This window comes from Ciceribacter sp. RN22, assembly GCF_024054295.1.
Classification (GTDB): Bacteria; Pseudomonadota; Alphaproteobacteria; order Rhizobiales; family Rhizobiaceae; genus Allorhizobium; species Allorhizobium lividum.
On sequence record NZ_JAMXLD010000001.1, the window covers coordinates 1,966,263 to 2,009,423 of the forward strand.

42 protein-coding genes are annotated in these 43,161 nt (G+C 64.3%); 5 read left to right on the forward strand and 37 right to left on the reverse strand.

Annotated elements, in window-relative coordinates; all coding sequences use genetic code 11:
• From mgrA to NHF53_RS09795, 8 genes are all read right to left on the reverse strand, one after another.
• The coding region (gene mgrA, locus NHF53_RS09760) for an L-glyceraldehyde 3-phosphate reductase (protein ID WP_252834016.1) at positions 1-981 on the reverse strand (981 nt) is incomplete at its 3' end.
• A gap of 203 nt (positions 982-1,184) precedes the next feature.
• A complete protein-coding gene (locus NHF53_RS09765) occupies positions 1,185-2,318 on the reverse strand; it encodes a Gfo/Idh/MocA family protein (protein WP_252834017.1) in 1,134 nt (377 codons plus the stop codon).
• A 28-nt stretch (positions 2,319-2,346) separates the two neighbouring features.
• On the reverse strand, positions 2,347-3,108 hold the full coding sequence (locus NHF53_RS09770; RefSeq protein WP_252834018.1) for a sugar phosphate isomerase/epimerase: 762 nt from the start codon (positions 3,106-3,108) through the stop codon (positions 2,347-2,349).
• Positions 3,109-3,171: 63 nt separating this feature from the next.
• The gene (locus NHF53_RS09775; protein ID WP_252834019.1) at positions 3,172-5,628 is read right to left on the reverse strand and encodes a glycoside hydrolase family 2 protein; all 2,457 of its coding nucleotides are present in this window, start codon (positions 5,626-5,628) and stop codon (positions 3,172-3,174) included.
• A gap of 292 nt (positions 5,629-5,920) precedes the next feature.
• Positions 5,921-7,012, reverse strand: a complete 1,092-nt coding sequence (locus NHF53_RS09780) for an ABC transporter ATP-binding protein (protein ID WP_252834020.1) — start codon at positions 7,010-7,012, stop codon at positions 5,921-5,923.
• 5 nt (positions 7,013-7,017) lie between these two features.
• Complete coding sequence (locus NHF53_RS09785) at positions 7,018-7,962, reverse strand: carbohydrate ABC transporter permease (RefSeq protein ID WP_252834021.1); 945 nt, start codon at positions 7,960-7,962, stop codon at positions 7,018-7,020.
• Positions 7,955-8,857: a carbohydrate ABC transporter permease gene (locus NHF53_RS09790; RefSeq protein ID WP_252834022.1), complete on the reverse strand. Its 903-nt coding sequence runs from the start codon at positions 8,855-8,857 to the stop codon at positions 7,955-7,957. Before NHF53_RS09790 ends, NHF53_RS09785 begins: the two co-directional genes overlap by 8 nt.
• A 162-nt stretch (positions 8,858-9,019) precedes the next feature.
• Complete coding sequence (locus NHF53_RS09795; RefSeq protein WP_252834023.1) at positions 9,020-10,255, reverse strand: ABC transporter substrate-binding protein; 1,236 nt, start codon at positions 10,253-10,255, stop codon at positions 9,020-9,022.
• Between the two features lie 450 nt (positions 10,256-10,705).
• Here NHF53_RS09795 and NHF53_RS09800 point away from each other — a divergent pair, with 450 nt between their 5' ends.
• A complete protein-coding gene (locus NHF53_RS09800; RefSeq protein ID WP_252834024.1) occupies positions 10,706-11,740 on the forward strand; it encodes a LacI family transcriptional regulator in 1,035 nt (344 codons plus the stop codon).
• Between the two features lie 48 nt (positions 11,741-11,788).
• On the opposite strand, the gene gndA is transcribed toward NHF53_RS09800, so the two are convergent.
• The 9 genes from gndA to ccoN form a co-directional block, all read right to left on the reverse strand.
• Positions 11,789-13,210 carry an NADP-dependent phosphogluconate dehydrogenase gene (gene gndA / locus NHF53_RS09805; RefSeq protein WP_252834025.1) on the reverse strand — a complete coding sequence of 474 codons (1,422 nt, stop codon included), beginning with the start codon at positions 13,208-13,210 and terminating at the stop codon, positions 11,789-11,791.
• 124 nt (positions 13,211-13,334) lie between these two features.
• Complete coding sequence (gene ccoS, locus NHF53_RS09810) at positions 13,335-13,490, reverse strand: cbb3-type cytochrome oxidase assembly protein CcoS (protein WP_112684834.1); 156 nt, start codon at positions 13,488-13,490, stop codon at positions 13,335-13,337.
• Entirely contained in the window at positions 13,487-15,787 is a 2,301-nt protein-coding gene (locus tag NHF53_RS09815; RefSeq protein WP_252834026.1) for a cation-translocating P-type ATPase, read from the reverse strand. The genes ccoS and NHF53_RS09815 overlap by 4 nt, the downstream gene beginning before the upstream one ends.
• Positions 15,784-16,329, reverse strand: a complete 546-nt coding sequence (locus NHF53_RS09820) for a FixH family protein (RefSeq protein ID WP_252834027.1) — start codon at positions 16,327-16,329, stop codon at positions 15,784-15,786. The genes NHF53_RS09815 and NHF53_RS09820 overlap by 4 nt, the downstream gene beginning before the upstream one ends.
• Positions 16,326-17,915 (reverse strand): cytochrome c oxidase accessory protein CcoG, encoded by a 1,590-nt coding sequence (ccoG, locus tag NHF53_RS09825; protein ID WP_252834028.1) that lies wholly within the window; start codon positions 17,913-17,915, stop codon positions 16,326-16,328. The genes NHF53_RS09820 and ccoG overlap by 4 nt, the downstream gene beginning before the upstream one ends.
• A gap of 284 nt (positions 17,916-18,199) precedes the next feature.
• The gene (ccoP, locus tag NHF53_RS09830; RefSeq protein ID WP_252834029.1) at positions 18,200-19,063 is read right to left on the reverse strand and encodes a cytochrome-c oxidase, cbb3-type subunit III; all 864 of its coding nucleotides are present in this window, start codon (positions 19,061-19,063) and stop codon (positions 18,200-18,202) included.
• 3 nt (positions 19,064-19,066) lie between these two features.
• The gene (locus NHF53_RS09835; RefSeq protein ID WP_112684844.1) at positions 19,067-19,219 is read right to left on the reverse strand and encodes a cbb3-type cytochrome c oxidase subunit 3; all 153 of its coding nucleotides are present in this window, start codon (positions 19,217-19,219) and stop codon (positions 19,067-19,069) included.
• Between the two features lie 10 nt (positions 19,220-19,229).
• Entirely contained in the window at positions 19,230-19,961 is a 732-nt protein-coding gene (ccoO, locus tag NHF53_RS09840; RefSeq protein WP_252834030.1) for a cytochrome-c oxidase, cbb3-type subunit II, read from the reverse strand.
• 14 nt (positions 19,962-19,975) lie between these two features.
• The gene (ccoN, locus tag NHF53_RS09845; protein ID WP_114361692.1) at positions 19,976-21,604 is read right to left on the reverse strand and encodes a cytochrome-c oxidase, cbb3-type subunit I; all 1,629 of its coding nucleotides are present in this window, start codon (positions 21,602-21,604) and stop codon (positions 19,976-19,978) included.
• 291 nt (positions 21,605-21,895) lie between these two features.
• Here ccoN and NHF53_RS09850 point away from each other — a divergent pair, with 291 nt between their 5' ends.
• The gene (locus NHF53_RS09850; RefSeq protein ID WP_114361691.1) at positions 21,896-22,414 is read left to right on the forward strand and encodes a hemerythrin domain-containing protein; all 519 of its coding nucleotides are present in this window, start codon (positions 21,896-21,898) and stop codon (positions 22,412-22,414) included.
• 36 nt (positions 22,415-22,450) lie between these two features.
• On the opposite strand, the gene NHF53_RS09855 is transcribed toward NHF53_RS09850, so the two are convergent.
• From NHF53_RS09855 to hemN, 8 genes are all read right to left on the reverse strand, one after another.
• The gene (locus tag NHF53_RS09855) at positions 22,451-23,179 is read right to left on the reverse strand and encodes a PAS domain-containing protein (RefSeq protein ID WP_252834031.1); all 729 of its coding nucleotides are present in this window, start codon (positions 23,177-23,179) and stop codon (positions 22,451-22,453) included.
• A gap of 204 nt (positions 23,180-23,383) precedes the next feature.
• On the reverse strand, positions 23,384-24,322 hold the full coding sequence (locus NHF53_RS09860) for a lipid A biosynthesis lauroyl acyltransferase (RefSeq protein WP_252834032.1): 939 nt from the start codon (positions 24,320-24,322) through the stop codon (positions 23,384-23,386).
• A 4-nt stretch (positions 24,323-24,326) separates the two neighbouring features.
• Positions 24,327-25,355: a zinc-binding dehydrogenase gene (locus NHF53_RS09865; RefSeq protein WP_114361688.1), complete on the reverse strand. Its 1,029-nt coding sequence runs from the start codon at positions 25,353-25,355 to the stop codon at positions 24,327-24,329.
• Positions 25,356-25,411: 56 nt separating this feature from the next.
• Complete coding sequence (locus NHF53_RS09870; RefSeq protein WP_252834033.1) at positions 25,412-26,698, reverse strand: beta-ketoacyl-ACP synthase; 1,287 nt, start codon at positions 26,696-26,698, stop codon at positions 25,412-25,414.
• Between the two features lie 14 nt (positions 26,699-26,712).
• The gene (locus tag NHF53_RS09875) at positions 26,713-27,915 is read right to left on the reverse strand and encodes a beta-ketoacyl-ACP synthase (protein ID WP_252834034.1); all 1,203 of its coding nucleotides are present in this window, start codon (positions 27,913-27,915) and stop codon (positions 26,713-26,715) included.
• A gap of 133 nt (positions 27,916-28,048) precedes the next feature.
• On the reverse strand, positions 28,049-28,528 hold the full coding sequence (locus NHF53_RS09880) for a 3-hydroxyacyl-ACP dehydratase FabZ family protein (RefSeq protein WP_252834035.1): 480 nt from the start codon (positions 28,526-28,528) through the stop codon (positions 28,049-28,051).
• 22 nt (positions 28,529-28,550) lie between these two features.
• Entirely contained in the window at positions 28,551-28,829 is a 279-nt protein-coding gene (locus NHF53_RS09885) for an acyl carrier protein (RefSeq protein WP_112831921.1), read from the reverse strand.
• A 105-nt stretch (positions 28,830-28,934) separates the two neighbouring features.
• Positions 28,935-30,284 (reverse strand): oxygen-independent coproporphyrinogen III oxidase, encoded by a 1,350-nt coding sequence (gene hemN, locus NHF53_RS09890; RefSeq protein ID WP_252834036.1) that lies wholly within the window; start codon positions 30,282-30,284, stop codon positions 28,935-28,937.
• A 207-nt stretch (positions 30,285-30,491) separates the two neighbouring features.
• Here hemN and NHF53_RS09895 point away from each other — a divergent pair, with 207 nt between their 5' ends.
• A complete protein-coding gene (locus tag NHF53_RS09895; protein WP_114361845.1) occupies positions 30,492-31,217 on the forward strand; it encodes a Crp/Fnr family transcriptional regulator in 726 nt (241 codons plus the stop codon).
• A gap of 74 nt (positions 31,218-31,291) precedes the next feature.
• Here NHF53_RS09895 and NHF53_RS09900 read toward each other — a convergent pair whose 3' ends face one another.
• The 5 genes from NHF53_RS09900 to cobA all read right to left on the reverse strand — a co-directional run bounded on the left by NHF53_RS09900 (position 31,292) and on the right by cobA (position 35,932).
• Positions 31,292-31,720, reverse strand: a complete 429-nt coding sequence (locus tag NHF53_RS09900) for a L,D-transpeptidase (protein WP_252834037.1) — start codon at positions 31,718-31,720, stop codon at positions 31,292-31,294.
• Positions 31,721-31,807: 87 nt separating this feature from the next.
• Positions 31,808-32,791 carry an adenosylcobinamide-phosphate synthase CbiB gene (gene cbiB / locus NHF53_RS09905; protein WP_252834038.1) on the reverse strand — a complete coding sequence of 328 codons (984 nt, stop codon included), beginning with the start codon at positions 32,789-32,791 and terminating at the stop codon, positions 31,808-31,810.
• Positions 32,788-33,792 (reverse strand): threonine-phosphate decarboxylase CobD, encoded by a 1,005-nt coding sequence (gene cobD / locus NHF53_RS09910; protein WP_252834039.1) that lies wholly within the window; start codon positions 33,790-33,792, stop codon positions 32,788-32,790. Before cobD ends, cbiB begins: the two co-directional genes overlap by 4 nt.
• Positions 33,789-35,093, reverse strand: coding sequence for a cobyrinate a,c-diamide synthase (locus tag NHF53_RS09915; protein ID WP_252834040.1), 1,305 nt, complete (start codon positions 35,091-35,093; stop codon positions 33,789-33,791). The genes cobD and NHF53_RS09915 overlap by 4 nt, the downstream gene beginning before the upstream one ends.
• Positions 35,090-35,932, reverse strand: coding sequence for a uroporphyrinogen-III C-methyltransferase (cobA, locus tag NHF53_RS09920; protein WP_252834041.1), 843 nt, complete (start codon positions 35,930-35,932; stop codon positions 35,090-35,092). Before cobA ends, NHF53_RS09915 begins: the two co-directional genes overlap by 4 nt.
• Before the next feature lie 94 nt (positions 35,933-36,026).
• Here cobA and NHF53_RS09925 point away from each other — a divergent pair, with 94 nt between their 5' ends.
• Both NHF53_RS09925 and NHF53_RS09930 read left to right on the forward strand, forming a co-directional pair.
• On the forward strand, positions 36,027-37,163 hold the full coding sequence (locus tag NHF53_RS09925; RefSeq protein ID WP_252834042.1) for a cobalt-precorrin-5B (C(1))-methyltransferase: 1,137 nt from the start codon (positions 36,027-36,029) through the stop codon (positions 37,161-37,163).
• Positions 37,147-37,839: a cobalt-precorrin-6A reductase gene (locus tag NHF53_RS09930; protein WP_252834043.1), complete on the forward strand. Its 693-nt coding sequence runs from the start codon at positions 37,147-37,149 to the stop codon at positions 37,837-37,839. The genes NHF53_RS09925 and NHF53_RS09930 overlap by 17 nt, the downstream gene beginning before the upstream one ends.
• Before the next feature lie 24 nt (positions 37,840-37,863).
• On the opposite strand, the gene NHF53_RS09935 is transcribed toward NHF53_RS09930, so the two are convergent.
• The 7 genes from NHF53_RS09935 to cobJ all read right to left on the reverse strand — a co-directional run.
• Positions 37,864-38,292 carry an SRPBCC domain-containing protein gene (locus NHF53_RS09935; protein ID WP_252834044.1) on the reverse strand — a complete coding sequence of 143 codons (429 nt, stop codon included), beginning with the start codon at positions 38,290-38,292 and terminating at the stop codon, positions 37,864-37,866.
• Positions 38,279-38,620 (reverse strand): metalloregulator ArsR/SmtB family transcription factor, encoded by a 342-nt coding sequence (locus NHF53_RS09940; protein WP_148159906.1) that lies wholly within the window; start codon positions 38,618-38,620, stop codon positions 38,279-38,281. The genes NHF53_RS09935 and NHF53_RS09940 overlap by 14 nt, the downstream gene beginning before the upstream one ends.
• A 183-nt stretch (positions 38,621-38,803) precedes the next feature.
• Positions 38,804-39,763, reverse strand: a complete 960-nt coding sequence (locus tag NHF53_RS09945) for a nucleoside hydrolase (protein ID WP_252834045.1) — start codon at positions 39,761-39,763, stop codon at positions 38,804-38,806.
• Between the two features lie 76 nt (positions 39,764-39,839).
• Positions 39,840-40,295 carry a GFA family protein gene (locus NHF53_RS09950; protein WP_252834046.1) on the reverse strand — a complete coding sequence of 152 codons (456 nt, stop codon included), beginning with the start codon at positions 40,293-40,295 and terminating at the stop codon, positions 39,840-39,842.
• A gap of 84 nt (positions 40,296-40,379) precedes the next feature.
• Complete coding sequence (locus NHF53_RS09955; protein WP_252834047.1) at positions 40,380-40,688, reverse strand: DUF1905 domain-containing protein; 309 nt, start codon at positions 40,686-40,688, stop codon at positions 40,380-40,382.
• A gap of 2 nt (positions 40,689-40,690) precedes the next feature.
• Positions 40,691-41,473, reverse strand: a complete 783-nt coding sequence (gene cobM, locus NHF53_RS09960; RefSeq protein WP_252834048.1) for a precorrin-4 C(11)-methyltransferase — start codon at positions 41,471-41,473, stop codon at positions 40,691-40,693.
• A gap of 255 nt (positions 41,474-41,728) precedes the next feature.
• On the reverse strand, positions 41,729-43,161 hold a 1,433-nt coding region (cobJ, locus tag NHF53_RS09965), incomplete at its 5' end, for a precorrin-3B C(17)-methyltransferase (protein WP_252834049.1).

The following is a 43,161-nucleotide window of genomic DNA, read 5'->3' on the forward strand; positions in this document are numbered from 1 at the left end:
ATAGGTGTCGATCTCGGCGAGTTCCTCGGCGCTGAAATCGGGCTTATCCAATGCCTTCACGCAATCCTCGACCTGCTCGGGGCGGCTCGCGCCGATGAGCGCCGAGGTGATGCGCCCGCCGCGCAGCACCCAGGCGAGCGCCATCTGGGCGAGCGTCTGGCCGCGACGCTCCGCGATCCGGCCGAGCGCGCGGATGTTCTCGAGGTTCTTCTCGTTGAGGAAGCCGGGATCGAGCGACTTCTCCTGCGAGGCACGGCTACCGGTCGGAATGCCGTTGAGGTATTTCGACGTCAGCATGCCCTGCGCGAGTGGCGAGAAGACGATCGACCCGATGCCGAGCTCTTCAAGCGTATCGACGAGGCCGTCCTCCTCGATCCAGCGGTTGATCATCGAATAGCTCGGCTGGTGGATGAGAACCGGCGTTCCAAGGTCCTTCAGGATCGCCACCGCCTCACGGGTGCGCTTCGAATTGTAGGAGGAAATCCCGACATAGAGCGCCCTGCCCGACCGGACGATGTGGTCGAGCGCCCCGCAGGTTTCCTCGAGCGGCGTGTCGGGGTCGAAGCGATGCGAATAGAAGATGTCGACATAGTCGAGACCGAGCCGTTTCAGGCTCTGGTCGCAGGAGGCGATCACGTATTTGCGGCTGCCCCACTCGCCGTAGGGGCCGGCCCACATGCCGTAGCCCGCCTTGGACGAGATGATGAGCTCGTCGCGATAGCCGGCGAAATCGGTCCGCAGGATCTCGCCGAAGGCCGCCTCCGCCGAACCGGGCGGCGGGCCGTAATTGTTGGCGAGGTCGAAGTGGGTGATGCCGAGATCGAAGGCCGTTCGGCAGATCGCCTGCTTCGTCGCGTGCGGCGTATCGTTGCCGAAATTGTGCCAGAGGCCGAGCGAAATCGCCGGCAGCTTCAGGCCGCTTCGTCCGCAGCGATTGTAGGTCATCCGCTCGTAGCGGTTCTCGGATGGTTGCCAGGTCATGAAAGTCTCCAGTTGCAGAGGCGGCATTCGCCTTTCGGGACCGCCCCTCATCCCCCTGCCGGGACCTTCTCCCCGCGAACGGGGAGAAGGAACAAATGGCAAGCCGTGTCGCAAGTTCCTTCTCCCTGCAAGCGGGGAGAAGGTGGCGGCAGCCGGATGAGAGGCAGCCAGACGCTTCCTCATACCGGCTTCACCGCCTCCCGTCACCTCAGCAGCGCCAGCGCCTCGTCGATGCCGAGCGCCTGCGGCTGCGTGCAGGTGGTCGAAAGCTCGACGAAGCGGCCCTCCGCGCCCGACTGCAGGATGGACGTCATCACATCGACGCCATGGAGCGCGCGGTCGAGCGAGCAGCGGGCGTCCCGGCCTTCGAGGATCGCGACCGCCATGTCGGCGAGGCCGGCCGTGCGGTAGTTGGCGCGCGGGCCGTTCGCATGCTCCTGGTTGTCGATGCCGAAGGGATGGTCCCAGCTTTCGAGCGGCTTGATCTCCTTGTTGCGGCCGCTCGCCTCGACGGTGCCGCCGAAGAAATTCGGGTCCGGTACGAAGAGCGAGCCGTCGGTGCCGTAGAGCTCCATGTTGCCGTGGCGATGCGACCAGACATCCCAGCTCGCCGACAGGGTGACCGTCGCGCCGTTCTCGAATTCGAGAAGCGCATGGATGTTGGTCGGCGTGCGGACCGGGATCACCTCGCCGGCGCGCGGCTGGCTGGTGATGGTCCGCATCTCCGACGCCATGGAGGTGAGTGCCGCCACCCGCTTCACCGGGCCGATGAGGTTGATCAGGTTGGCGATGTAGTACGGGCCGAGATCGAGCACCGGCCCGCCGCCCGGCAGGAAGAAGAAGTCCGGATTAGGGTGCCACATCTCCATGCCCGGGCTCATTACGTGGCAGGTGCCGGAGGTGATGCGACCGATCCCGCCCTCATCGATGTATTTGCGGGCAAGCTGGTGGGAACCGCCGAGGAAGGTGTCAGGTGCGCAGCCGACGCTGAGCTTCTTGTCCTTCGCGATCCGGCGCAGATCCTCGCCGGCTTCGAGGCTCAACACCAGCGGCTTTTCCGAATAGACGTGCTTGCCGGCCTCGAGAATGCGCTTCGAGACGACATAATGCGCGTCCGGAATGGTGAGGTTGACGATGATGTCGAGCTCGTCATTGGCGAGCAGTTCGTCGACCGTCTGTGCCTTCACGCCGTATTCCTCCGCCCGAAGCTCGGCGGCGTTCATGTTGAGATCGGTGCAGGCAAGCACCTTGAGCCCCCTGAAGAGCGGGGCGAGCGAAAAATAGGTCGTGGAAATATTGCCGCATCCGATGATGCCGACGCCGAGTTCACGTGTCATGGGTACGTTCCGACTGTTTCTGTGATGATCAGTAGCTGTTGAAGGAGGCGATCGACCGGGCAATCAGCCGGTCGAGATCGTTGGGATTATCGTGCTCGACGATGTAATGGCGGACCGGATGCGCCTTGAGCGCGCCGACGATCCCCTTCCAGTCGACCGTGCCGTGGCCGACATCGGCCCAGCCGTCCTCGTCGGCGTTCTGCCCGGCCGGTGCGATATCCTTGACGTGGACGGCGCTGATGCGCTTGCCGTAGCTCTCGATCCAGGCCAGCGGGTCGGCGCCGCCACGGATCACCCAGGCGATGTCGGCCTCCCAGGAGAGATCCGGGCCGCCCGCGAAAATCTGTTCCTGCGGCGTGGAGCCGTCGTCGAGGGTGACGAATTCGAAGTCGTGGTTGTGCCAACCGAAGACCAGCCCCGCATCGCGGACCGGCTTGCCGGCCTCCTGCAGCCGCTGGCCGAAGGCGAACCAGCCGCGCGCGTCCGCCGGGCGCTTGTCCGGCATCAGATAGGGGCAGTAGATCGCCTCGATGCCGAGCGTCTCGGCGATCTTCAGCACGCGCTTCGGGTCGTCCTCCAGCATGTCGAGCCCGAAATGGGCGGTCGGCATGGAAAGCCCGTTGCGGTCGAGATCGGCCCGCAGCGCCGCAACGCCGGCATCGTCGAGCGAGGCGTACATGGCGCCGTAGCCCTCGACCTCCTTGTAACCGGCGGCGGAGAGTTTCGGAAAAACCTCGGAAAAGGGCTGGAAATTGCGGGCGCTGTAAAGTTGGAAGCCGAGTTTCGTCATATGTAGTCTCCTCGTAGGGTTCGGGTGGTGCCCCGGGGTCTGGTCGGACAGGCCGCAGAAGGATCAGCTCGCGGCCTGGCAGGAATAGAGGTCGTAGAGGGTGAAGTCCGGCAGGTCGCCTGCCGCGAGCGGTTCCCTCGGCGTGAAGGTCACGACGCGGCTTTCGCCGGCCGCAAGGTCGAAGACGTTGTCGGAATAGCGGCCGGCGAGATCGCACTCGATCATCACGAAGAGGGCGAGGCCGCGCGCGGAGACGGTGATCTCGACCGTGCCGCCCTGCCCCGGTCTCGCCTGCAGCGTCAGCCCCGAGGGCTCGAGGTCGAGTGCCTTGTAGGTGCCGTGGACATAGTGGCCCTCGCCGCTCGTGCCGTTGGCGATGAAGCTCCACGCCAGGATGCAGCCCGCCGGAATGTCGTCCGCCGCAAGAATGAGCAGGGTTTCGGCCCTGTCGGGCGGGCACGTCCCGCTCGCCGTCCGCAAGGGAATCTTCTCCCCACCGGGCGTCACCGCGAAGAGGTTCATGTCGACCGCCGCCGGCTCCGGTGTGTCGTTGATCATCGAGAAGCGGATCTCGTCACCGTCCTCGGACGGTATCGCGGCGACCGTGACCGGCTGGAAGAAGCGGCGCGCCATGTAATGCATCGCCTTCCACCCGCCGCCGTAATCGAGGCTCGCCCAGGAGGCGACCGGCCAGGTGTCGTTGAGCTGCCAGTAGAGAGTCCCCATGCAATGGGGTTTCAAGGACCGCCAGTAGTCGACCGCCGTCCTGATCGCCAGTCCCTGCTGGATCTGCGAAAGATAGACGAAGTTGGCGAAATCCTTCGGGAAACGGAAATAGCGGAACATGGTGCCGGCGATCCGCTCGTTGCCACCGACATTCTTCTGGTGCAGCTCGATCACCGGCGAGGCGATATTCATGTCCTTCGCCGCTGCGAAGCCGCGGATGACCGGAAGCGAGGTATAGGACTGGAAACCGAATTCCGAGCAGAACCGCGGTTTGACAGTTCGGTAATTATCGAAACTCTTGTTCTCGTGCCAGACCGACCAGTAATGCATGTCGCCGGACCCGTCGGCATGCCAGGCATCACCGTAGTCGAGATAGCCCGACGCCGGGCTCGACGGCCACCAGATCGCCTCCGGCGCCGCCTTCTTCAGCCCCTGCTCGATCGTCCGGTTGAGTCGGTCATAGGCGACGAGATAGCGGTCGCGGTTGTCGCGCGACTCCGGGAACCAGGTGAGCGCGCCGACGAGTTCGTTGTCGCCGCACCAGACCACGATGGAGGCGTGGGAGGAAAGGCGTCTGACCTGGTAGTCCACCTCCTCGACGACGTTTGCCAGGAAATCCTCGGTGCAGGGATAGAGATTGCAGGAGAACATGAAGTCCTGCCAGACCATGAGGCCAAGCCGGTCGCAGAGATCGTAGAACCAGTCGTGCTCGTAGAACCCGCCGCCCCAGACGCGGATCATGTTCATGTTGGCCTCGACCGCCGAACGCAGCAGGTCTTGGGTCTTCTGCCGAGAGGTCCGGGAGAAGAGCGCATCCGCCGGAATCCAGTTCGCGCCGCGGCAGAAGATTTCCCGCCCGTTGATACGGAAGGCGAAGCGGCTACCAGCATCGTCTGCGTCGGTCACAAGTTCGACGGTCCTCAGACCGATCTGCCTTGTCACCACCTCGCCGGGGATCTCGACGGTCAGCTGGTAGAGCGCCTGTTCGCCGCTGCCCGCCGGCCACCAGAGCCGCGGCGCCTCGATATGAAAGATGTGCGGGATCGTCGTTTCGCCGGCGTCGATGCCGCAATCGAGCAGCACCCGCTCGCCGTCGAGATCGAAATGCACCGGCACGACGGCCGGTTCGGCGGCGTAGAGCGTGAGCGTGAGGTGCAGATCGACGCTGCCGTCCTCGTTGTGCACCTGGCGGGTGACGAGATGTTCGATCCGCGCCGGATCGAGCGCTTTCAGCGCGACCGTCCCGTAAAGGCCGAGCGGCGCGAGCGCGATGTTCCAGTCCCAGCCGAAATGGCACTGCGGCTTGCGCAGCATGTTGCCGTTGGGGATCGGTGAGTTGGTGGTGGAATAGGGAACATAGAAGGGCTGACGGGCCTGCCGCTCGGCGCCGGCCGCAATCGACGAATGCAGGAGGATGCGGATGCGGTTCTCTCCCGGCTCCAGCGCCTCGGAGACGTCCGGCCGGTAGCGCCGGAAGCAGTTGTCCGAGGAAAGCACGGGGATGTCGTTGACGAAGACGACGGCAACCGTGTCGAGATAGTCGAGGTCGAGATAGAAGCGGCCGTCCGCATGGTCGAGGAAGAAGGTCCTCTCCAGCACCCAATCGCATTCGGCGACCCACTGCACGCGCTCCTCGTTGCGCCCGACATAGGGGTCCGGAATGAGACCCGCGGCCTGCAAGGCCGAGTGCACGTCGCCCGGCAACAGGATTGCGCAACTGTGCTCGCCGTCGGCGGTGGACAGGCGCCATTCGCCGGAGAGGTCGATCGTGGTCGAGGATGCGGGTGATGTCATGATCTTGGTCCGTCTGTCGGAGGCACGAGCACCCCCCTCTGGCCTGCCGGCCATCTCCCCCTCAAGGGGGGAGATCGACGTGCGTCGGCCGCCGCATCTCGTGAGCAGGACGAAACATGCGCTGCGCCGCTCCACGCGAGGTTTCCCGAAGTCCAGGGCGAAACCCCATCGACGCCTCGGCTCGCGCCAGCATCAGAGGCAGATCGGTGCGCCGGAAACCCGGCGATCTCCCCCTTTGAGGGGGAGATGCCCGGCAGGGCAGAGGGGGGTACGTTCACCCGGACGCCGGCGTTCAAATCCGTTCCTCCGTCGTGGCATCGAAGAGCGAGGCGACCGACATGTCGAAACCGAGGCGCACCTTCGTGCCGGGACGGTAACGACGGGTGCCGCCGGTGCGAACGCCGAGCACATGGCCAGCATACTTCAGCCACAGCAGGTTGTCGGCGCCCATCGGCTCCTCGATATCGACCACCGCCTCGTGGATTTCGTCCGTGCCGACGATATCCTCGTCGACGAGGACATGCTCGGGACGCACGCCGAGGACCACCTTGCGGCCAGGCTCCAACGTCCCGCTGGCATCGTAACCGTCGAGCGAGAAGTCGACGCCGTCCGTGTGGAAGACCGGGCGCCCGCCGCGTTCGGCGATTTCGCCGCGGATCAAGTTCATCGACGGGGAGCCGATGAAGCCGGCGACGAAGAGGTTGCGCGGGCGGTTGTAGATCGTCATCGGGTCGTCGAGCTGCTGGATGACGCCGCTCTTCATGATGGCGATCCGGTCGGCGAGCGTCAGCGCCTCGATCTGGTCGTGGGTGACGTAGATCATCGTGTTCCTGAGCGACTGATGCAGCCGCTTGATCTCGACGCGCAGTTCCGAGCGCAGCTTGGCATCGAGATTGGAAAGCGGCTCGTCGAACAGGAAGACGTCGACATCGCGCACCAGCGCACGGCCGATCGCCACGCGCTGGCGCTGGCCGCCGGAAAGTTCGGCCGGCTTGCGCTTCAGGAGCGGCCCGATCTGCAAGATTTCGGCGGCCCGCGCCACGCGCTTTTCGATCTCCGGCTTCGGCACCTTGGCGACCTGCAGGCCGAAGGAGAGGTTCTTTTCGACCGACATCTGCGGATAAAGCGCATAGGACTGGAACACCATGCCGATGCCGCGGTCCTTCGGCTCCTCCCAGGTGACGTTGCGGTTCTTGATGAATATCTGTCCGTCGGTCGGCTCGAGCAGACCGGCGATGCAGTTCAGGAGCGTCGACTTTCCACAGCCGGACGAACCGAGCAGGACGAGGAACTCGCCGTCACGGATATCGAGATCGAGGTTTTGCAGCACCTTCACGGCGCCGAAGCTCAAAGACAGATCCTTGATGGAGACAGAATGCGACATCTTGCTTAACCCTTGACTGCGCCGGCGGCGATGCCCCGGACGAAGAGGCGTCCGGAGACGAAGTAGACGATGAGCGGAACTGCGCCAGTCAGCAGCGTTGCGGCCATGTTGACGTTGTATTCCTTCACGCCCTGGACGGAGTTGACGATGTTGTTGAGCTGGACGGTCATCGGGTAGTATTCGGGCCGCGTGAACACGACGCCGAACAGGAAGTCGTTCCAGATGCCGGTGACCTGCAGGATCATCGCGACCACGAAGATCGGCAGCGACATCGGCAGCATGATCCGGAAATAGATCTGCCAGAATCCTGCCCCGTCGATGCGGGCCGCCTTGAAGAGTTCTTCCGGCAGCGAGGTGAAATAGTTGCGGAAGAGCAGCGTCAGGATCGGCATGCCGAAGATGGTGTGCACGATGACGAGACCGGTCAGCGTGCCGTAGATGCCCATCTCGCGCAGCACGATGACGATCGGATAGATCATCACCTGATAGGGGATGAAGGCGCCGATGATGAGGATGGTGAAGAAGAGGTCGGCACCCTTGAAGCGCCAGTTGGCGAGCGCATAGCCGTTGACCGAGGCGATCAGGATCGACACCAGCGTCGAGGGGATCGTGATCCTCACCGAATTCCAGAAGCCGCGCGAAAGGCCGTCGCAGTTGAGCCCCGTGCAGGCGGTCGCCCAGGCTTTCACCCATGGCTCGAAGGTGATTTCGACCGGCAGTGAAAAGATGTTGCCGAGGCGGATCTCCGGCATGCCCTTGAGCGAGGTCATCACCATCACGTAGAGCGGCAGCAGGTAGTAGGCGGCGGCGACGAGGAGCGTGCCGTAGATCATGATGTTGCGCGACGAGAGGGCTCGTCGGGGCCGCGCACCGCGCGGCTCGGAACCGAGCCGGCCGGAAGAGGCGTCGAGGGCGGCCGCGGTCGTGTTGAGGGAGCCGGGATTAGCCACGCCTTTTTCCTCCGAATTCGAGATAGGCCCAGGGGATGATCACGATCGCGACGGTGATCAGCATCATTGTTGATGCGGCAAAGCCCTGCCCGAGGTTCTGCGCCTGGAACATGTAGTCGTAGACGTATTTCGCAGGCACTTCCGAGGCGATACCGGGGCCGCCGCTGGTCTGTGCGACGACGAGGTCGTAGACGCGCACGATGCCGCTCGCGATGATGACGAGGGTGGTGATGAAGACCGGCCGCATCATCGGGATAACGATGAGGAGATAGGTCTTCCAGATCGGAATGCCGTCGACGCGGGAGGCCTTCCAGATGTCCTCGTCGATGCCGCGCAAGCCGGCAAGCAACAGGCACATCACGAGCCCCGTCCCCTGCCAGAGACCGGCGATCAGGACGCCGTAGATGACGATCTCGGAATTGTAGAGCGGGTCGAAGGTGAAGCTCGTCCAGCCAAGCGACCGCACGACGGACTGGACGCCGAATTCCGGGTTGAGCACCCATTGCCAGACGAGGCCGGTGACGATGAACGAAAGCGCGAAAGGATAGAGAAAGATCGTGCGGAACGTGTTTTCGAAGCGGATCTTCTGGTCCATCAGCGCCGCGAGAACGAAACCGATCACCAGACTGAAAACGAGCGTGAAGAAGCCGTAGATCGCGAGGTTCTCGATCGAGATCAGCCAGCGCGGCGCCGCCCACAGGCGTTCATACTGCTCGATGCCGACGAATTTCAGCCGCGGCAAGAGCTTCGAATTGGTGAACGAATAGACCACGGTCCAGATCGTGCCGCCGAGGAAGATGACGACGGCGACGAGGATCATCGGAATGGAGGCAATCTTCGCATTGAGATTGCGCAAGAGCTTGCTGGGTCGACCGGCATACGTCTGGCCCGTCATTGACATGTCCTCCTCATTCACGACCGAAGGCAACCGGGCGTCATTCGGACCGGCGATGCCCGCCGTCACCGCGACCCATGGAAGCCCTCACCTCTCCTTCCCGCCGGAAGGAGACATGCCGGCCGACGGAGAAAGCCGCCGGCCGGAGCGCGAAACCGCCGATCACTCCGCCGAAGCGATGATGTCGACGAAACGCTTCTGCGCGTCCTCGGGCGTCATCGACGGATTGGCGAAGAATTCGGAGAACAGGTCCTCGATCTGCTTCTGGCTGTCGGCGGACATGAGCTGGTTGGTGCTCTCCACCACGTTGCCCTTGGCGAGAATGTCGAGACCCTTCTTCATGCAGTCATTGGCCGCATTGAGGTCGACGTCGCCGCGGATCGGCAGCGAGCCCTTCTTGAGATTGAACGCGACCTGCGTCGCCGGGTTTACGAGAACGGAAGCAAGTTCCTCCTGCGCCTTGGATTTCGCCTCGTCCTTCAAGAGCGGGAAGTAGAAGGAGTCGCCGTCGGTGGAGATGATCTCGTTGACGCCGAGGCCCGGCAGGCAGGTATAGTCCTTGCCGGCGGCCTGACCGGCCACCTGGAATTCACCCTGCGCCCAGTCACCCATGATCTGGCCGCCGGCCTTGCCGGCGATCACCAGATTGGTGGCCTGGTTCCAGTCCTGGACGTTGGAACCCTTCGACATCCGACGTGCGTCGTCGGCCGCCTTGAAGATCTTGGCGACCTCCGGACCCGCCGCAAACTCGGCGTCCTTGTCCTTGTAGACCTTGTAGAAGTTGTCCTTGCCGGCAAGCGCGACCATGATGACGTTGAACGCGCCCGAGGTCTGCCAGGGTTGGCCGCCGACGGCGAGCGGAATGATGCCCGCCTTCTCGAGCGCTGGGGCGGCGGCAACGAACTCGTCCCAGTTCTTCGGAACGGCAACGCCCGCCTTCTCGAAGGCCGCGTTGGAGAGCCACAGCCACTGCCACGAGTGGATATTGACCGGCGCACAATAGATGTGTCCGTCGATCGTGCAGCTGTCGAGCAGGCTCGCCGGGCGGATAACTTCACGCCACTTCTCACGCTCGGCCACCGCATCGAGATCGCGCATCATCCCCGCCTGAACGAGCTCCTCCGCCTGACGGCCGTGGTTGAACTGCGTGGCCCCCATCGGATCGCCACCGGTGATGCGGCTGACCATGATCGGTCGCGCGGTACCCCCGGAGCCGGCAATGGCGCCGTCGACCCATTTGTTGCCGGTCGCATCGAAGGCCTTGGCGAGCTCGGCGACTGCCGCCGCCTCGCCTCCCGACGTCCACCAGTGCGTTACTTCAAGATCGGTCGCCTGGGCTGCCCCGAACGGCAGAACCACGCTGGCTGCGAGCAAAACGGCAATACGACGAAAATTCATGAGTGTCCTCCCTCACTGAAACGTTGCCGTAAAAAAGCTATGCGAAACGTTTGAACCGTGCAACCGGGAAGTATCAACAATCTCATCGAAGCGATATTTTCAACCATTACGCGATTTCTGCCGGTCAAGTGGCGAGTCGTCCGTCACCTCATCGCTGCACCGCAACGATCGGCATTTTCGTCATTTTTGCCGAGAGCTTAGCGGATCTGCAGCGGATACCCGGAGATCCGGCGTCCAGCCCTGCCCTCGCACGTGCAAAATGACCGCCGTCGACCGCAAGACGACACCACTGGTTGTTCCCGTCAAAATTTTACCTCGCGAACACTCGACAAATTCACTGCAACGTTTCAGATTGCCTACCTTACGCTTATCCTGAACGACCGGTCCGGATCGATTGCGACGCCTGCGACGGTGTCTATAATGCGGATCATCGTAAGCGGCGGGGAACATATGAAGAAGGGTAAGGCGAGCGAAGTCCGCAGACCGGCTGGCACGACAGCCGAGCGGCCGACACTCAAGACCATCGCCTATATGACGGGGTTGGGCATCACCACGATTTCCAGGGCATTGAAGGATGCTCCGGACATCGGCGCGGACACGAAGGAGCGCGTGCGCATGGTCGCGCGGCAGCTCGGCTATCAGCCGAATCGCGCCGGCGTGCGCCTTCGCACCGGCAAGACCAACGTCATCGCGCTGGTGCTCAGCATCGACGAGGAGATCATGGGCTTTTCGAGCCAGATGGTCTTCGGCATCTCCGAGGTGCTGACAGGAACGCCCTACCACATCGTGGTGACGCCGCATTCCCACAGCAAGGACCCGATGCTGCCGGTGCGCTACATTCTCGACACCGGGTCGGCGGACGGCGTCATCATCTCGCGGATCGAGCCGGACGATCCGCGCGTGCGGCTGCTCTCCGAGCAGAACATGCCGTTCGCCACCCATGGGCGAACCGATGCCGGGCTCGTTCACCCCTATCACGACTTCGACAACGAGGCCTTCGCCCATCAGGCGGTCGAGCGGCTCGTGCGCCGCGGGCGCACGCGCATCGCGCTGCTCCAGCCGCCGAGCAAGCTCTCCTACTACACTCACACCCGGGCGGGCTTCGCAAAGGGGCTCCGCGAGCACGGCGCGAAGGAGGTTCCGCTCGGCCTCAACATCGACGCGCCACTGCAGGACATCCGCGATGCGATCGAGGCGCTGATGCGCTCCGACGACGCGCCGGACGGCATCGTCTCATCCTCCGGCAGTGCCACCATCGCCGTCAATGCCGGCATCGAGGCCGCGGGAAAGCGGGTCGGCCGTGACATCGACCTCGTCTCCAAGGAATCGACACCGATCCTCAAATGGATCCGCCCGGAGATCATCACTGCCTTCGAAGACGTGCAGCACGCCGGCCGCGAACTCGCGAAAGCGGTCATCGCCCGCATCGACGGCATCGCGCCGGAGCATCTCCAGAGCATGAGTGAGCCCGTCTGGTCCGACTGACCGCGACGGGCTCCTCTTGTCTTCAGATTTTCGCTGCGGTCTGATCGTTCACGCGCCGCTGCCCCAGGGACCGTGCGGCCTGTCGAGCCCGTCGGTACGCTCGAAACCATGTGCTCCGAAGAAATCACGCTGCGCTTGGATGAGGTTGGCGGTTCCGCGCGCCTGCCGATAGGAATCGAAATAGGAGAGCGCCGAGGCGAGTGCCGGAACCGGAAGTCCCGCCGTAACGGCGGCTGCGACGACCCGGCGCAATGACGGCAGGCTCTCCTGCACCATGGCGGAGAAGGCGGGCGTGACGATCAGGTTCGCCGCCTCCGGATTGGCGGTGAAGGCGCGGGTGATCTCGTCGAGAAACTGCGAGCGAATGATGCAGCCGGCCCGCCATATCCGCGCGATGGTCGGCATTGGCAGCGACCAGTCGTACTCGCGGCTGGCGGAGGAAAGCACGGCAAAGCCTTGCGCATAGGCGGCGATCTTGGCGGCGAAGAGCGCCAGTTCGAGCTCGGTTTCGAGGGCGACGCCGGCCGGCAGTTCGAAGCGCGAACGCCCGCCGGGGAAGATGGTCTCCGCGGCAACACGCTCGTCCTTCATCGACGAAAGGCTACGGGCGGCGACCGCCGCCTCGATCGCTGTCGCCGGCACGCCCATCTGCTGCGCCTCGATGACCGACCATTTGCCGGTCCCCTTCTGGCCGGCCCGGTCGAGGATCATGTCGACGATCGCGGCACCCGTCACCGTGTCCTTCGCCTGCAGCACCTTCTCGGTGATCTCGATCAGGTAGGAATTGAGCCGGCCGCGGTTCCAGGCGCCGAAGGCCCCGGAGATCTCGGAAGCCTGCTTTCCTAGGCCGTCGCGCAGGATACCGTAGATCTCCGCGATCATCTGCATGTCGGCATATTCGATGCCGTTGTGGATCGTCTTGACGAAGTGACCCGCGCCGTTCGGCCCGAGCCAGGCGCAGCACGGATCGCCTTCGTATTTCGCGGCGATTGAGGTCAGGACGTTCTCGACGCGAGCGTAGGAGTCCGGCGTACCGCCGACCATGATCGACGGACCGTGGCGCGCGCCCTCCTCGCCGCCCGAAACGCCCATACCGATGAAGGTGAAGCCGGTGTCCTTCAGACGGTCGAAACGGGCCATCGTGTCGCGGAAATTGGCGTTCCCGGCGTCGATCATGATGTCGCCACTTGCGAGATACGGCATCAGCGCATCGATCTGCGCATCGACGGCATCGCCCGCCTTGATCATGATGACAATCGGGCGCGGAGGACGGATGGCGGCGACGAACGCCTCGATCGTGCGGCAACCGACGATGTTGCCGCCGAGGTCGCCCGCCTCCTCAAGGAACTCGTCGGTGCGCGCGGCCGTGCGGTTGAAGACCGCGATCCGGTTGCCTTTTTCCGCGATGTTGAGGGCGAGGTTTGACCCCATCACCCCGAGACCGATCAAGCCGATTTCAGCCGTCTGCATGCGCGAGCCTCCTTCGTTTCAGGTGGAGGCATATGTGGCACTCATCGGAACGGGCGGCAAGCGCCGATCTGCCGGGCAGCGTCAGGCAAACACCTGCGAGGAACCGGGCGGCTCCTCCGATCGTTCAGCGCGCCGGCCGGTCGTCGCCGTCGTCGAGGACGCGCCAGGAGGCGCCTTCGAGGTCCTCGTACTGGCCGCTCTTCAGCGACCAGAGGAAGGCGAAAAGTCCGAGACCGCCGAGAAAGAGCGCAATCGGGATGAGGAAGATCAGCATGTTCATGACGCGAACGACGCCTCCGGACCGGCATAGGACGGCTTTTCATCCGTCGCGGGCTGATCGGCCATTTCGAGCCGGTTGAGCCGCAACGAGTTGAGGACGACGATGATCGACGAGGTCGACATGGCGATTGCCGCGATCAGCGGCGTCGCATAGCCGAGGATCGCGATCGGAACCGCCAGCGCATTATAGCCGATCGCGAGCGCGAAATTCTCGCGGATCAGCCGGCCGGCGCGGCGGGATGCCTGGATGGCGAACGGAACGGCATCGAGACTGTCGCGCATGAAGACGAAATCGGCAGCCTGGCGGCCGACATCGGCGGCGGTCGCCGGCGCGATCGACACGTGGGCGGCGGCGAGCGCCGGCGCATCGTTGATGCCGTCGCCGACCATCAGCAGCTTCTGCCCCTTGTCGGAGGCAGCGGCGCAAAGCTCGGCCTTCTCGCGCGGAGACAGACCCGAGCGCCAGTTCTCGATGCCGAGACGACGCGCCAGCGGCGCGACGACACCTTCGCGGTCTCCCGAGAGTATGCCCACGGCATAGCCCCGGGACTTCAGCCGTGCGACCGCCTTTTCCGCACCCGGCCGCACAGCATCCTCGAAGCGGAAGCTCTCGAGTTCGCGGCCGTCGAGCGACAGCACGACCTCGGAGGTCGCGTCATTCTCGCCCACGGAGGCGCCGGCCGTCTCGCAGGCGAACGCGCGACTGCCGAGACGATAGGTGCCGTCCGACGTGACCGCCTCGATGCCGGCGCCCGGAATTTCACGGACAACGTCGAGGTCGGTCGACGGGCTGCCGCCCGCCGCATGGAGTGCGCGCGACAGCGGATGGCGAGAGTGCGCCGCGAGGCCTGCGGCAAGCGCGAGATGCTGCGGATCGACCTCCGCGCGGTTGATGAAGCGCGGACGCCCGAGCGTCAGCGTGCCGGTCTTGTCGAAGGCGATCGTGTCGATTTCGGCGAGCCGCTCCATGGCGGACCCGTCCTTGACCATGATCCCGTTTCGGAAGAGACGGCCGGCAGCGACGACCTGCACCACCGGAACGGCAAGTCCGAGCGCGCAGGGGCAGGTGATGATCAGCACGGAGATCGCAATCAGCATCGCCTGCTTCCAGTCGCCGCCGAAGATGCCCCAGCCGAAGAAGGTGGTCAGCGCCAGAAGATGCACCGCCGGCGCATAGATCTGCGCCGCGCGGTCGGCGATGCGCCGGTATCGCGCCCTGCCCCCTTCGGCCGCTTCCATGAGGCCGATGATCTCGGCAAGGAAGGAATCACGCGCCGTGGCAGTCGCACGGATGACCAGCGATCCGGTAAGGCTCAGCGTTCCGGCCTGTACGTCGTCGCCGGCGCTGACCGCAAGCGGTGCGCTCTCGCCGTTGACGATCGAGACGTCCATGTCGCTCGAACCGGCGACGATCTCGCCGTCGACGGGCACCCGGTCGCCAGCCGCGATCGCGATCCGGTCGCCGACGCGGATTTCCTCGACGGGGCGATAGTCGCGCGCGCCGTTCTCGCCGAGCACCATGGCACCGCGGGGGCTGAGCCGCGCAAGCCCGGTGATCGCGGAGCGCGCACGGTCGCGCATGACGTGGTCGAGCGTGCGGCCGATCAGGAGGAAGAAGAGCAACGACACGGTCGCGTCGAACCAGGCATGTTCGCCATGATGAATGGTCTCCCACAAGGAGACGACGTAGGAGAGCGTGATTGCGAGCGCGATCGGCACGTCCATGTTGGTACGACCGTGCTTCAGCGCGTTCCAGGCGGACTGATAGAAGAACCGCCCGGCGAAGATCAGCGCCGGTGCGGCGATCATCGCCGAAATCCAGTGGAAGAGATCGCGCGTCGCGGCATCGGCACCCGACCAGATCGAAACCGACAACAGCATGATGTTGCCCGCCGCGAAGCCCGAAAGCGCCACGGCCCGGACCAGCTTGTTGCGCAACTCGTCGGACGCTTCCGCGGCCGTCGTGAAGAGATGGGTTTCGTAGCCGGTCGCGGCAATCGCCCGCGGCAATATCGAAGGATCGGTCGGACGACCGCCCTGCTCTTCCCGCCAGACGATCGACACCCGCTTGGACGTCAGGTTGACGCGGGCCCGCTCCACCTCGGGAAGTTTCCGCAGGGCTGCCTCGATTGTCGTGATGCACGCGCCGCAATGAACGGTGGGCACCGCAAGGTCGATCTGCTTCAGGCCGTCACCGAGGTCGCGGCTGGCGAGCCGCAGTTCCTCGGCCGTCGGCAGCGCATGGCCGGCTCGTTCGATGTCGAGTGCGCCTTCGGTTCCGGCCGCACAGCAGCTCATTTCTTGCCTCCCTCGCCGGGATGCTCGTGCCGCTCCTCGAGCAGGATCATCCTGCCGTCGGCGAGCGCGATGCGCGGCGCCTCGTGCATGATCGGCTTGCCGTCCTTGACCGCGATCAGTTCGACGATCCACTCGCCCGGCAGAACCTCGTGGCTTACGCCGTAGAGGCCGCCGCCGAGCGCCGAAAGCTCGGCGACAAAGTCCTGATGCTCGCCGACGGGTCGCTTGAAATGCGCGGTCACCGTGTCCGCCGCGACGGCCTCATCCCCCGGAAGGGTCAGCCGATAGCGGATCGCGTCACCGGAAACGTCCAGTTCACCCTTGATGCCGGAAGCCAGCATCTCGCGGATCGCCGATGCCTTGGCGTTGAACTGCTGGCTCGCGACATAGGTGTTCTGAACCACCAGGCCGCTCCACGTCGAGGAAGCGTAATAGGCCATCACGAGATTGACCGAGATGATCGTTCCGAAGAACAGGACCAAGACGCCGAGCATATGCTTGCCGGTGAAGACGAACCCGGCCTTTTCCTCACGCACACTCATTTGTGTTTCTCTCCAGGAGCGTTGAACACCGCCTTGTAGCTGTCGGCTTCCTTGCTATCCACGTCCTTGACGTTGAACCGGAAGCTCTCGACGTTGGACTCGATCTGGTCCGCCGGCACGGTGACGAACACCTTCAGGGTCGTCGCCTCGTCGGGTTCGACGTTGACCGTGAAGGAACGGACATCCACTTCCGACAGGCCGTTCACCCGCATGGTCGCGCCGGCCAAGCCGTCCAGCGTGACTTCCACGTTGCGCGGCTGCGGCACCATGTTCAAGAGGCGAACGGTGTAACCGTTGCGGATCGATCCGTCGGATTCCAGCACGTATTGCGGATTGCGGTCGTGCAGGACGTTGATCTCCAGCCGGTCGCGGCCGAGCAGCGCAACGAGAAGGCCGATGCCGACGGCCGTCCAGACACCCATGTAGAGGAGCGTCCGCGGACGGAAGATGACGCGCCAGTTGAAATGGCGGATCTTGTCGCTGAAGCTGCCGTCGGCATTGCGCACACGGTTCGGCTGGATCTCTGTGGTGCCGTTGTCGGTCGCAAGCGCCATGTTGGACTGATATTCCTCGAGCGTCGCGTAGGCGATCAGTCCACGCGGCTTGCCGATCTTGTCCATGACCGCGTCGCAAGCGTCGATGCAGAGCGCGCAGGTGATGCATTCCAGCTGCTGCCCATCCCGGATATCGATACCCATGGGACAGACGGCGACGCAGGCATTGCAGTCGACGCAGTCGCCGGCAACCTTGCCCTCGGCCGCCGCCTTCTTGGTACCACGGATGCGCGGCTCGCCACGCCAGTCGTTGTAGGTCACGACCAGGGAACTCTCGTCGAGCATCGCCGCCTGAATGCGCGGCCAGGGACACATGTAGACGCAAACCTGCTCGCGCATCAGGCCGCCGAAGAGATAGGTGGTCGCGGTAAGCACGGCGACGGTCATGTAGGCGACCGGAGCCGCCTGCCCCTCGATGAAATCCATCGCGAGCATCGGCGCATCCGCAAAGTAGAAGATCCAGGCGCCGCCGGTCGCAACGGCAATGGCCAGCCAGATCGCGTGCTTGGTCACACGCTTCCAGATCTTGTCGAAGGTCCAGGGCGCCGTCTCAAGCTTCATGCGCGAGTTGCGGTCACCTTCGATCGCCCGCTCGACGACCAGGAAAAGGTCCACCCAGACCGTCTGCGGACAGGTATAGCCGCACCAGGCGCGGCCGACGGCCGAGGTTATGAGGAAAAGGCCGAAGCCCGCCATGACCAGAAGGCCCGCGACGAAGAAGAACTCCTGCGGCCAGATCTCGATGAAGAAGAAGTAGAAGCGGCGATGGGCGAGGTCGATAAGCACGGCCTGGTCGGGCGCGAACTCACCCCGATCCCATCTGAGCCACGGCGTCAGGTAGTAGATGCCGAGCGTCACGAGCATGACCAGCCACTTGAACTGCCGGAATCGCCCCTCCGCACGCTTCGGAAATATCTTCTTCCGAGCTTTGTAGAGGGGTTCCCGCCGCTTGGCGGACATCACCGGCTCCGCCTCGAGCCGCTCGACCTCGTCGGAGCTTGCCGGATTGTTCTTGTCGATGTGAAGATTCATGACTGGGGACCTCGTATTCTGGCCACCCTTTTCCCACTTCGCCAGGATAGCCGCCTTGACTTATATCAAGGGGCGGCGAAGCGCCGCAACGAAGGGTGAACACAGCCGCCAGCGGCATAAGGTCACGCGCCGGGATCGCAGCCGACCCGGAGGGCCGTGCGGGCCTGACCGGCCGCGTGGGACACCCTTCAAAAAAGAGACCACGCGACAGGCGTGGTCTGAAAAGGGGACCTGATTGCATTCACGTGGTCCGGCGGCCGTTTCCGGCCGCCGGCAGGCACTGCTTACTCGCCGCCGCCCAGCGAATGGACGTAGACGGCAAGTTCCTTGACGGTGGTGTCGCCGAGGCGAGCACCCCAGGCCGGCATTACACCGTGCTTCGGCTGGGCGACCTGCTGGGCGATGCCCTGCTCGCCCTGCACGCGCAGCCAGATCGCGTCGGTCAGGTTCGGAGCACCGAACTCGCGCATGCCCTTGGCGTCGGGACCGTGGCAGGCGACGCAGTTGTCCGCAAAGACCTGCTTGCCGGGTTCGACGAGCGCCGGGTCCGACGGCGTGTTGCTCAGGCTCCAGACATAGGCGGCAACCTGCTGGATCTGTTCCGGCTGCAGGATGTCGGCGAAGGCCGGCATCTGCGACACGCGGGTATCGGCATCGGCATCATAGCGGATACCGTGGGTGAGCGTCGTCTGGATCGTCTGAAGATCGCCACCCCACAGCCAGTCGTTGTCGTTGAGGTTCGGATAGCCAGGCGAACCTGCGGCACCCGAGCCATGGCAGGGCGCGCAGTTGACCTTGAAGGCCGCCGCACCGCCGGACATGGCGAACTGCGCCAGTTCCTTGTCGGCGACGATCTGGTCGAGCGGCAAGGCGGCGATCTTGTCGAGATAGACCGCCTGTGCCGCCTTCGCCGCCGTCATTTCCTCAGTCAGCGCCGCACGGTTGGTGTAGTTCAGCATGCCCTTGGTGTTGCCCGTCAGGAGCGGCCACGCCGGATAGGCGATGGTATAGCCGATCGCCCAGACGATGGTCGCGTAGAAGAACCAGACCCACCAGCGCGGCAACGGGTTGTTGAGCTCACGAATGCCGTCCCACTCATGGCCAGTGGTTTCGACGCCACTGATTTCGTCAATATGTTTCTCAGACATCTCTTAGTCCTCCTTGAGAGGGATGCGCGCGATCTCGTCGGCCAGTTTCTTGCCGCCGGGCCGGTAGGTGAAGAGGATCACGCCAACGAAGAACAGGGTCATGCCAAGCAGGCCCCAGCTGTCGGCGAAGTGGCGCATGGCCGTGTAGGTTTCCATGTGCCCCTCCTCAACGATATCCGGTCGCGTCGTCGTAGGTGGTGTAGTCCACCAGCGTGCCGAGCATCTGGAGATAGGCAACGAGTGCATCCATCTCCGTCAGCTTCGCCGGATCGCCGTCGAAGTCACCCACCTTGGCCTTGGGATAGCGCGCCAGCAGTCCCGAGGTGTCTGCGTTCGGATCGGCCTGGGCGGCGAGATCCGCATCAGCATTCGCGATCATGTCGTCCGTATACGGGACGCCGACGATCCTGTTGGTCTCGAGGTTCCCGGTGACGTTCGCGACCTTGAGTGGCGTCGTCTTCAGGAACGAGTAGCTCGGCATCACCGACTCCGGGACGACGTCCCGGGGCTCGGTCAGGTGCTGAACGTGCCATTCGTTCGAATAGCGGTCGCCGACGCGCGCTAGGTCCGGCCCGGTGCGCTTCGATCCCCACTGGAACGGATGGTCGTACATCGACTCCGCGGCCAGCGAGTAGTGACCGTAGCGTTCCACTTCGTCGCGGAACGGACGGATCATCTGGCTGTGGCAGACGTAGCAGCCTTCGCGGATGTAGATGTTCCGGCCGGCGAGTTCCAGCGGCGAGTACGGCCGCATTCCCTCTACCTTTTCGATGGTGTTTTCCAGGTAGAAGAGCGGAACGATTTCGACGATACCCCCGACGGTCACGACCAGCAGCGATGCGACGAGGAGAAGGCTCGCGTTCTTCTCGAGGACTTGGTGTTTATCAAGAATAGACATGAGAGCCTTCCTTCTTATTCAGCCGGCTGGACGGCGGCGGGGACGACCGAACCGGGGATCGGTGCTTCCTGCCGTTCGTAGCCGCGGATGGTCATCAGGACGTTGTAGGCCATGATGAGACCACCGGTGAGGTACATCGCACCGCCGACGGCACGCAGGACGTAGTACGGGAACATGGCGGCGACCGACTCGGCGAACGAGTAGACCAGGAAGCCCTGTGCATCGTATTCGCGCCACATCAGGCCCTGCTGGATACCGGCGACCCACATGACGGCGGCGTAGAGAACGATGCCGAGGGTGGCGAGCCAGAAGTGCCAGTTGACGAGCCGCAGCGAGTAGAGGCGGTTGCGGTTCCAGAGCTTCGGCGTCAGGTAGTAGACCATGCCGAAGGAGATCATGCCGACCCAGCCGAGAGCACCCGAGTGCACGTGACCGATGGTCCAGTCCGTGTAGTGGCTGAGCGAGTTGACCGCCTTGATCGACATCATCGGGCCTTCGAAGGTCGACATGCCGTAGAAGGCGATGGCGATGACCATCATGCGGATGATCGGGTCGGTACGGATCTTGTCCCATGCGCCCGAGAGCGTCATCAGGCCGTTGATCATGCCGCCCCACGAGGGCATCCACAGCATGATCGAGAACACCATGCCGAGCGTCTGCGCCCAGTCGGGCAGAGCGGTGTAGTGCAGGTGGTGCGGACCGGCCCAGATGTAGAGGAAGATCAGGGCCCAGAAATGGATGATCGAAAGACGGTAAGAATAGACCGGGCGACCGGCCTGCTTCGGAACGAAGTAGTACATCATGCCGAGGAAGCCGGCAGTCAGGAAGAAGCCGACGGCGTTATGGCCGTACCACCACTGGGTCAGCGCGTCCTGCACACCCGAGAAGGCCGAGTAGCTCTTCACGCCGAGGAAGGAGACCGGAACCGAGAGGTTGTTGACGATGTGCAGCATCGCGATCGTGACGATGAACGACAGGTAGAACCAGTTCGCCACGTAGATGTGCGATTCCTTGCGGGTCAGGATCGTGCCGAGGAAAGCCAGCAGATAGGCAACCCAGACGACGGTGAGCCAGAGGTCGACATACCATTCCGGTTCGGCGTATTCGCGACCTTCGGTGATGCCGAGCAGGTAACCCGTCGCGGCCATCACGATGAAGAGCTGATAGCCCCAGAATACGAACCAGCCGAGCGAGCCGCCGAAGAGACGCTGGCGCGAGGTGCGCTGAACCACGTAGAAGGAGCTTGCGATCAGAGCATTGCCGCCGAAGGCGAAGATGACCGCCGACGTGTGCAGGGGACGCATGCGGCCGAAATTGAACCAGGGTTCAATGTTCAGGTCGGGAAATGCGAGTTGCAAGGCGACCACGACGCCGACGAGGAAGCCGACGACTCCCCAGAAGACGGTCGCGATGACGCCGTATTTCACGACCTCATCGAAATATTCGGATTTGACCTGTGCGGCGGACTTTGCGTTCGCGGGTGCGAACTTCATCTGCCGCAGCATGACGACCGTACCGCCGAGCAGCACGATGAAGGCGACCGTCATGTGGACAGCGAAAAGGCTGTCCTGGGCGAAGGCCACCCCGAGCAACGCGGCGAAGGCGAGGATCGCCATCACCGTAGTTTCTATTGTGTAATTCATTGTTGGAACCCCCAACGGCTTGCTGATCAACCGCAGAAAGACCCCTGATAGGGCGGAGAATCCTCCTGCGCTGTGTGCAGAATTGACATCGAGCGCATCAAGGCACCTTGATTTAAATCAATGCAAGAAAACGGTGCTTAAGTGAAAAGTGAATATTGTCGCAGCCAGCCTGAAATGGTGCCACAGGGAGCCTCGGGACGGCGGGAAAGGCCACTTCGACCTCGTAGACGCGGTGGACGACGGGCATGTTCGCGACCCGATGGCGCGGTCGAGGTACCGGAGATGACGGTAATGAAAGCAAAAACCACCGGAACGGGCTGCGATGCCACAGCAGGCACGCCCGTTCTGTCCGCAGCACTCAACGACAATCAGCGGACGATCGCGTGGCTGCGCCGTGCCCATGGCGAGCAGCTGGCCCTCTGCAACGAACTCGAGGAGATCGCCGATTCGCTGCCGTCCAGCGTCAACCGGGAGAAGTGCCTCTACGCCGCCAAGATGCTCGGCCCCCTCGTCCAGAGCATCCATGAGTACGAGGAGGCGGTGCTGTTTCCCTGGATCGAGTCGCAGCGCGGCCCGCAGCTTCACGAAACAATCGAACGGCTAAAGTTCGAACACTGCGAGGACGAATGCTTCGCGGAGGAACTGACGGACGCGCTTCTGAAGCTCGGCACCGGCGATGCGGTCAACATGGAAGCCGTCGGCTACATGTTACGCGGCTTCTTCGAGGGCATGCGCCGGCATATCGCCTTCGAGCGCGACTGCCTGCTGACGCAGTTGCCGCCGGATGCGACACCCAACGGGCATCACTGACTCCGCAGGCGACCGGACGCCAGGCGTCTCTACCGACTACGCGGCGATCTTGCTGCAGGACTCCTGCTTCGGCCGAATCAGCACCACCGCGCCGACGATCCGGCCATCGTTCCCCTCGAACGGCGTCATCGTGCAGCACGCCACCCCTTCGCGGCCCCACGGCCGGTAGGAGAAAGTGAACGTCAACGTCTCGCCGGCAAAGCAGCGGTCGAGCCGCGTGCGCGTAAAATCTTCGAAGTGACTGCCGGGCATGAACTCCGCGACGTGACGGCCGACGATCTCGATCTGTCTGCGCTTCAGGGTCAAGGCATGTGCAGGATTGGCATAGAGATAGCGATAGTCGGTGGTTACGACTGCAACCTGCTCCGACAGCGTATTGAGGATCGATTCGTTGAAGAGATTGTCGTCACCCGCGATCGCAGCCACTCTCACCTGCTCGCTCTTCCCGGTCGCCGGCCGTTCCTCCCCGTCTCCGAAATACCGGTCGAGAAGCGTCGACAGGACGGAGGAATGGCGCGTGACGCAGGATCGGTCGTCCGCGTTGTCGCGAATGAGATCGCTGATGAAGCGCAACTGTTGATATATCTCGTCGCTGTTCGAGGCGTGATACTCCACCACCGCCACGATCAGCGGATCGAGTTCCCTGTCGAGCAACCGGACGAGACGGTCGTCGCCGAAACGAACCGCCTGCCGAAGCTGCTCGCTCTTCAATGCAACCACCTCGAACAGTGCACGCAGGTTATCTTTCCGTGTCGCTTTTGGCATCAAGGAGCACTCCCGGCTAGCCCAGCATCGGCGGCTTCAGCCGCGCCGGGGTGTCGCGTTCGGAACAGAGATCCCGCGACGCATGACAAGTCGGGTAACACGAATAGCCGACCGACTCAACAACTTGACTTTAGGGGTAAATGTGGCTCTGCACAGGTAAGTGCAGCCGGTCTGGGGCGAACCGGTCGGGACACGCGATGATTGTCACCCGAGATCGAGGCTTCGCTTGATGTCCCAGCGATCGTGATACCAGAGCCATTGCTCGGGATAGTCCCGCACCCACGATTCGACCTTGTCGTTGAGGAGCTGGGCCGTCGCCGTGACGTCGAGCTGGCCGGCCTCGGTGCGCGGCAGCGCGATCTTCGGTTCGATTTCGAGTCGGAAGCGGTTGCCGGGGAGCCGGATGCACCGCGCCGGGTACACGTCACAGTCGAACTGCCGTGCGAGCTTGGCGAGCAGCGGATTGGTCTTCACCGGCCGGCCGAAGAAGGTCGTGGTGACGCCCTTCTTGAATTTCTGGTCGACCAGCACGCCGACACCGCCACCCGCTTCGAGCTGGCGGGCGAGCGCGAAGGACGAGCCGGCATGCGAGGGAACCAGCTTGCCCATTCGCTTCTTGCGGAAGTCGAAGACCTTTTCGGCAATGTACGGGTTGTTCGGCGGGCGAAAGAGCACGCTCACGTAAAGGCCGAAGGCAGCGCCGGCGACCGGCAGCAGCTCGAAGTTCGCGGTATGCGCGGTGAAGACGATGAAGGGGCGCGGATGGTCGCGCAGCTCCAGGAAAAGCGGAATGCCGCTCACCTCGATCCTCCCCTCTCCCAGTCTTTCAGGATCGAAATCGAAGAGCTGGTCGAGGAAGACGTACTCGGCGGCGAGCCGGCCCATATGGCCCCAACTCGCGACCGCGATCCGCTCGAGGTCGGCCTCGGACTTTTCCGGGAACGCATTGCGCAGATTGGTAAGCATCAGCCCGTGACGCCGCGTCTTCGGTCCGATCCTGCGCATCAGCCAGTCGGCGAAGTTCATCGCCGGATCGGCCGGGAAAATCTTGAGAACCGTCAGGAAGCCGAAGGCGAGCTGCGCCACCAGCCACTGCTGGAAGCGGCGCAATGCAAGCACGATCCGGGTGACGAAGAGCTTCAAGGCGTCAGTCCATCCTGAGGATGATCTTGCCGAACACCTGCCGGGTCTCCATGCGACTCAGCGCCATGTCGATGTCCTCGAGGCGTACTTCGGTGTCGATGACGGGATGAACGATGCCGCGTGCCATCTTCTGCATCGCGTTCGCCATGTTTTCCATCCGGCAACCAAAGGAGCCGAGCAGCTTCAGTTGCTGCTGGAACAGCATCATCAGGTTCATGTCAGTCGAGACACCGGAGGTCGAGCCGCAGGTCACGAGCCTTCCGCCGCGCTTGAGGCACAGCATGGAGCCGGCCCAGGTGTCTTTGCCGACATGTTCGAAGACGACGTCGACGCCCTTCTTCTTGGTGATCTTGCGGACGACGCCTTCGAAGCGGTCGGTACGGTAGTTGATGACGTGGTCGGCGCCGAGCGCCTTCGCCGGCTCGATCTTGTCATCCGAACCGACCGTGGTGATGACGGTGCAGCCCATCTTCTTGGCGAGCTGGATCGCCGCCGTGCCGATGCCCGAGCCGCCGGCATGGACGAGGATCGTTTCGCCGGGTTCGAGCTTGGCGTTGTCGAACAGCATGTGCTCGACGGTCCCGAAGGTCACCGGAGCAAGCGCCGCGCCGACAGCATCGACACCGGGCGGGGCCGGAACGAGCAAACGCGCCGGCAGGTTGATCTTTTCCTGGGCGAAGCCGTCGAGGTGGAAGCCGTGTACGCCGCCCACATGTTCGCAGAGATTGTCGCGACCCTCGCGGCAGGGCTTGCAGAGGCCGCAGGTGCGCGCGCCGTAGACGGCAGCGAGCTGCCCGGGCAGGATGTTGCCGACGCCGGGCCCGATCGCCTCGACGACGCCCGAAGCCTCCGCACCGATGGTCAGCGGCATCTTGCGCTTGGCAAAGGCCATGCCGCGCCAGCCCCAGACGTCGATGTGGTTGAGCGCGACGGCCTTGACCCGGAGCGTCACCTCGCCCGGCCCCGGCGCTTCCGGTTCCGGCAGATCGACAATTTCGAGCTTGCGGTCATCGACCAGCTGCAATGCGCGCATGAATCCCGTCCTTCGCCTTTCGGCGTTCCGATACACTCTTTTTCGTGGCGTTCCGATTAAGCCGGTTCACGCGTCATGACAAGGCTGGCGTTCTGCCCGCCGAAACCGAACGAATTCGACAGCACGGCCGATACATCCGCCGTACGTTTGACGTTCGGAACCACGTCGAGCTCCATCGCCGGATCGGGATTGACGTAGTTGATGGTCGGCGGAATCGTGCCGGTCAGCATGGTCTGGAACGAAAAGACCGCTTCGACCGCGCCCGCCGCCGTCAGCGTGTGCCCGATCATCGACTTGTTCGACGACACCGGAATCTGCTTCAGCCGATCGCCGAAGACCGCGAGCATCGCGCCGTATTCCATCTTGTCGTTTTCCGGCGTCGAGGTGCCGTGGGCGTTGACATAGTCGATGTCCGCCTCGCCGATCCCCGCATCGGCAAGCGCCGCGCGCATCGTCGCGATCGCCGGGCCGCCGTCCGGCGAGGAGCGCGTGCGGTGGAAATGGTCGGCCTTCTCCCCGCATCCCTTCATGACGCCGAGGATCTTCGCGCCGCGGGCGACGGCCGATTCCATCGATTCGAGGACGAGCGTTGCCGCGCCCTCGGCGATCACGAAGCCGTCGCGATCCTTGCTGAAGGGTTTGGATGCCTTCTCCGGCGCATCGTTCTGGGTCGAGAGCGCAGAGAGCAGCGAGAAGCGGATCACCGCCTCGACGCTGATCGAGCCGTCGGTCGCAACCGTCAGCGCGCGCTCCGTGCGGCCCTGGCGGATCGCCTCGACGCCGAGCTGGATGGCGGTCGCGCCCGACGCGCATGCGGTCGAGAGCGTGACCGGCAATCCGCGCGTGCCGAAGCGGTCGGCGAGCCGTTCCGAGATCGAGCCGAACTGCACCGCTTCGAGGAAGACCGGATCGGGCTTCGCCCGCATCGCGGCGAGGAAGCGCTCATAAACGTCGCCGTCATGATCCGGCGGCGGCGCCCGCTCGGCAAGCGCGAAGCGGTCGGACCATTCCGGTTCGACGGGCGGGGCTGCGAGGAACAGCGGGCCGTTGAAGTCGCCAGAGAGGCCGGCCTGGCCCAGTGCCTCGATCGTGGTTTCGCGGGCGAGCGCATAGGAACGCTCGACGGCGTTGGCCGCGGGGATATCGATGAAATCGACGGTGCCGCCGATGCGCGTCGGCATGCCCTCGGTCGGGAAGCGCTTGATTGCATGGATACCGGACTTGCCGGCAGTCAGCGCGTTCCAGTTGTCGGCGAGCCCCTGGCCGAGCGAGGTGATCACGCCCATCCCGGTCACGACGACGATCGGGCGCCCGAGATGATCCTTGAAGCGGTTGTCGGTCATGGATCCCTTCCTTCTCACGCGTCGGCCGAAACGAGGGCGACGCCTTCGCCGTGGACATAGCCCACCGTCGTCACGACGGCATGGCGGGCGGGTGCGGCCATCGCCGCTTCGTGGCCGGGATCGAAGGGCGGCACCTTCGCGTGGCTGTCGAGTGCAAGGGCGGCAAGCGCCAGCCCGAGCGGGAATTGTGCTTCCATGCCGTGCCCGGTGCTGCCGCCATAGCCGCGCACCGGTGCTGCCGGAAAGCGGCGATCGAGCACAGCCTTCTCGCGGCGTGCCAGATCGTGCAGGCCACTCGAACCGGAAAAGACCACCGTATCGGAAGGTGCGTCCGCGACATCGGAGAGCAGGCGTTCGATCCGGCCCTCGAAGCGACCGCTCTCGCGGCTGCCGCGATCACCCTCGACCGCGTCCAGAACCGCATAGACATGGGCGCCCCGCGCCTCGGCGTGTTCCCGGCTTTCGAGCACGAGGAAAGCGCCGACCGATCCGAGCATCATGCCACCGCCGGCATCCTCGGAGCGCGACCACAGGGGCCGCCATTCACCGGTCGCATGTGCGCGGATGCCTTCGACGAGCAGCAGGATGTCCGGACGTTCGGCGATGAAGGCGCCGCCGACGAGCGTGTGGGTCGACTGGCCGCAGCGCAGGCGCGCGAACGCCGTCTCGATTGCGGAAATGCCGGCCGATTCCTCGCCCATGAAGGTGCGGGAAGAACCGGTGACCTTATGCACGATGGAGATATTGCCGGCCATCAGGTTGGAAAGCTGCGCCAGGAACAACGTCGGGCGAAGCTCGGTCGTCAGCTTCTCGACCAGCAACCTGTCGCGATCGTTGCGGCGCAGGGCCTCGTTGACGATCAGCGTGTCGACATTGACATCGCGCTCGCCGCCGCCGGCCGCGACGATCAGGTCCATCGTGCCGCAGAGTTCGGCATTGTCCTTCAGCCCGGCATCGTCGAGGGCGAGACCCGCGGCATAGACGCCGAGCCGCTGCCAGTTTTCCATCTGGCGCTGGTCGCCGCGCTTGGCGATCTGCGTCGACCAGTCGATCTCCGGCAGGTGGTGGACCGGATACGGCTTGAACTTCTCCGTCTCGACCACCGGCTCGGGCGCCGTCGCGGCGGACAGCAGGGCGATATGCGGCTCCTTGCCGGTTCCATGGCAGGTGACGATGCCAATACCGGTGATCACCACGTCGTTCGGCTTCTTGCTCATTCTCTATCCTTCAGCCGGCAATCCTTCGGCCGGCGTTCCATCCGGCGCATCCCTACGCCTTGCGCAGCGGCGCTGGCAATAGCTTTCGCGACCGGCGGGACTTGTCGGAAAATCCGCAAAGGCGGCCTGCCGCTCAGGCGCCGCCCTCCGCTTCGATGGCCGCCATCAGCCCGACCTCGACCGCACGGTTGCGGACGATTTCCGCCAGCGGCGCCTCGCTGAAAGGCATGGTGCGGAGCTTCAGCTGGGCGTCGCAGATCTTCTTGCCGCCCGATGCGATCTTCGCCTTGGTGACGGCGAAACCCGAACCATCGTGTTCGAGGTGTGCCTCGATGTCGAGCACGGCGCCGGGCTCGACGAAACTGCGCATTTTCGCGCCGTCGACCGACATCAGGAACGGCATCGACGAAAAACCGCTCGCCGCCAGCACGAGAAAACCCGAGGCCTGTGCCATCGTCTCGATCAGCAGCACGCCCGGAACGAGCGGCATGCCGGGGAAATGACCCTCGAAGACAGGGCTTTTCTCCGGCACGACCGAGCGGGCCCGGAGCGTGCCGTCGCGGAGGCTCACGGCCTCCACCCTGTCGATCATCTGGAAGTATTCGAGCAGCATTGCGTTTCGTCCGCCGGACCGATCAGCCCTTGGCGGCGCGCAATTCGTCGATCTTCGCGCAGAGATTCTTGAGAACGAAGTATTCCTCGGTGGAAACCTTGCCCTCGTTGACTTCCTGCGTCCACTGTTCGAGCGGGATCTTGATGCCGAATTCCTTGTCGATCGCAAAGACGATGTCGAGGAAGTCCAGGCTGTCGATGCCGAGATCGTCGATCGTGTGGCTTTCAGGCGTAATGGTTTCGCGGTCGATCTCGCTGGTTTCAGCGATGATGTCAGCAACTTTGTCGAATGTAGCGCTCACGCCAATTACCTCATATGTCCTAAATCCGAGTTCCACATAGGGAAAACTCGGCGAAAAGCCAATGCCCTCTTGCGCCGGCAGGAAAATTTGCCGTTGCAGTGTTGCTCAAACAGCAATCGAATGGCGGCCCTTCCCTGTCGACAGGTAGCTGTCGAAGACGGCCGCAATGCTGCGGGTGAACGGCTTGCCGGTCTCGGTGATGCGGAACTGGTCGGCGACGATCTCGCAGATACCGTCCGGGTTGCTTGCGACATACTGTCGGGCTTCGGCGATCACTGCCTCGGCGATCTTCGGGAATCGATTCCGGATGTCGGCAAACGAGAAGGCGAAGCGGCACATCAGGTCCTCGATGACCTTGGCGCGCATCCGGTCGTCGTCTGTCAGCTCGATGCCGCGCACGGCCGTCAGCCCCTGCCCCAGCGCCATCTTCTGGTACTCGCCGGTCGCTGGCATGTTCTGGACATAGCCTTCCGGCAATTGCCCGATCGAAGACGCCCCGAGGCCGATCAGCGCATCCGCCGCATCGTCGGTATAGCCCTGGAAATTGCGGTGGAGCCGCCCCTCGCGGCTCGCGATCGCCAGCTTGTCGCCGGACCTGGCAAAATGGTCGATGCCGATCGCCTCGTAGCCGGCCTCAACCAGCATCTCGGCAGCACGGTTCATCTGTCGGAAGCGCATCTCGACACCGGGAAGCGCCTCTTCCGGAATCATCGTCTGGTGCTTCTTCATCCACGGTACATGGGCATATCCGAAGAGCGCGATGCGATCGGGCGCCAGCGAGAGGATGTCGCGGACGGTGGCTTCCAGCGTCTCGAGCGTCTGATACGGCAAACCGTAGAGGATGTCGCAGTTGACCGAGTGCACGCCTCGCGCCCTGACCGCCTCGACGACACCTTTTGTGTGTTCGAAAGTCTGGATACGGTTGATCGCCTTCTGCACGTCCGGGTTGAAGTCCTGAACGCCGAGGCTCGCCCGCGTCATGCCGATCGCCGCCAACGCGTCGTAGCGCGCGTCATCGAGATCGTTCGGGTCCATTTCGACGCTGATCTCGGCGTCGTCGCGGAAAGAGAAGTGCGCGCGCAGCGCCGCCATCAGGGCGATCATGTCCTCTGGCCTCAGCATGGTCGGCGAGCCGCCACCGAAATGCACAGCGCTCACCTTCGCATTCCGGTCGACGAATCCCCCGACGTGGGCGATTTCGCTGTGGAGAGCCTCGAGATAGGCGATAATCGGATCGTATTTCAGAGTATGTTTCGTATGGCAGGCGCAGAACCAGCACAGCCGATCGCAATAAGGAATATGGATATAGAGCGAGATATCTTGCCCTTTTCCGAGATTCTGCAACCATTGCGCATATTTGTCGCAGCCGACGCCCTCGTGAAAATGTGGCGCGGTCGGATAACTCGTGTAACGTGGCACCGCGCCGGAATACTTGCCCAGAAGGCCTTCTTGCATGAACTTCACCGCAATTGTCAGGATAAGCAATTGCTTAATTATTAACAGGAGACGGGCCCGCAGCCTTTGACTTCGATCAATTTGCTGTTAAAATTACGGCATAAGAAAACCGGAGGGTGCACGGCACCTTTCGCGGTCGAAACAGGGCGTTCCTGGTAAGCGCGAACAGGCGTAGGGATGGGCGGACAGATGAGACCGATCGACATTATGGATGCCCTCAAGAGAAACGTCCTGGAGTGTGAAGGCCCTGCGGTCTGCAAGACCTGCGAAGCACGTCATGGTGGTGTCTGCGCGAGCCTCAGCGTTCCGCAGCTGGTGGAACTCAACAAGCACTCCTCCCGCCGCAAGGTGGAAGCCGGCAACGAGGTCATCGGCCAGGGCGAGTCGGTCTCCACCTACAGCAACATCCTGAACGGTGTCGTGAAGCTCTCGAAGATGATGGCAGACGGCCGCCAGCAGATCGTCGGCCTACAGTTTGCGCCGGACTTCCTCGGCCGGCCGCATCAGGAAGAGAGCACCGTCACCGCGGAAGCGGCGACGGACACCGAGATCTGCGTTTTCCCGCGGGCGCTCATCGACCGGATCGTCAGCGAGACGCCGGATTTCGAGCGCATGCTCTACGAGCAGTCGCTGAAGGAACTCGACGAGGCGCGCGACTGGATGTTGACCCTCGGCCGCAAGACGGCGCAGGAAAAGGTCGCAAGCTTCCTGCACCTGATCGCGACTCACATCGATCCGGAGAATGCGAGCCCCCGCACCTTCGACCTGCCGCTCTCGCGCGCCGATATCGCCGACTTCCTCGGCCTCACCATCGAGACCGTAAGCCGGCAGATGACGAAGCTGCGCAAGGAAGGCATCATCGTCATCGAGAACAACCGCCACGTCACGGTGCCGAGCCTCGAACGGCTGCGCTGCGTCGCCGGCAACGACTGATTCTATCGGCAAACCAGTCTTGAGGACCGCGTGACGCTCGCCCAGAGACCTGGGTGTGGTTCAGCGTTTCAATCTCAGCGCGCGATGATGATCTTCGTATTGGCGAGCCCGTTGCTGGTCGCGAGGCGGAAGAAGATCGCCGCATTGTCGGGGTGGAGCCGCACGCAACCATGCGACACCGGCCGCCCGAGGCTTCTCACCTCGTAAGTGCCGTGGATCGCGTAGCCCCCCTTGAAGAAGATCGCGTAGGGCATCGGCGCATTGTCGTATTTGCGCGACCGGTGATAGCGCGAGGCCCAGCGGGCAGTGAATATCCCGGTCGGCGTCCGGTAACCGCGGCGAGCGGTGGAGACCTTCCACGTATATTGCGGCTCGCCGTTCACCGAGACCCGCATCGTCTGCGCCGAGAGGCTGATCTGGGCGACGACTGTATCCGCGATCGCGGCGGCAGGTACGACCACCGCGAAGACGAAAACGACCAGCAGAGCGGCAAGACGGCGCATTCCTCCAATACCCCCTGTTAGGCGATGTATACCCGCCAACACTAGCGCAAAAGGGGTAAACAAACACCAACGCGGCCGGAACCACCATCAGAGCAGGATTGCGATCACCGTCAGGCCGAGCACGAGCACGGCGAGCGACGAGCAGGCGGCGTCGAAGATTCCGACGGCCGCGCCGATGTCACCCGCCTCAGCCTCGGCGCGGCCGGCGCCGTTGATCATCGGTTCGCTGACCACCTGGCCGCCATAGATACGCGGACCGGCGAGCCGGATGTCGAGTGCTCCGGCCATCGCCGCTTCCGGCCAGCCGGAATTGGGCGAACGATGGAGGCCGCTGTCGCGAAAGGCGACGGAGAGCGAACGACGGGCGGCGGCGCCTCCCTGGCGTATCGCCGCGCCGGCGGCGATCAACAGGCTCGAGAGCCGCGCCGCCGGCCAGTTGGCGAGGTCGTCGAGGCGGGCCGAGGCCCAGCCGAAATCGCGATATTTCGGGCTCTTGTGACCGATCATCGAATCGGCCGTGTTCAGCATCTTGTAGGCGAAGATGCCCGGCAATCCGGCGACCGCGTACCAGAAGGCTGGCGCGACCGTGCCGTCGGCGAAGTTTTCGGCAAGGCTTTCGATTGCAGCACGGACAACGCCCGCCTCGTCGAGCGTCTCCGGGTCTCGCCCGACGATCATCGAAACGGCGCGGCGCCCGCCGGCCAACCCGTCGCGACGCAGGCCGTCTGCGACGGCCGCGACATGGTCCTTCAGGCTCTTCTGCGCCAGCAGGACCGCGACGACTGCAACCTCCAGCAGGAAACCGACAAGGCCGAACGCGGCAAAGAGACCGTGCAGCAGGCAACCGGCGAGCGCCGCTCCGGCCAGAAGCAGCACGATCGCCACCACACCGTTGCGGCGACGAACGTCGCCGGCGAGCGAATCGCGGTTCATTCGCCTGTCGAGCGCATCGATCGCCGCGCCGAAGACCACGACCGGATGGCGGACGCGCTGCCACAGCCACGCGGGATCGCCGACAAGCCGATCGAGCAACAATGCGAGGACGAGAATCACAAAGACCGTAGCGCTCATCGGACGCTCCAGGTCGAAAGGGCCGCGGCGAGGCGCGCATCCGCCGCTTCGTCCGGCGCAAGGCCGATGCGCAGCCAGTTCGTCGCATAGTCGAACTTGCGGGTCAGAATGTGCGCCCGGCAGAGATGGGCGTGGAGTTGCTCCGCGCGCGGGCTCTCGACGAGCGCAAAGAGCGCCGTGCCGCCGGCGACGTGAAGACCGGCCCCCGTGAGAACGCGCTGCAGCGCCGTCCGCCGCTCGGCGAGCCGCCGGCGAATCCCATCCGCATCGCCGCGGAAGAGCGCAGCCGCGACCGAGAGGGCCGGCCCCGAGACCGCCCAGGGCCCGAGCCAGGTCGCCATGCGCTCCCGGATCTCCGGCCGCGCGATGACGAAGCCGAGCCGGATACCGGCCATGCCGAAGAACTTTCCGAAGGAACGGAAGACGATCAGGTTCGGGGTCGCTGGCACCAGATCGACGACACTCGTCTCCGGCGTGCAGTCGGCGAAGGCCTCGTCGACAACGAGATAGCCGCCGCAACCTGCAAGGTCGGCGGCGAGCCGCTTGAGAACGTCGCGCGATATCAACCGGCCGTCCGGGTTGTTGGGATTGACGGCGACCACGACGGCATGGTCCTCACGCACATCGTCCGGCCCGGCGATAGCATCGACGGCAAGGCCAGCGAGCGCGAAGACCCGGGCGTATTCGCCATAGGTCGGCGAGAGGATCGCAACCCGCGCGCTGGCAGGAACGAGGCGCGGCAGTATCTGGATCGCCGCCTGGGTTCCCGGCACGGCAAGCGGCAAAATCTCGCCCGAGCGGTAGAAATCACGCCCCGTGATCGTCACCTCGTCGAGAAGATGCTGGTCCGGGAGGCGCTGCCAGGCCGAGGCCGGGACGTCCGGGACGGCAGGCGGGCACGGATTGAGGCCGGTCGACAGGTCGAGCCAGTCCTCGACGTGGCCACCGTAAAGCGCCGCCGCCGCACCGATGCCGCCGCCATGCACAATTTCGCCGCTCATCGCGTCTCGCAGATGTCGATGAGGTGCATGAAGGAGCCGGCAACCGAACCGCGCCTGAGGCCGACCTCGCCGAGTGACGTGCCGAGCGCGTCCTCGGCGGCAAAGAGCCGGTCGCCCTCGCCTTCGGAGATGATCGTCGCGTAGTGGAATTCGTGCGCCGTCATCTCCGTCGTGAAAAAGGACCCGGGAAGCGGCCGCACACGACGATAGCCGAGCTGGCGCTTGCGCCTGGCGAAACTCGTCACGAGCGGCAGGAAGCCGAGCATCCGGTGGCTCTCGCCCGCTTCGTCGATCAGGGCCTCGCCGAGAACCATGTAGCCACCGCACTCGCCGAAGATGCGCGCGCCGCGATCCCGCGCGGCGGCCATACCGGCATGGAAGGTGCCGGCCGCGGCGATCTGCCCGGCGGAGAGTTCCGGATAGCCGCCCGGCAGATAGACCGCATCGCAGTCATCCGCCGGCGCCTCGTCGGCGAGCGGCGAGAAGAAGGAAATCTCTGCGCCGCGGCGACGCCAACCCATCAGCATGTGCTCGTAGGAAAAGGCGAAGGCGTTGTCGCGGGCCACCGCGATCTTCTGCCCGAACGGCATCAGCCGGGCGATATTGGCGTCGGACGCGCGATCGGGGATGTGCCGCGCGGTGCGGATCAGCGCCTTGACGTCGCAGGACGAGGCGACGAGGTCCGCCGCCCGGTCGATGAAGGTTTCGAGTTCGCCGTGTTCGCCGGCCTGGACCAGCCCGAGATGGCGTGCCGGCAGTTCGAGCGATTTGCTCGTGCGGATGACCCCGAAGACCGGCATGCGGATGGCGGCCATGGCGTCCCGCAGCATCGCCTCGTGGCGGTCGCCGCTGACCCGGTTGAGGATCACGCCGACGATGCGGGTGTCGATCCGGTAATTGGCAAAGCCGCTGACGAGGGCGGCCGTCGAATGGGAGGAGCGTGCGCAATCGACGACGAGGAGCACCGAGAGCCCGAGAATCGCGGCGAGATCCGCGGCCGAGCCGCGCCCGTCCGCGGCTCCGTCGAAGAGCCCCATCATAGCCTCGACGACGAGATCCTTGCCGCCGGAGGTGTGAAGGGCCGCATTGGCGAGCAGCAACTCGCGCCGCATGGCCCAGGGATCGAAGTTGAGACAAACCTCGCCACTCGCCGCCGCATGGAAGGCCGGGTCGATATAGTCCGGCCCCGCCTTGCCGGGCGCGACCGGGTGGCCGAGCCGCTTCAGTGCGCGCAGAAGGCCGAGCGTCACCGTCGTCTTGCCCGATCCGGTTGCCGGCGCGGCGATCATCAACCCGCTCATGCCGTGTCCTTCCGGTTGTCGCCGTCAAAGGGATCGCCGACGAGCGTGCGGCCGGAAAGCGCCCCGAGCCAGTCGAGCGACGGTCTCAGGCGGACGACCTCGCCGACGACGACGATGGCAGGTGGCTCGAAACCGGAGGCTGCCACTGCCCGCTCAGCCTCGCCGAGCGTCGTCTCCAGCACCTTCTGCGTGGCCGTTGCGGCATCGCAGACGAAGGCGACCGGTTCCGACGCGCTACGACCGCCGGCGATCAGTTGCGCGGAGATGCGTCCAATGTGCTTCATCGCCATGTACATCACAATCACCGGGGAACCCTTGGCGATCGCCTCCCAGTCGATCCGGTCCGGAACGAGGCCGGAGGAATCATGACCGGTAAGGAAGGTGACGGCGTGATTGATCTCCCGGTGCGTGACCGGAATGCCGGCATAGGCGAGCCCGCCGATCCCGGCCGTGATGCCGGGCACGATGCGGAACGGAACGCCGTGCGCGACCAGCGTCAGCGCCTCCTCTCCGCCGCGACCGAACACGAAGGGATCGCCACCCTTGAGACGCAGGACCTTCAGGCCCGATTTCGCAAGCTCCACCAGCCGCAGCGAGATGTCGCGCTGCTTGGCGGAGGGCTTTCCCCCGCGCTTGCCGGCATATTCGAGGGCGGCGCCGGGACGCGCGAGCTTCAGGCACTCCTCGTTGACCAGCGCGTCGTGGACGATCACGTCGGCTTCACCGAGCGCCTTTGCCGCAAGCAGCGTCAGAAGCCCCGGATCACCGGGGCCGGCGCCGGCCAGCCAGACATGGCCGGGCTCGATCGCCGGAAGATCGGAAAACGGAAATTCAGTCATGGCCTTGCTCTATGCCCGCAGTCCCAAAATTGCAATCACGTGACACACCATCTGCGTGCTTTCGAAGGCCGGAACGCTGGCCTATAAGAGAGCCATGAACGAGACGACCGAAGCGGCGAAGACGACCCCGGGAAGCGCCGGCGAAAACCGGGAGAAGCCCGAAGGACCGCTGCGCCCCGGCTGGACGACCGGTGCCTGCGCGACCGCCGCCACGAAGGCGGCGCTGACGGCGCTCATCACCGGCGAGTTCCCGGACCCCGTCAGCATTCGCCTGCCGCGCGGAGAGGAGCCCGCCTTCGCGCTCGCTTTCGAAAGTCTCGGAGAAGGCTATGCCACGGCCGGCATCGTCAAGGATGCCGGCGACGATCCCGATGTCACCCATGGCGCCACAGTAATCGCGACGGTACGTCCGTTGCCGCCCGGAAGCGGTATTCGCTTTGTCGCCGGCGACGGCGTCGGGACCGTCACCAAACCCGGCCTGCCCCTCGGCGTCGGCGAGCCCGCGATCAACCCCGTCCCGCGGCAGATGATGACCCGCGAGGTGGAAACACTCTGCGCCGAACACGGCCTGCCCGCCGATATCGAAATCACCGTCTCCATCCCGGGCGGCGAGGAGATCGCCAGACAGACCTGGAACCCGCGCCTCGGCATCCTGGGCGGTCTTTCGGTGCTGGGGACGACCGGCATCGTGCACCCGTTCTCCTGCGCCGCCTGGATCCACTCGATCCATCGCGGCATCGATGTCGCGCGTGCCGAGGGCATTACCCACGTGCTCGGTGCCACCGGCTCGACGTCCGAAAGGACCGCGCAGGAGCTCTACGGCCTGCCCGAGGGGGCACTTCTCGACATGGGAGATTTCGCCGGCGGCCTTCTCAAATACCTGCGCGTCCACCCGGTGCCGCGGCTGACGATCGCCGGCGGGTTCGCCAAGATGGCCAAGCTCGCGCAGGGCGCACTCGACCTCCATTCGTCCCGCAGCCAGATCGACAATAGCTATTTTCTTTCACTGCCTTGCACGGAAAACCTGAATCTTTCTGTCAGGAAGAAAATCGAACAATCCAACACGGCCCTCGAAGTTCTCGAAATCCTGCGGAACGAGGGTATCGACATCGCAACCGTCGTCGCGGCGGATGCCCGCGAGACGGCTCTCGACGTGCTCCGCGGCGCGCCGGTCGAGGTCGACGTCATCGTTACCGACCGGGAAGGCAATATCCTTGGCCGCGCCGGTTGACCGACGGGAGAAAATCCTGATCCTCGGCGGGACCGCGGAGGCCGCGGCGATCGCCCGCCGGCTGGTCGCTGCCGGTGCGGATGTCGTCACCTCGCTCGCCGGACGTACGAGCAACCCGGCGCCGCTCCCCGGCCACATCCGGATCGGCGGTTTTGGAGGGGCGGAAGGTCTCGCCCGCTACATCGCCGAGAACGGCATCGCAAAAGTGATCGACGCGACCCATCCCTTCGCGAACCGGATCTCACAGAATGCCCGGCTGGCCTGTGCGGCAACCGGGATACCGCTGGAGCAACCGGAGCGCCCCGCCTGGAAGAAGCAGCCCGGCGACAACTGGATCGAAGTGCAGAGCCTCGAGGAGGCCGCCGCCGCCCTGCCCGCCGGTGCCCGCGCCTTTCTCGCCCTCGGGCGCCAGCATCTCGCAGCCTTCGAAGGCCGGCCGGATTGCCATTTCGTGGTTCGCATGGTCGATCCGCCGGAGAAGCCGCTCGGTTTTGCCGATTGCGATCTGCTTCTTGGAAAGGCCTCGGCCGATCCCGAGGAGGAAGCGAACCTCTTCCGGCTCCATCGGATCACGCACGTCGTTTGCCGCAATTCGGGCGGTGAAGCCGGCTACGGAAAGATCGCCGCGGCAAGGAAGCTGGGCCTGCCGGTCGTCATGGTGGGCCGGGCGGCCTGAACGCCGCCCGACGCAGTCTCCGGATCAGGCGAGCGTCTCGGCAAGATCGCCCAGGATCGCGGTCCATCCCTGGATGTGACCGAGGCGCGCCTCCTCGCTGCGGAACTTCACCTGTTTCAGGGTGATGTCCGTCATGCCGGGCTCCGGCTCCGAAAAGTCGATCGTGACGACGCTGTCGTCCTGCGAGAATGGCGACTCCCACGTGAAGGAGAGGCGCGAGTAAGGATCGATCTCGAGATAGGTGCCGGCGTGCGGGATTTCCTTCTCCGGCGTCTTCATGACGATCGAGAAGCGGCCGCCCTTGACCGGATCGTTCGTCACCTTCGCCGCCTCGCTGGCGGTGCCCGGCGGGCGCATGACTTTCGAAAGTATGGCCGGCGACAGCCAGGCATTGAAGACCTTTTCCCGCGAGGCGGCGATCGTGCGGTTTACCGTCAGTTCAAGTTCGCTCATGGTCGTGTTCCTCTGAAACGAGTGCATTTTCCAGCGCCGTCAGGCGCAACTCCCAGATGGACTTCAGTTGCGCAAACCAGCTCTCGGTGAGCTTCAGCGGTTCGAGCTCGGCCGCGATGAAATGCTCGCGGCCCATCGTCCGGCGGGTGACCAGTCCCGCCTCCTCCAGCACCTTGATATGCTTCGAGACGGAATTCAGCGACATGTCGAAATGGGCGGCGAGCGCGGTCACTCTCAACGCCCCTTCCTGAACGAGGAGCGTCAAGATCTGTCGCCGTGTGGTGTCACCGGCGGCTTTGAGAATTCGCGACAGAGCGTCTTCGTCCATTTGTTCACCCATACGGTTGAATATATGAAACTCCCCACATAGTCAACCATATGGGTGAATATTTCCAAAGCGAAAATTCCGCTCCTCCCCGAAAACCTTCCGGCTTCAGGGCGAAGTAACCAGATTTGCACGATAGCGGCCGTAAACCGCGCGAACGACGGGGTGAACGGCAGTGCCCTGCGCTCAGTCTTCCTTCACCGACACGATGGTGTCGTGGATGAGTTGCAGCACAGCCGGCGCATCGATGCCGGTGCAGATGCGCTGCGAGGGAAGTCCGTCCCAGTCGCTCGGGCCGAAGGTGCGGCCGTCCGGTTTCTGGATCGTCATGCCGTCGGCAATGCCGCCGCAGACGACGCGGACCGTGCCGGCGCGGGTCTGAAAAAGCTCCGGCGCGACGACATAGGCGCAGGCGCAGCTGTCGTGCACCACCATGCCGTCCGGCACACGACCCTCGTAGAACTTGATGTAGAACTGCGAGAGGTCGAAGAGGAGTTTCGCGCGCGTGCCGGCGGCGTCGCGGATGTCGGCGAGCGCCTTCCGGGTCATGACGGTCTGGAGGGTGACGTCGAGCCCGACGATCACCACCGGCCACTCGGCCGTGAAGACGATGTCGGCGGCTTCCGGATCACCGTGGATGTTGGCCTCGGCCGCCGGCGTCACATTGCCGTTGACCTCGAAGGCGCCGCCCATGACGACGATTTCCTTCACGAGGTCGACGATTTCCGGATCTTCCTTCAGCGCATTGGCGAGATTGGTCATGCGTCCGACGGCGACGATCGTCACCTCGCCCGGGTTCTCGCGGATGGTCTCGACGATGAACCGATGGGCCGGCCGCGGATCGAGCGGCACGTCGAAGACATCGGGCACGCCGATATTGCCGAGACCGTCGTCGCCATGGATGAAGGTCGGCGGTTCGTGGCTGATGCGATGCGGGATGAAGGTCTCGCCGGCGCCTCTTGCCACCGGCGCGTCGATCCTCCACTCGCGCTTCAGGAAGAGCGCGTTGCGCGTCGTCGTCTCGATCCGGGCATTGCCGAAGACCGTGGTGACCCCGAGCAGGGCGACATCCGGATGATGGTGGAGAAAGAGCAGCGCCATGGCGTCATCGACGCCCGGATCCGTATCGAAAATGACCTTGTGCATGAAACCGCCGGGAGTGTGTCTATGTCGAAAGATGAGGCAGCCGTCTTATCCCATTTCGGACGTGAAGGCCAAGCGATCAGACGCCGGCTTCGGCGAATTCCGCAATCAGGCCGGCATAGGCCTCCATCGGCGGAAATTTCTCGAAGCTGTGCTTCGCCGGCGTCTTCGCCCAGGGCAGCATCTCGCTCGTGTAGGTTTCGATGAACGGGCGGAAATCGTGCGCATCGTCCAGCATCGTCGCGCGCAGATTGACGAAAGGCTCCATCACCTCGGCGCGGGTGAACAGCCAGCTCATGCAGTACGGGCAGCAGTAGTGCTGAAGCTCGCCGTGCAGGCCGCCGATCACCGGTTCGAGCCCCGAGACTTCCACCGCATCCTGCGGATAGAGCGCGCTGAGCGAGAAGGCGCTGGCGGTCATCTTCTGGCAGCCCGTGCAATGACAAGCCATGGTCAGCACCGGTCTCCCACGTGCCTTGAGCCGCACCTGTCCGCAGCGGCAACTACCTTCCGTTACGTTCGTTTCGCCCGTCATGGGAGTCTCCGTCTCAAACGCCGACACACCATAACCTCGACATGTGGAAGAGCAACGGTTCACCGACGCGCGCTTGTGCGGTCCTCACCGCTGGAGAACGATCCTGACCTTCAGCGTGTCGCCGGCCTTCACCTGTGCCGCCTTGCGGACCGCGGCCTTGACCGGCAGCAGATAGCTCGCCGACGTCTTGTCGGGAAAGACCGAGGTCTGGAAGGCGACGTCGCCGATTTCCGCCGTCACCGCCACCATGCCCCAGCCGGGGCGGCGGCCTTCGCTCGCGCAGCGGATCGCAAAACCGACCTCCGGCGGAAGGGTGACGAAGTGCCAGGCACCCTTGCCCTTGTATTCCCAAAGCTCGGCCTCGAAATCCCAACCCTCCCCCGCGTATTCCATGATCAGCCGGCCACCTGCTTTTTCTTCTTGCCGACATTCCGCAGCACGTGGCTGAACTGCGAGTTGTAGAGATCGCTGTCGCGGAACTCGACCGAGCCGAAGACCTTGCCGACCATGATGAGGGCCGTGCGGGTGATCTTCGCCTCGCGCACAGCTGCCTGCATGTCCTTCAGCGTCGTGCGGATGAACAGTTCGTCCGGCCAGGTCGAGCGGTAGGCGACGACCACCGGGCAATCCTCGCCGTAGTAGGGCGTGAGAACCTCACGGATATGCGGAAGGTTGCGGATCGACAGGTGGATTGCGAGCGTCGCCCGCGATTTGCCGAGGATTTCCAGCGTCTCGAACTCCGGCATCGAGGACGCCTTCATCTCGGTGCGGGTGATGATGATCGTCTGGGCGATCTCGGGCAGCGTGAGTTCCGTCTTGAGACGGGCGGCGGTCGCGGCAAACGCCGGCACGCCGGGCACCACGTCATAGGGGATGCCGAGCGCGTCGAGCCGTCGCATCTGTTCGGCGATGGCGCCGTAGATCGACGGATCGCCGGAATGAACTCGGGCGACGTCCTCGCCGCGGGCATGCGCCGCCTCCATCTCGGCGACGATCGCATCGAGATGCATCGGCGCGGTATCCTTGACGATCGCGTCCTCCGGAGCCGCCTTGACGATCTCCTCCGGGACCAGCGAGCCCGCGTAGAGGCAGACCGGGCAGCGCTCGATCAGTCTGAGGCCCCGGACGGTGATGAGGTCGGGAGCCCCCGGCCCTGCCCCGATGAAATAGACGGTCATGCTCGTTTCCTCATGTCTGCGGAGCCTTCGCCCCCTCTGCCCTGCCGGGCATCTCCCCCACAAGGGGGGAGAACGGCGCGGGGCAAGCCTCATGCACCCCCGCTGACGTTGAACTCATTTGGCACGCCTCGCTCGCCCCCCACCTTGCCATGGCGGACAGCGTTTGCCGCAGTCCAATCTCCCCCCTTGTGGGGGAGATGGCCGACAGGCCAGAGGGGGGTACCAAGAAACCGGCAGTCGCGGCGATACGGATGCTCACGACGTCATCCCCGTGTCCGCCTTCCCCGAATAGCCGCGCGGCGTATAGACCCAGGTCTTGCCGTCGCCGGTAGTGACCGTGCGGCTTTCCGACGAACCGACGACGACGACCGTCAGCATGTCGACGTCGTCAACGTTCAGTGCGCCGAGCGGCACGGTGCGGACGTGCTCGCCGGGGCGCCCGAGATTGGTGGCGAGGATCACCGGGGTCGAGGCCGGGCGGTATTCGAGCAGTTTCTCGCGCGCCCAGGCAAGCTGCGTGCGCCGCTTCATCGACACCGGATTGTAGAAGGCGATGACGAAGTCGCCCTCGCCCGCCGCCCTCACGCGCCGCTGGATATGCTCCCACGGCGTCAGCAGGTCGGAAAGCGAAATGGTACAGAAATCGTGGCCGAGCGGCGCACCGATGCGCGCTGCCGCCGCCTGCAGCGCCGAAATGCCGGGAGAAACCTGCACTTCGATGCGGCGTGCGCCGTCCGAGATGCCGCCCTTGTCGAAGAGTTCGAAGACCAGCGTCGCCATGGCGTAGATGCCGGCATCCCCCGAGCAGACCAGCGCCACCGTCCGGCCCTCGCCGGCAAGCTCCATGGCGCGCACGACGCGCGCCTCTTCCTTGCCGAGGTCGAAATCGTGGCGCGCCTTGCCATCGGCGAGCGGACCGAGAAGGTCGAGATAGAGCGAATAGCCGACGAGATCGGTCGAGGCGGAAACCATCGCCGAGACCTCGGGCGAGCGCCACTGGTCGGCTCCGGGACCGATGCCGACGACGAAGAGTTTGCCACGCGCCCGGCCGACGGCTTTCGGATTGACGATCCCCGGCGCACGGGCGATTGCCGCGGTCGCGCCCTTCGACTTGATCTTTTCGACGACGAGTTCCCCGGCCGGCCCGACGGCCGCGAGCGCGGCACCCTCGGCGACGCCGTGGCAACCGACCTCGGCGAAGACGATATCGGACGGGTTCTTGAGCCGGGGCGTTTCCGCCTCCAGCGCCGCGGCATCGAAGAACCTGGCCGGCACCCCGAAATGCGCGGCCACGGCATGCACCGCCGCCTCGTCCGCCTTGACGTCGATCGAGGCGACGGTCGCGAGGCTCTCCCGCACCAGTCCACCGTCTGCAAGGGCCTTTTCGGCAAGCGCGATCGCCTCGTCGATGGAGGCGTGCCGCTCGCAACCGATCCCGAGAACGAGCGTCTTCGGGTGATAGACGAGCTCCAGCGGCCCTGCGTCCTTCGGCTGGTCGGTTACGGTCAAAGTCACCGACCCGTCGTCCGCGAAGGGGATGCGCGAGGCGGTAAGCCAGCCGGCCAGTGTCGGCGCGGCGCCCCCCTCTGCCCTGCCGGGCATCTCCCCCTCAAGGGGGGAGATCGACATCCTTCCAGCGTCGAGTGTCCCATCGGAGTGGCTGTCCGCGTCTGCGGCTCTCCCTGACA

What these genes read in the sequence shown, in the direction of transcription:
- NHF53_RS09765 (WP_252834017.1), bottom strand. Translation starts at nt 2,318, where the DNA reads ATGACACGTGAACTCGGCGTCGGCATCATCGGATGCGGCAATATTTCC.
- NHF53_RS09770 (WP_252834018.1), bottom strand. Translation starts at nt 3,108, where the DNA reads ATGACGAAACTCGGCTTCCAACTTTACAGCGCCCGCAATTTCCAGCCC.
- NHF53_RS09775 (WP_252834019.1), bottom strand. Translation starts at nt 5,628, where the DNA reads ATGACATCACCCGCATCCTCGACCACGATCGACCTCTCCGGCGAATGG.
- NHF53_RS09780 (WP_252834020.1), bottom strand. Translation starts at nt 7,012, where the DNA reads ATGTCGCATTCTGTCTCCATCAAGGATCTGTCTTTGAGCTTCGGCGCC.
- NHF53_RS09790 (WP_252834022.1), bottom strand. Translation starts at nt 8,857, where the DNA reads ATGACGGGCCAGACGTATGCCGGTCGACCCAGCAAGCTCTTGCGCAAT.
- NHF53_RS09795 (WP_252834023.1), bottom strand. Translation starts at nt 10,255, where the DNA reads ATGAATTTTCGTCGTATTGCCGTTTTGCTCGCAGCCAGCGTGGTTCTG.
- NHF53_RS09800 (WP_252834024.1), top strand. Translation starts at nt 10,706, where the DNA reads ATGAAGAAGGGTAAGGCGAGCGAAGTCCGCAGACCGGCTGGCACGACA.
- gndA (WP_252834025.1), bottom strand. Translation starts at nt 13,210, where the DNA reads ATGCAGACGGCTGAAATCGGCTTGATCGGTCTCGGGGTGATGGGGTCA.
- ccoS (WP_112684834.1), bottom strand. Translation starts at nt 13,490, where the DNA reads ATGAACATGCTGATCTTCCTCATCCCGATTGCGCTCTTTCTCGGCGGT.
- NHF53_RS09815 (WP_252834026.1), bottom strand. Translation starts at nt 15,787, where the DNA reads ATGAGCTGCTGTGCGGCCGGAACCGAAGGCGCACTCGACATCGAACGA.
- NHF53_RS09820 (WP_252834027.1), bottom strand. Translation starts at nt 16,329, where the DNA reads ATGAGTGTGCGTGAGGAAAAGGCCGGGTTCGTCTTCACCGGCAAGCAT.
- ccoG (WP_252834028.1), bottom strand. Translation starts at nt 17,915, where the DNA reads ATGAATCTTCACATCGACAAGAACAATCCGGCAAGCTCCGACGAGGTC.
- ccoP (WP_252834029.1), bottom strand. Translation starts at nt 19,063, where the DNA reads ATGTCTGAGAAACATATTGACGAAATCAGTGGCGTCGAAACCACTGGC.
- NHF53_RS09835 (WP_112684844.1), bottom strand. Translation starts at nt 19,219, where the DNA reads ATGGAAACCTACACGGCCATGCGCCACTTCGCCGACAGCTGGGGCCTG.
- ccoO (WP_252834030.1), bottom strand. Translation starts at nt 19,961, where the DNA reads ATGTCTATTCTTGATAAACACCAAGTCCTCGAGAAGAACGCGAGCCTT.
- ccoN (WP_114361692.1), bottom strand. Translation starts at nt 21,604, where the DNA reads ATGAATTACACAATAGAAACTACGGTGATGGCGATCCTCGCCTTCGCC.
- NHF53_RS09850 (WP_114361691.1), top strand. Translation starts at nt 21,896, where the DNA reads ATGAAAGCAAAAACCACCGGAACGGGCTGCGATGCCACAGCAGGCACG.
- NHF53_RS09855 (WP_252834031.1), bottom strand. Translation starts at nt 23,179, where the DNA reads ATGCCAAAAGCGACACGGAAAGATAACCTGCGTGCACTGTTCGAGGTG.
- NHF53_RS09865 (WP_114361688.1), bottom strand. Translation starts at nt 25,355, where the DNA reads ATGCGCGCATTGCAGCTGGTCGATGACCGCAAGCTCGAAATTGTCGAT.
- NHF53_RS09870 (WP_252834033.1), bottom strand. Translation starts at nt 26,698, where the DNA reads ATGACCGACAACCGCTTCAAGGATCATCTCGGGCGCCCGATCGTCGTC.
- NHF53_RS09875 (WP_252834034.1), bottom strand. Translation starts at nt 27,915, where the DNA reads ATGAGCAAGAAGCCGAACGACGTGGTGATCACCGGTATTGGCATCGTC.
- NHF53_RS09880 (WP_252834035.1), bottom strand. Translation starts at nt 28,528, where the DNA reads ATGCTGCTCGAATACTTCCAGATGATCGACAGGGTGGAGGCCGTGAGC.
- hemN (WP_252834036.1), bottom strand. Translation starts at nt 30,284, where the DNA reads ATGCAAGAAGGCCTTCTGGGCAAGTATTCCGGCGCGGTGCCACGTTAC.
- NHF53_RS09895 (WP_114361845.1), top strand. Translation starts at nt 30,492, where the DNA reads ATGGATGCCCTCAAGAGAAACGTCCTGGAGTGTGAAGGCCCTGCGGTC.
- NHF53_RS09900 (WP_252834037.1), bottom strand. Translation starts at nt 31,720, where the DNA reads ATGCGCCGTCTTGCCGCTCTGCTGGTCGTTTTCGTCTTCGCGGTGGTC.
- cbiB (WP_252834038.1), bottom strand. Translation starts at nt 32,791, where the DNA reads ATGAGCGCTACGGTCTTTGTGATTCTCGTCCTCGCATTGTTGCTCGAT.
- cobD (WP_252834039.1), bottom strand. Translation starts at nt 33,792, where the DNA reads ATGAGCGGCGAAATTGTGCATGGCGGCGGCATCGGTGCGGCGGCGGCG.
- NHF53_RS09915 (WP_252834040.1), bottom strand. Translation starts at nt 35,093, where the DNA reads ATGAGCGGGTTGATGATCGCCGCGCCGGCAACCGGATCGGGCAAGACG.
- cobA (WP_252834041.1), bottom strand. Translation starts at nt 35,932, where the DNA reads ATGACTGAATTTCCGTTTTCCGATCTTCCGGCGATCGAGCCCGGCCAT.
- NHF53_RS09925 (WP_252834042.1), top strand. Translation starts at nt 36,027, where the DNA reads ATGAACGAGACGACCGAAGCGGCGAAGACGACCCCGGGAAGCGCCGGC.
- NHF53_RS09935 (WP_252834044.1), bottom strand. Translation starts at nt 38,292, where the DNA reads ATGAGCGAACTTGAACTGACGGTAAACCGCACGATCGCCGCCTCGCGG.
- NHF53_RS09940 (WP_148159906.1), bottom strand. Translation starts at nt 38,620, where the DNA reads ATGGACGAAGACGCTCTGTCGCGAATTCTCAAAGCCGCCGGTGACACC.
- NHF53_RS09945 (WP_252834045.1), bottom strand. Translation starts at nt 39,763, where the DNA reads ATGCACAAGGTCATTTTCGATACGGATCCGGGCGTCGATGACGCCATG.
- NHF53_RS09950 (WP_252834046.1), bottom strand. Translation starts at nt 40,295, where the DNA reads ATGACGGGCGAAACGAACGTAACGGAAGGTAGTTGCCGCTGCGGACAG.
- NHF53_RS09955 (WP_252834047.1), bottom strand. Translation starts at nt 40,688, where the DNA reads ATGGAATACGCGGGGGAGGGTTGGGATTTCGAGGCCGAGCTTTGGGAA.
- cobM (WP_252834048.1), bottom strand. Translation starts at nt 41,473, where the DNA reads ATGACCGTCTATTTCATCGGGGCAGGGCCGGGGGCTCCCGACCTCATC.